Source organism: Geminocystis sp., from assembly GCF_041753295.1.
In the GTDB taxonomy this organism is placed as follows: Bacteria; Cyanobacteriota; Cyanobacteriia; order Cyanobacteriales; family Cyanobacteriaceae; genus Geminocystis.
On record NZ_JBGSUU010000122.1, the window covers coordinates 1 to 57,671 of the forward strand.

At 32.8% G+C, this 57,671-nt stretch carries 46 protein-coding genes, 1 pseudogene and 1 riboswitch (1 of these 48 running past the window's edge); of the genes and pseudogenes, 30 read left to right on the forward strand and 17 right to left on the reverse strand.

All coding sequences use genetic code 11. The features are described from left to right. Positions 1–278 precede the first annotated feature (278 nt). The gene (locus ACEW8E_RS15145; protein WP_373481192.1) at positions 279–929 is read left to right on the forward strand and encodes a COP23 domain-containing protein; all 651 of its coding nucleotides are present in this window, start codon (positions 279–281) and stop codon (positions 927–929) included. A gap of 73 nt (positions 930–1,002) precedes the next feature. Continuing rightward, positions 1,003–2,724, forward strand: coding sequence for a protein kinase (locus tag ACEW8E_RS15150; protein ID WP_373481193.1), 1,722 nt, complete (start codon positions 1,003–1,005; stop codon positions 2,722–2,724). Here the strand turns inward: ACEW8E_RS15150 and ACEW8E_RS15155 are convergent, their stop codons facing one another. After that, entirely contained in the window at positions 2,725–4,866 is a 2,142-nt protein-coding gene (locus ACEW8E_RS15155; protein WP_373481194.1) for an FHA domain-containing protein, read from the reverse strand. A 55-nt stretch (positions 4,867–4,921) separates the two neighbouring features. Beyond that, on the reverse strand, positions 4,922–5,743 hold the full coding sequence (locus ACEW8E_RS15160) for a serine protease (RefSeq protein ID WP_373481195.1): 822 nt from the start codon (positions 5,741–5,743) through the stop codon (positions 4,922–4,924). A 169-nt stretch (positions 5,744–5,912) separates the two neighbouring features. On the opposite strand from ACEW8E_RS15160, the gene ACEW8E_RS15165 reads away from it, so the two are divergent. From ACEW8E_RS15165 to ACEW8E_RS15175, 3 genes are all read left to right on the forward strand, one after another. Continuing rightward, complete coding sequence (locus tag ACEW8E_RS15165; protein WP_373481196.1) at positions 5,913–14,069, forward strand: CHAT domain-containing protein; 8,157 nt, start codon at positions 5,913–5,915, stop codon at positions 14,067–14,069. A 221-nt stretch (positions 14,070–14,290) separates the two neighbouring features. Continuing rightward, on the forward strand, positions 14,291–15,961 hold the full coding sequence (locus ACEW8E_RS15170; RefSeq protein WP_373481197.1) for a ShlB/FhaC/HecB family hemolysin secretion/activation protein: 1,671 nt from the start codon (positions 14,291–14,293) through the stop codon (positions 15,959–15,961). Positions 15,962–16,205: 244 nt separating this feature from the next. Continuing rightward, positions 16,206–17,030, forward strand: coding sequence for an integrin alpha (locus ACEW8E_RS15175; RefSeq protein WP_373481198.1), 825 nt, complete (start codon positions 16,206–16,208; stop codon positions 17,028–17,030). A gap of 5 nt (positions 17,031–17,035) precedes the next feature. Here ACEW8E_RS15175 and ACEW8E_RS15180 read toward each other — a convergent pair whose 3' ends face one another. Continuing rightward, positions 17,036–17,200 (reverse strand): hypothetical protein, encoded by a 165-nt coding sequence (locus tag ACEW8E_RS15180; RefSeq protein WP_373481199.1) that lies wholly within the window; start codon positions 17,198–17,200, stop codon positions 17,036–17,038. Here ACEW8E_RS15180 and ACEW8E_RS15185 point away from each other — a divergent pair. The 6 genes and pseudogenes from ACEW8E_RS15185 to ACEW8E_RS15210 all read left to right on the forward strand — a co-directional run. Further along, positions 17,133–17,369: pseudogene (locus tag ACEW8E_RS15185) on the forward strand (integrin alpha); the annotation flags it as partial. The gene ACEW8E_RS15180 and the pseudogene ACEW8E_RS15185 sit on opposite strands and share 68 nt — an antisense overlap. Positions 17,370–17,423: 54 nt before the next feature. Beyond that, on the forward strand, positions 17,424–17,774 hold the full coding sequence (locus ACEW8E_RS15190; protein ID WP_373481200.1) for a calcium-binding protein: 351 nt from the start codon (positions 17,424–17,426) through the stop codon (positions 17,772–17,774). Then, positions 17,765–18,334 carry a calcium-binding protein gene (locus tag ACEW8E_RS15195; RefSeq protein WP_373481201.1) on the forward strand — a complete coding sequence of 190 codons (570 nt, stop codon included), beginning with the start codon at positions 17,765–17,767 and terminating at the stop codon, positions 18,332–18,334. Before ACEW8E_RS15190 ends, ACEW8E_RS15195 begins: the two co-directional genes overlap by 10 nt. A 230-nt stretch (positions 18,335–18,564) precedes the next feature. Next, on the forward strand, positions 18,565–19,497 hold the full coding sequence (locus ACEW8E_RS15200; RefSeq protein WP_373481202.1) for a hypothetical protein: 933 nt from the start codon (positions 18,565–18,567) through the stop codon (positions 19,495–19,497). An 84-nt stretch (positions 19,498–19,581) separates the two neighbouring features. Next, positions 19,582–20,643 carry a TIGR03032 family protein gene (locus tag ACEW8E_RS15205; RefSeq protein ID WP_373481203.1) on the forward strand — a complete coding sequence of 354 codons (1,062 nt, stop codon included), beginning with the start codon at positions 19,582–19,584 and terminating at the stop codon, positions 20,641–20,643. 129 nt (positions 20,644–20,772) lie between these two features. Next, positions 20,773–22,119: a TldD/PmbA family protein gene (locus ACEW8E_RS15210; protein ID WP_373481204.1), complete on the forward strand. Its 1,347-nt coding sequence runs from the start codon at positions 20,773–20,775 to the stop codon at positions 22,117–22,119. 111 nt (positions 22,120–22,230) lie between these two features. Here the strand turns inward: ACEW8E_RS15210 and ACEW8E_RS15215 are convergent, their stop codons facing one another. After that, positions 22,231–22,830, reverse strand: a complete 600-nt coding sequence (locus ACEW8E_RS15215; protein WP_373481244.1) for a PAP/fibrillin family protein — start codon at positions 22,828–22,830, stop codon at positions 22,231–22,233. A gap of 66 nt (positions 22,831–22,896) precedes the next feature. Between ACEW8E_RS15215 and ACEW8E_RS15220 the strand changes: the two genes are divergently transcribed. From ACEW8E_RS15220 to mutT, 3 genes are all read left to right on the forward strand, one after another. Next, complete coding sequence (locus tag ACEW8E_RS15220; RefSeq protein ID WP_373481205.1) at positions 22,897–23,166, forward strand: DUF3134 domain-containing protein; 270 nt, start codon at positions 22,897–22,899, stop codon at positions 23,164–23,166. Positions 23,167–23,211: 45 nt separating this feature from the next. Continuing rightward, a complete protein-coding gene (locus ACEW8E_RS15225; RefSeq protein ID WP_373481206.1) occupies positions 23,212–24,201 on the forward strand; it encodes a saccharopine dehydrogenase-like oxidoreductase in 990 nt (329 codons plus the stop codon). A gap of 148 nt (positions 24,202–24,349) precedes the next feature. Next, positions 24,350–24,766, forward strand: coding sequence for an 8-oxo-dGTP diphosphatase MutT (mutT, locus tag ACEW8E_RS15230; RefSeq protein ID WP_373481207.1), 417 nt, complete (start codon positions 24,350–24,352; stop codon positions 24,764–24,766). A gap of 105 nt (positions 24,767–24,871) precedes the next feature. On the opposite strand, the gene ACEW8E_RS15235 is transcribed toward mutT, so the two are convergent. Next, positions 24,872–25,024 (reverse strand): hypothetical protein, encoded by a 153-nt coding sequence (locus ACEW8E_RS15235; protein WP_373481208.1) that lies wholly within the window; start codon positions 25,022–25,024, stop codon positions 24,872–24,874. Between the two features lie 100 nt (positions 25,025–25,124). Continuing rightward, the gene (locus ACEW8E_RS15240; protein ID WP_373481209.1) at positions 25,125–25,271 is read right to left on the reverse strand and encodes a hypothetical protein; all 147 of its coding nucleotides are present in this window, start codon (positions 25,269–25,271) and stop codon (positions 25,125–25,127) included. 39 nt (positions 25,272–25,310) lie between these two features. Further along, positions 25,311–25,367, reverse strand: a riboswitch (Glutamine riboswitch). Between the two features lie 220 nt (positions 25,368–25,587). On the opposite strand from ACEW8E_RS15240, the gene ACEW8E_RS15245 reads away from it, so the two are divergent. Continuing rightward, positions 25,588–26,748 (forward strand): glycosyltransferase family 4 protein, encoded by a 1,161-nt coding sequence (locus ACEW8E_RS15245; RefSeq protein ID WP_373481210.1) that lies wholly within the window; start codon positions 25,588–25,590, stop codon positions 26,746–26,748. 6 nt (positions 26,749–26,754) lie between these two features. Here ACEW8E_RS15245 and ACEW8E_RS15250 read toward each other — a convergent pair whose 3' ends face one another. Continuing rightward, positions 26,755–26,997, reverse strand: a complete 243-nt coding sequence (locus tag ACEW8E_RS15250) for a hypothetical protein (RefSeq protein WP_373481211.1) — start codon at positions 26,995–26,997, stop codon at positions 26,755–26,757. A gap of 133 nt (positions 26,998–27,130) precedes the next feature. Here ACEW8E_RS15250 and ACEW8E_RS15255 point away from each other — a divergent pair, with 133 nt between their 5' ends. From ACEW8E_RS15255 to ACEW8E_RS15265, 3 genes are all read left to right on the forward strand, one after another. Continuing rightward, entirely contained in the window at positions 27,131–28,399 is a 1,269-nt protein-coding gene (locus ACEW8E_RS15255; protein ID WP_373481212.1) for a dihydrolipoamide acetyltransferase family protein, read from the forward strand. 41 nt (positions 28,400–28,440) lie between these two features. Then, the gene (locus tag ACEW8E_RS15260) at positions 28,441–29,556 is read left to right on the forward strand and encodes a geranylgeranyl reductase family protein (protein ID WP_373481213.1); all 1,116 of its coding nucleotides are present in this window, start codon (positions 28,441–28,443) and stop codon (positions 29,554–29,556) included. A gap of 194 nt (positions 29,557–29,750) precedes the next feature. Next, the gene (locus ACEW8E_RS15265) at positions 29,751–31,073 is read left to right on the forward strand and encodes a TIGR03279 family radical SAM protein (protein WP_373481214.1); all 1,323 of its coding nucleotides are present in this window, start codon (positions 29,751–29,753) and stop codon (positions 31,071–31,073) included. 234 nt (positions 31,074–31,307) lie between these two features. Here ACEW8E_RS15265 and ACEW8E_RS15270 read toward each other — a convergent pair whose 3' ends face one another. Further along, positions 31,308–32,810, reverse strand: a complete 1,503-nt coding sequence (locus tag ACEW8E_RS15270) for a dicarboxylate/amino acid:cation symporter (protein WP_373481215.1) — start codon at positions 32,808–32,810, stop codon at positions 31,308–31,310. 296 nt (positions 32,811–33,106) lie between these two features. Between ACEW8E_RS15270 and ACEW8E_RS15275 the strand changes: the two genes are divergently transcribed. Further along, the gene (locus ACEW8E_RS15275) at positions 33,107–35,362 is read left to right on the forward strand and encodes an RNB domain-containing ribonuclease (RefSeq protein ID WP_373481216.1); all 2,256 of its coding nucleotides are present in this window, start codon (positions 33,107–33,109) and stop codon (positions 35,360–35,362) included. A 374-nt stretch (positions 35,363–35,736) separates the two neighbouring features. On the opposite strand, the gene ACEW8E_RS15280 is transcribed toward ACEW8E_RS15275, so the two are convergent. From ACEW8E_RS15280 to ACEW8E_RS15290, 3 genes are all read right to left on the reverse strand, one after another. After that, entirely contained in the window at positions 35,737–36,111 is a 375-nt protein-coding gene (locus ACEW8E_RS15280; protein WP_373481217.1) for a hypothetical protein, read from the reverse strand. 137 nt (positions 36,112–36,248) lie between these two features. Beyond that, a complete protein-coding gene (locus ACEW8E_RS15285; RefSeq protein ID WP_373481218.1) occupies positions 36,249–37,205 on the reverse strand; it encodes an ABC transporter permease in 957 nt (318 codons plus the stop codon). Positions 37,206–37,553: 348 nt separating this feature from the next. Further along, the gene (locus ACEW8E_RS15290) at positions 37,554–38,321 is read right to left on the reverse strand and encodes an amino acid ABC transporter ATP-binding protein (protein ID WP_373481219.1); all 768 of its coding nucleotides are present in this window, start codon (positions 38,319–38,321) and stop codon (positions 37,554–37,556) included. A gap of 165 nt (positions 38,322–38,486) precedes the next feature. Between ACEW8E_RS15290 and ACEW8E_RS15295 the strand changes: the two genes are divergently transcribed. The 3 genes from ACEW8E_RS15295 (at position 38,487) to gltS (ending at position 43,119) form a co-directional block, all read left to right on the forward strand. After that, on the forward strand, positions 38,487–40,055 hold the full coding sequence (locus ACEW8E_RS15295) for an ABC transporter permease subunit (protein ID WP_373481220.1): 1,569 nt from the start codon (positions 38,487–38,489) through the stop codon (positions 40,053–40,055). 100 nt (positions 40,056–40,155) lie between these two features. Continuing rightward, complete coding sequence (locus ACEW8E_RS15300) at positions 40,156–41,769, forward strand: iron uptake porin (protein WP_373481221.1); 1,614 nt, start codon at positions 40,156–40,158, stop codon at positions 41,767–41,769. A gap of 141 nt (positions 41,770–41,910) precedes the next feature. Next, positions 41,911–43,119, forward strand: a complete 1,209-nt coding sequence (gene gltS / locus ACEW8E_RS15305) for a sodium/glutamate symporter (protein WP_373481222.1) — start codon at positions 41,911–41,913, stop codon at positions 43,117–43,119. A 25-nt stretch (positions 43,120–43,144) separates the two neighbouring features. Here the strand turns inward: gltS and ACEW8E_RS15310 are convergent, their stop codons facing one another. Both ACEW8E_RS15310 and ACEW8E_RS15315 read right to left on the reverse strand, forming a co-directional pair. Continuing rightward, entirely contained in the window at positions 43,145–43,285 is a 141-nt protein-coding gene (locus ACEW8E_RS15310; protein WP_373481223.1) for a DUF2256 domain-containing protein, read from the reverse strand. Between the two features lie 82 nt (positions 43,286–43,367). Further along, entirely contained in the window at positions 43,368–44,018 is a 651-nt protein-coding gene (locus tag ACEW8E_RS15315; RefSeq protein WP_373481224.1) for an L-threonylcarbamoyladenylate synthase, read from the reverse strand. Positions 44,019–44,158: 140 nt separating this feature from the next. On the opposite strand from ACEW8E_RS15315, the gene larC reads away from it, so the two are divergent. Further along, positions 44,159–45,340, forward strand: a complete 1,182-nt coding sequence (larC, locus tag ACEW8E_RS15320) for a nickel pincer cofactor biosynthesis protein LarC (protein WP_373481225.1) — start codon at positions 44,159–44,161, stop codon at positions 45,338–45,340. A gap of 65 nt (positions 45,341–45,405) precedes the next feature. On the opposite strand, the gene ACEW8E_RS15325 is transcribed toward larC, so the two are convergent. Then, positions 45,406–45,726 (reverse strand): SH3 domain-containing protein, encoded by a 321-nt coding sequence (locus tag ACEW8E_RS15325; protein WP_373481226.1) that lies wholly within the window; start codon positions 45,724–45,726, stop codon positions 45,406–45,408. Between the two features lie 179 nt (positions 45,727–45,905). On the opposite strand from ACEW8E_RS15325, the gene ACEW8E_RS15330 reads away from it, so the two are divergent. The 4 genes from ACEW8E_RS15330 (at position 45,906) to ACEW8E_RS15345 (ending at position 51,527) form a co-directional block, all read left to right on the forward strand. Continuing rightward, positions 45,906–46,193, forward strand: a complete 288-nt coding sequence (locus tag ACEW8E_RS15330; RefSeq protein WP_373481227.1) for a hypothetical protein — start codon at positions 45,906–45,908, stop codon at positions 46,191–46,193. Further along, positions 46,190–46,486, forward strand: a complete 297-nt coding sequence (locus ACEW8E_RS15335; RefSeq protein WP_373481228.1) for a hypothetical protein — start codon at positions 46,190–46,192, stop codon at positions 46,484–46,486. Before ACEW8E_RS15330 ends, ACEW8E_RS15335 begins: the two co-directional genes overlap by 4 nt. A gap of 77 nt (positions 46,487–46,563) precedes the next feature. Continuing rightward, positions 46,564–48,636 carry a M13 family metallopeptidase gene (locus ACEW8E_RS15340; RefSeq protein WP_373481229.1) on the forward strand — a complete coding sequence of 691 codons (2,073 nt, stop codon included), beginning with the start codon at positions 46,564–46,566 and terminating at the stop codon, positions 48,634–48,636. 482 nt (positions 48,637–49,118) lie between these two features. After that, complete coding sequence (locus ACEW8E_RS15345; protein WP_373481230.1) at positions 49,119–51,527, forward strand: HD family phosphohydrolase; 2,409 nt, start codon at positions 49,119–49,121, stop codon at positions 51,525–51,527. A 108-nt stretch (positions 51,528–51,635) separates the two neighbouring features. On the opposite strand, the gene ACEW8E_RS15350 is transcribed toward ACEW8E_RS15345, so the two are convergent. Next, a complete protein-coding gene (locus ACEW8E_RS15350) occupies positions 51,636–52,052 on the reverse strand; it encodes a hypothetical protein (RefSeq protein WP_373481231.1) in 417 nt (138 codons plus the stop codon). A gap of 118 nt (positions 52,053–52,170) precedes the next feature. Between ACEW8E_RS15350 and ACEW8E_RS15355 the strand changes: the two genes are divergently transcribed. Then, positions 52,171–52,752, forward strand: a complete 582-nt coding sequence (locus tag ACEW8E_RS15355; RefSeq protein ID WP_373481232.1) for an esterase/lipase family protein — start codon at positions 52,171–52,173, stop codon at positions 52,750–52,752. Here the strand turns inward: ACEW8E_RS15355 and ACEW8E_RS15360 are convergent. Beyond that, entirely contained in the window at positions 52,731–53,912 is a 1,182-nt protein-coding gene (locus ACEW8E_RS15360) for an FAD-dependent monooxygenase (RefSeq protein WP_373481233.1), read from the reverse strand. The genes ACEW8E_RS15355 and ACEW8E_RS15360 overlap by 22 nt on opposite strands. 172 nt (positions 53,913–54,084) lie before the next feature. Beyond that, positions 54,085–55,071, reverse strand: coding sequence for a methyltransferase domain-containing protein (locus ACEW8E_RS15365; RefSeq protein WP_373481234.1), 987 nt, complete (start codon positions 55,069–55,071; stop codon positions 54,085–54,087). A gap of 172 nt (positions 55,072–55,243) precedes the next feature. On the opposite strand from ACEW8E_RS15365, the gene ACEW8E_RS15370 reads away from it, so the two are divergent. Together ACEW8E_RS15370 and ACEW8E_RS15375 are read left to right on the forward strand one after the other, a co-directional pair. Further along, positions 55,244–56,446 carry an ABC transporter ATP-binding protein gene (locus ACEW8E_RS15370; protein WP_373481235.1) on the forward strand — a complete coding sequence of 401 codons (1,203 nt, stop codon included), beginning with the start codon at positions 55,244–55,246 and terminating at the stop codon, positions 56,444–56,446. Between the two features lie 95 nt (positions 56,447–56,541). Further along, a protein-coding gene (locus ACEW8E_RS15375; RefSeq protein ID WP_373481236.1) for a hypothetical protein crosses the window boundary here: on the forward strand, positions 56,542–57,671 show its 5' portion. Its footprint extends 400 nt past the window's final position; only the first 1,130 of its 1,530 coding nucleotides appear in the window; it begins with the start codon at positions 56,542–56,544; the stop codon falls past the right edge of the window.

Genomic DNA, 57,671 nt, shown 5'->3' on the forward strand with positions numbered 1-57,671 from the left:
TTTGGTGAAGCCTTAGAAGCGTTTCGCACCGCCATATCTTTTCGCTTTTTTCAATGGTTAAAAGATAATATTGAGGTATTTACTAATTATAAAGCAAGTTTGGGCTTTGTTTGGGCATAATTTTTGTTTAAGTACCGTTAATAATAATGAGGAAAAAACTACCCAAAAAGAAGAAGAAAATAGTCAAGAATGTCCTTCAATTCTTTGTAATTAAACTTTAGCTTATAATCAAAGAAAAAAGATTATGATCAAATTAGTTAGTAAAAAAAATTAATCCTATGAATATTCAGTTTTTCTGTAAAATAGTTATTACTGCTAGTATTTTATTGACAGGAATAAACAAAAATGTTGCTCAAGCACAACCGACTAAAAATATTTATACTTGTATTAATGATAAAGGAATTCCTACCACTGTAGTTGATACGAAAAGAGGTAGAATTAGATTAGTTGTGTGGGAAAGTGATTACTTTAGAGGTTCAGGCTGGACACCACAAAAAAGATGTGAAGAAGTTACCAGTAGATTTCAAAAGTTTTCTGATAATGGTACATTAAAACAAATTACCACAGGAAAAACTGTTCTTGCCAATCAAAAAATATATAATATTATCTGTGTCGCTGCTACAAATAAACCGGGGATGCAAGGACAATGTTTACAAGATGGACTGCTTTTAACTCTTGAATCAGGCGATAACCCGAAAGAAGTCTTAAACAATTTATTTCAAGCCGCTAGAGATGTTAACTTACCGGCTATAACAAGACCACCAGGACCTTCTTTTGATTTACTTGGTTATTTAGAAGTTGCACCTTTAATGGAAACATCCAATATTAATACTAATGTAGAAATTAGAAATAATCCCGATAATGTTTCTCCTAAGCCTTTACCTTCTCAACCTACCATGGAAAATTGTCCTGCGATTCTTTGTGATTAAATGTCACGGTCTATGGTAAAGTTTTGTAAACTCTTATTGCCTAAGTTATCCTAGCAATTCCTCTAATTTTACTATGGATCATACACCAACGCAAAATAAATTACCCCCGCCATACCGAATGATTAAGCAAATTGGTAGAGGTAGTTTTGGCAGTGTTTATTTAGTAGTAAACGAAACCACCAATAATCAATGCGTGGTGAAACAACTTCATCCTATTTCTAATCAACCCAGTTTTATCTCCCATGCACGGCGTTTATTTCGTCAAGAAGCAGAAATACTTAAAAAATTAACTCATCCCCAAATACCCCATCTCATTGATTATTTTGAAGAAGGAGAGGAATTTTATCTAGTAGAAGAGTATATCGAAGGACATACTTTACGGCAAGAATTAATCCCGAATCAACCTTGGCAAGAAGAACAAGTTATCAACTTATTATATGACGGTTTATCGATTTTAGGGGATATTCATAGTCAAGGTATCATTCACCGAGACGTAAAACCAGATAATTTTCTTCGTCGTCATGGAGATAATAAATTAGTCTTAATCGATTTTGGTGCGGTAAAAGAATTTAAAATTGAACAAAGTAGATTAGTAGATCCAACTGTAGCCATGGGTACTCGTGGTTATATGCCCACCGAACAAGCTAGGGGGAAACCTTATAAAAACAGTGATATATACGCTTTAGGAATTATTGCTATTCAAGCCTTAACAGGAGTTAATCCTATGGATTTTGAGGAAGATGAAGAAGGAGAAATAATTTGGCAATGTGAACAGATAAATCCCGTTTTTCGGGCTATTTTAGCAAAAATGACTCGTTATCACTTTAAAAAGCGTTACCCATCCGCACAAAGTGTCATGGAAGATTTAGATATTTATCAACAACAAAAAAATCAACATAATAATGTCAATCCCACAGAAAAAATTGAATCTTCTCCCACTATGGTGACGAATAATCAACTTCCGCAAAATTCAGACAAAATAAAAGACTGGTTTAAATCTTCTGTAGGTTCAACTATTACCACTGCTTTAATTATCGGTTTAGTGGCTACAGGAGGAGCTTACTATATAAATTTTAAAGAAAAAGCTCATCAAAAACAAATCGAGCAAGAATTAGTAAAGCAATTAGAAGAAAAATCTAAAAATAAAGCCTATCAAGAGTGTTTTGAGGAAATTGAGACTAAAAAGACAGAAAATGATTCCGCTATTACGCCCAAAGCCTTAGAATATATAGGAATATGTCGTTTAGGAGAAGCACAAAAACAAGCGGATTTATTTAATTATGTCTCGGCATTAGAAATAATAGCTCAAATTCCTAAAAATGATCCTAACTTTAATCAAGCACAAATATTCATCAAAAATTGGAGTACCGCAGTATTTGAAAAAGCCCAAAATTTATATAAAGAAGAAGGTAAACTCGAAGATGCTTTAAAAGAAATTGATACTATTCCTGATGGCGAAATTCGTCAAGCTGGGTTAATTAATGCTAGTAAATGGAAGGAAGAAAATCAAACTAATAGTAATATAATTCAACAAGCCCAAAGAGATTTAGAATATAGTAATTGTCAAGAAGCAATTGAAACTGTAAGTCAACTTCAAGGTTCAAATTATTGGTTATTACAAGGTAAAAAAATTGTTGATGATGCTAAAAAATGTTTAGAAGAAAAACAAAAAAATAGCAATGTAAATAATAATAATAGTAATAGTAATAATAAAACTAACAATACTAATAATAAACCTTCTAAAGATGATAAAGTAATAGATATTTGTCGTGATAGTCCTTTATTATGTCAATAATTAATTTCTAATTAACTTTTTAAACTCAACAATTTCCTTGCTTAAATTCTTTTCTTTTTCTCTAAAATTATCTAAATTAGCCTTAACTTGAATTTGTTGTTTTTCCATATCTATAATATATTCATTATAGGTTTCTTGGATTATTTCTAAAGAATTATCAATCCGATTTGCTTCATATTCTAAAGCTAAATTTATGTCTTGAATTATTTTTTCTAACAAGTTTTTACTAAAGGATTGATAATAACTACTAACTTCTTTTTTTAACTTTTCTGAGGCTTCTTCTAACTTTAAATTATTATCTTGATTATAAGAAGTAATTAAGAAAAATATTAAGGCAAAAATAGCTAAACCTAATAAAAAAGGAAACTGTTTAAACACTTTAGATAATTGTCCAAACATTTCATTTTTACCCATTTTTTGACCTAATAATGCAAAAATCATGGTAGCCATCATCATAATTTGCATCATATTTGATCTAATGCTTTTCATTATATAACCAGCCATAGACACTTGTTTGTGACGAATATCACTTTCTATACCCATAAAAGAAACCATAAAATTATTTTTAATATCTAATTCTGATGGAGGGTGAAAAGGAGATTCATTAAACAATTTAGGAATAATATTGATAATGTCATAACAACGATTTAATAAGCCATTTAAACCATCATTACCGTAAATATTTAAAATTTTATCCCATTCTTTTAATGCCCATTTTTCCATATTTGAAGTTGAAAATTTAATAATTATTTCGTTTAAATCTGTATTATTATCTCCTTGAGAAGTCCCTAATTTGACATAGAATTGTCCTTCTTTTTTAAAAATTATTGGTTGTAACTCCTCAACAAAATTTTGAATTTGACAAATAATACTTTTTTTACTAAAGTTATCTAGTATCGCCGCTTTTCCTTGAGTTAAATCAGATTTAATTTGCTTAAAAAACTTCTCTTTTTCTTCTTTAACTTCTCCTAAAGATTTTTTTGTTATATCTTTCCAATTTTTTGCTGTTATTTCTTGTAACTTTATCTGTAAAGCTGTTATTTTTTCCTTAAATTCTTCATCTTCTTTCACTAAAATTCCTTCTAAAGGAGATACTAAAGGTATTAAATCTAAACTTAACCTTTTCGCTAAAATATTTTCTGGTTGACGCTTAATAACATTTCCTAAACCTTTTATAAATTTATCTAGTCTTTTTTGCATTGTTTTAGATAATTCTCCTTGATAATCTTCCTCATAATAAGGTTTTAAATCCACAGGGAAAAAATCTATTTTATAATCAAAATTTTGAGTATCTAACCAACTTTGATAATTATTAATAGTTTCATCTAAGTTATTTTCTTTTTTATCCTCATCTACATCAAGAATTAAAAATTGTTTTGATATTTTCGTAATATCTAAAGTTGTTAAAAAATCAGTTATTTCTTGAGAAAGATTAGCTTTATATTCTGTGACTAATAATAATAAATCACAATTAATAACATCATAATAAGCATTATTTAGATTATTGTCATCGATGATAATTTCTTCCGTAAAAATATAACCAGCAATAGTAGAATTTAATTGATCATTTGCCAAAGTAATTAAATCATTTGATTGTAAAATATAGGAATCAATAATTTTGTGACCATTAACATAAATACCGTTACTACTATTCAAATCCTTAATTTGCCATTTTTTTTCATCATTTTTATTAACAATTTGTTTAATTTCTGCGTGTTTCCATGAAATTCCCCGATAAATATTACCATCTATTACTAAGTTTAAATCAGGACATCTTCCCAGAGTATAAATATCTTCATTTTTTAACTCAATTTCTTCTATATAATCATCATAATTAGCTACTTTTAATTTATAAATATATTCTGGTTTAGTTTCTTTTGGTATATCAGGAATTAAGTCATATTTAATCTTATAACCTTGAGTAAACTCTTGATTTTTACTAATTAAGTCAAATATAGCTTGAGTCAAATATTCTTGATTACCAATAATTTGTAAAGTTAATTTTTTTTCTGATAAAATACTCTCAATATTGTTAATTTTACTAATAGTATTACTTAATTCAGGATAATAAATTAGTTTCCTATTTAAAAAACTTTTAATTCCTTCTATATTTTGTTGTAACTTATCAGCTTTTGGTGGCATTTTAATTATTTAATCATTATCAAATTAGTTTTACAAAAATCTTAATAAGAATTTATTAATTATTATTTTCTATAAATTTTTTTATTTTTTTTCCAGGTATTCCCCAACTTAATTCACTCATTTTATTATTTTCTTTCTCATCAATTATTAAACCATCTTCATAAATATAAGGATTGCCAAAAATAGGATATTTACCTAATCCATTAAGTCCAATTAATTCGCCTTTTTCATTCAAAATAGAACCTCCACTCATACCATTATGAACTAAGTTGGTATAACCAAATTGATAACCCCCTATTAAAGCCTTACTTAAAATTATTTCTATTTTTCCCATAGTATAATATAACTTTTGTGATTGTTTCAAGTTTTTTTCAAAAGGAAACCCACTAGCTAAAATAACCTCATTATTCATCAATGGTTTCTGAGAAATCTTGATAATATTATAGTCTTCTAAACTATCAAATTTTAATAAAGCTAAATCCTCTTGATTAAGATTATTATTCTTATCTTTAATTACTTCTCCTTTATAAATTTTTTCATCATAAGTAGAAATATTATAGGGCGTATTTATATCATTAATAACATGATTATTTGTGACGACGAAATAAGTATTATTTTCTTTCTTAATTAAAACTCCACTACCGCCTGTTTCTATATTATTATCCGTTGTAAAAATTCTAACATTAGTTTCTTGGGCAATTTTTTCTAAGGCTTTTTCTTTTTCAGTTTTTTGCGGAATTTCAGAATTATTATTGGGTATTTTTTTTATCGTTATAACTTCTTGATTACTACCAATACTATTATTAATTTTCCCCAACAAGAGAATTCGCCAAAAATGGAAAAAAGAAGCCAACATGATCATACTGAAAAGTAACATTATTAAATTTTTTTTATTCAACTTCTTAATAGCTAAAAATAAGATTATTACTAAAAGTAGTATATTGTTAAGATAAAATAAAAAATTATTAATTCTATTGACGGAAAATTAAAGAGTTATTACAATAATAACGATATTATTAATTCCTGTTTTGTTTTGGGTAAAGTTTATGTTCAGAAAACTTAGTTTATTTATTGCCATATTATCAATTCTTGGCATTGTTGATACAAGATTTGCCCATGCTCAACAAATTGTTACCGATGGTGACACTGCTACTATTGTTACTAAAAATGGCGATCGCATAACCATAGATGGTAATACATTATCCAGAGACGGGAAAAACTTATTTCATAGTTTTCGAGAATTTGGTTTGAGTCAACAACAAATAGCAACTTTTCTGACAAATCCCAACATTCAAAACATACTCACCAGAGTAACAGGAGGAAATCCCTCTTATATCAATGGGTTAATTCAAGTAGTGGGAGGTAACTCTAACCTCTTTTTAATGAATCCAGCAGGTATCGTTTTTGGACAAGGTGCTAGTATAAACGTACCAGCAGATTTTACCGCCACCACCGCTACAGGCATTGGTTTTAATAACGGTATTTTAAACGCCATCGGCAGTAACGACTATCAAAACTTAACAGGCAATCCCACCAATTTTGTTTTTAACAACAATCAAAACGGAAGTATCATCAACGCAGGAAAGTTGAAAGTTGCGCAAGGAAGCAATATCAACCTTGTCGGTGGTAACGTTATCAATACTGGTACTATTGAGACACCCCAAGGAAAAATCAATATACAGGCGGTTGAAGGCACATCAAGGATAAAAATAACCCCCGAAGGTAGTTTATTGAGCTTAGAGATTGATATACCTAAAGATGAGCAAGGAAATTTACTCGGGTTCACCCCCCAAGATTTACCCACTTTATTAACAGGGGCAAATAACGCAGGAATTAATACTCCCAATATCACCATTAATAATAATCTAGGGGTTAATGGCATTAACCCTCAAATACAAGTAGGCAATACGAAGATACCTAACGAAACGGGAATAGCCATCGCATCAGGAAAAATCAGTACATCTTCCGATAATTTGGGAGGAGAAATCACTGTTTTAGGTAATAAAGTTGGGGTAATAAACGGGGAAATTGAGGCAAATGGAGCGACAGGAGGCGGAAAAGTTTTAATCGGAGGCGATTTTCAAGGAAAAAGTACAATTCCTAACTCTCAAATTACTGTAGTTGATAAAGATAGTACTATTAAGGCAAATGCTAATATTAGTGGAGAAGGTGGAAAAGTAATAATTTGGGCGGATAAAAATACAACTTTTACAGGAGAAATTGAAACCAAAGGCGGAATTAATGGCGGTAACGGTGGTTTTGTAGAAGTATCAGGAAAAGAAAACCTTAACTTTAACGGAAAAGTTGATACCACTGCTACTAATGGGACGATGGGTACACTATTATTAGATCCTACAAATATAATTATATCAAATGATCTTAGCACTCCAGATGGTAGTATTGTTAATGCCATACAGTTGGGATCTCAATTAACCAATATATTGCTCGATGCAGATAATAATATAACTTTTGCAGCTAATGTTAATGTTATTAATCCTAATGTTGATTTGACGGCAAGGGCAAATAATTCTATTCAAGTTAATGATAATGTTGGTCTCACTACCAATGGAGGAAATGTAACTCTCAATTCTGATCGAGATGCCCTCAATGGTGGTTCTATAATCATGAATCAAGGCTCATTTATTCGAGCCAATGGCGGTAATATTATTTTGGGCGGTGGCATAAATCCCTTAACAACTCCTGCCATCGGGGTAGCCAATACTGGGTTAGAACCCAATAACAGGAATAGTGGCATTTCCCTGAGAGATGCTACCATCGAAACGACTGGTAATGGTTTTATCAGCTTAAGAGGTAAAGGCTTTGGAGGCACGGGCAATAGTAACGCTGGAATTAGTTTACAGGGAAATACTACTATTCGCACAGTCAATAGCGATATTACTCTTGTAGGAACTGGCCAAGCTAGTGGACAACTTAATCATGGTATAAGTTTCGGCTCTCCAGATGTTGCTAATGACAGCATTATTATTGAATCCAGTGGTTCGGGAAATATCGAGTTAGTGGGTATTCATGAGGGTAATGGCACTAACGATAATACCGGTATTCTAACAGGAGGAGACGATTCTGCGAATCCAACTAGAATTACATCTAATGTAGGTAGAATCACGTTAAGTGGTTTGACTAATGGTTTTTCTATCGCCCGTGGTATATCTATTCAAGAGAATTCTCAAGTTAATTCCATTGGATCAGGTACAATTTATCTTGATGGGGAGTCCATTAGGAATAATGACGGTATCGGTGTTTTCGGTGCGATTATCACTACGGGTGATACTCGTTTAAATACTTTGATTCTCAAGGATGGAAGTCAACAAGACATTTTTATTGATTCAGTTTCTCCTAGTAATTTTGGAGATGTGACAATTGGAAATCCGATAATTAGTAGTGCCAGAAATGTAGTACTAAACGATGCTGATGATATACGATTAGGAGCAATAAAGGTTACAGGAAACTTAACAGTAAACGCCAATGGAAATATTACTGATGTTCGTACGACTTCTCGCGCTACCATAACTGTGGGAGGTACAACCAGTTTAAATGCTAATGGGAATAATATCAGTTTAGCAGGAAGAGATACCTTTGGCGGAACGAATGATTTTAATATCTTAGAGATTGTCAATGCCCAAGATGTCTTGATTTCCGAAAATAATTCTCTGATATTAGGGAATAGTAATATTACTGGTAAATTAGAAATCACTTCTCAGGGTACAATTACTGATAATGGGGTTCTCACCGTGGGAGGGCTAACGACTTTAAACCCTAATGATAACGACATTATCCTTGACAATACCAATAACGATTTTAATACAGTAAGAATTCAAAATACTAATAATCTTACTTTAGCGGATATTAATGATTTAATCTTAGACAATGTGGATAGTTTGGGTAATCCAGCCAATATTTCTATCTCTGGAGATTTAGATCTTCGAGTTGCAAATACAACCAATATTAATGGTAATCTTCAGGCTAATAGTTTAACCACCGATGCCCTAGGTACAACTACTTTAAATGGTAACGTAACCACCCTAGGAGATCAAACTTATAATGATTCCCTCATTTTAACAAAAGATACTGAAATTAATGGAGAGAATATCGCTTTTAATAACTCCATTGATTCTCAGACAAATCCTCAAAATTTAACTGTAACGGCAAATACTAATATTAACTATGGTGATGGTATAGGAGATGATCGAATTGGTGCAAATATCGGTTTAAATAATCTTACCAGTAATGCTGTTGACATTTTTCTAAATATTAACCGAGCTGAATTAACCCTAAATAATCCGAGTATTCGCACTATCGGTAATCAAAAATATACAATTACTTCCAATATTGGCCGAACTCTTTTTCTTTCCAAAGACACAGTAATTAATACTAATGATTTTAACCTAAACGGTACTATTGCCATTGATCCTAATGCTATTAACGGAGTTGATTTAACTATTAATGCCATTGGAAATATAGATATAAGCACAAATATTGTTAACTCAAATATCCCTGTTGCTATCGATACAGCATTAGGTAATCGTGGCGGAAATATTGCTCTTAATGCTGACGAAAACATCAATATTGACGGCATTATCAATACAGGAAGATTAACAGATACTTCTTTTGTCAATAATGCAGGAAACGTTGCAATAGATAGTAATAACGGTTTTGTTAACTTAGGGGCTATTAGTACAGCAGGAGTTAGTCAATCTGGTAGTGTGGAGATAAATGGAAATAATATCCTTGTCGGTTCAATTATTAGTAATTTTTCTCCCTTAGCATCGGGTGCGGGTGGAGATGTTAGTATCACAGGATTAAATACTTTAGTGTTAGGAGAAATTTCAGCACAATCTTTTACCGTATCTGGTAGTTTATTATTAAGTAACTTTACAACTTTAGGTCTCTCGATTCCTCCCAATGTGCCACTTTTGGCAAATTCTAATATTACAACCACTGAAGATCAAATTTATAATGGTTCAGTTCTGTTAAATGATAATGTTATTTTCACTGCTAGAAATATTAATTTTAACGGTGAAATAGATTCTTTTGACTTGAATCTTAGTGGCATAAATCTTCCTAGTCTGACTCCTTCAGAAATTGCTAACATCATTCTTGATAGTGTTTCTAATCGCACTTCGGCAACTCCTCATGAAGTCATTATTAATGGGAGTAACACCATTCAACTCGGAAATGGCATCGGAGATGATCGTCTTGGTAGTGTCACGGGTTTAGCAAGTCTTACCACTACTGGACAAACCAACATTAATATTAATTCCACTGGTAACAGTATCAACACCACTGGAGATCAGATTTTTAATAATTCGGTATTGTTAGAAAAAAATACTTTCCTTAATGGTAATAACATTACTTTTAAGGGTGCTGTAAATGGTACAAATAACTTAACTATTAATAGTAATAATAATGGTATTACTGATTTTACGGATTCTGTCACTGGTTTAAATACTCTTATCACTAACAGCGATGGTAAAACTATCATTAATGGGAATATTACGACTACGGGGATTCAACGTTATTTAGATAATGTGGAAATAGCTAATAATGTTGCTTTAAACACGACTAACAATAGTATTACTTTTAATGGTACAGTTAATAGTCAATCAGGAGAAAATAACAACCTTACCCTCAACACTGGTAATGGTGATATTACTTTTTCTCAAGCCGTTGGTGATAGCCAAATATTGGGAGATATAATCGCTAATAGCACTGCTGTAACTCGTTTTAATAGTACTGTTAATGCTAATAATTTAACTACCAATGCAGTAGGTACAACTAGATTAAATGGTAACGTAACCACAACAGGTAATCAAGTTTATAACGATGATGTTATTTTGAATACCAGCACCATCTTTACCACCAATAACCTCACAGCAAAAAGCATTGAAGTTGATACTAATTCATCTAATCCTATCTCTTTAACTATCAAAGCGAATGACAGTGTTTCCATCTCTGGAAAAGCTAATGAAAATCAACCTCTAGCTATTAGTACCGCTAGAAATAATCAAGCCAGTGGTGATATTATAATAACGGCGGAAAATGATATTAATTTTGGTGGTGTGGTTAATACTACTGCTACCAGTGGAACTTCTTTCGCTACGAATGCAGGAAATATCTCTATTACTAGCAATAATGGTAATGTTACTATTCCTGCGGTAGCCGCTTTTGGCACTTTATCTTCTGGAGAGGTTAATATTTCAGGAAATAATCTTATTCTAGGCCCTATTTTAACCTTTTTAACTTCTACTAATGTCACTTCAGGAAATATAAATCTTCAAGGCAATAATATCAACGTAAATGGCACAATACAAGGACAATCTTTAACCACATCGGGTAATTTTAGTTTAAGCAATAATTCGGCTTTTTTAAATTCAGGAGATGCGAGTCTTTCGGCTTTAGGTAATGCAAATATAACTACCATTGGCAATCAAAATTATAACAACTTTAGTATTCAGGACAACGCAAATTTAATTAGTACTCAAGGTAAAATCAATTTCTCAGGTAGTATTAATACTGCTTCTAATAACTTAACTGTGAGCAGTTTAAACGGAGTTAATTTTTCTGATGGGGGTATAATTTCTTCTGCGTCGGGTAATTTGTTGTTACAAACAACTAATCCTAACGGTAATATTTTTATTGGTAGCGGTAATGATACTCAATTCGTAATTACCAATCTTAATCAAGCTAATGGCTTTAATACTATTACCATCGGACAAAACAATAGTCTAGGTAATATAACGGTTAATGAACCTTTAACGGTTAATGATCCTTTAATACTCCAAGCTAGTAATATTAATGTTAATCAAACCATTAACGGTAATGATAACGCTTCCATCACCATCAAAGGTGCGAAAACTACTACTACTTTAAATGCTGATATTATCACTCAAGGCAATGCCATAATTATCGATGATAATGTTATTTTGGGAGATAATGTCACCCTTCGCACAAATAATGAAACCAGTGTCGGAGGAAATATAGATATTCTCGGCAGCATTAACGGTAATCAAAATTTAACTCTCAATGCTGGTAATAGTGATATTTTAATTAATGACTCCATCGGCAATAATCAGGCTTTAAATATTTTATCTATCACTGCTAATAATACTAACTTTGGCGGTGGTTTAGTTTCTACTACTGGAAATCAAAACTTAAATAGTAATCTAATTCTGTCTAAAAACGCTGTTTTCGATACTCAAGGCTCATTCTCTGCTAAAAACATATCAAGTACCAATACTAACGTTAATATTAATGCTCAACAAATTACCACCGAAAATATTGTTACCAAAGGCGGTGATATTTCTCTTATAAGTAATAATTCTAGTGTCAATACTAAAAACCTTAATACTTCAGCTACTACGGGAGCAGCGATCGCCATCAATTCAGCGACAACCATAAACACTGGGAATATTGAAACCGCAGGAAGTACAGGCAACGGGGGGAATGTAACGTTAAATGCCCCCAATGATATTCAAGTCAGTACGATTAATACTGTTAGTAATAATGGTAAAGGTGGAGATGTAGATGTATCAACTACTGGTAATTTCAGAGCAACTAATACTATTGACAATAGCGATATTAGTATTAATAGCAATGGTGGTAGTCAAGGAGGGGCAGTTACTATTGATTTATTCCCAGGGGATTCAGAAAATAATGTATTACAAGATCCCCGTTTACCTTTTATTGTCGGAAATGGCACGAGAAACGGTACGGCAGGAGTTATCACTAATCTAAACTCTACCATCGGAAAAGGAGAATATGTTGTTACTACTACTGAAGGTAATTTGGCTGTACAACTTTTAAGTCGTTTACCTTTTAGTAACCCGAATAACGCAGTAACTCCTCCTAATGTGGTTACTCGTCTTGATGCTAATGTCTCTTCCCCTGTGATACCCATTGCAACCATAACTCAAGCTCAAGAAATTTTAACCACCATCGAGCAAGAAGCGGCGGAAAAACCAGCGTTTATTTACGTCAGTTTTACTCCTAAAGGTTATCAACCACGAGACTTAGATGAAGAATTTGCTCGAAGAGAAGCGACTAATACTCAAGAATATAGTCAAATTGATATTAATAAACCCAATCTTCAACCTAGTATCAGTTTTAAACCAGCCCAAGAAGATCAATTAGACTTGTTAATTGTTACGAATAAAGGTAAACCTATTCGAGTAAGTGTTCCTGTAAACCGTCAGCAAGTAGTTGAGTCGGCTACAAGTTTATGGTCAAAAATATCCGATAATTTTGCTCTTAATGATGATTATAAAACTAATGCCGCAGAATTATATAGTTGGTTAATTGCCCCCATTGAATCTCAATTGAAAGAGCAAGAAATCTCTAATTTGTTATTTATTTTACCTGCCGAAATTCGTTTTATCCCCATCGCCGCTTTATATGATACTAATAGTCAACAGTTTTTAGTAGAAAAATATAGCAGTGGTTTAGCACCTAGTCTTAACTTAAATGATAATCGTTATCGTCCTATTAAAGATTTAAACCTCTTAGCTATGGGTGCATCACAATTTGCTGATACTGGAGTTACTCCTCTTCCTGCCGTCGGAGTTGAATTACCAACCATTAAAAAAGTGTGGAATGATGAGCCTACAGAAGATTATCAACGTTATCTTAACGGTAACTTTACTTTAGAGGAAATCAAGGCTAATTTAGAGCGTAAACCTTATGGCATCGTCCATTTTGGTACTCACGGGGAATTTAACCCCACGGAAACCTCTGACAGTTTTATTCAATTATATAATTCTCGTTTACCCTTAAATGAAATTCGTACTCTTGGTTTAAATCAACCTCTGGTGGAATTAATGGTGTTAAGTGCTTGTGAAACTGCTTTTGGTAACGAAATCGCTGAATTAGGTTTCGCTGGTTTAGCAGTACAAGCTGGAGTTAAAACCGCTATGGGTAGTGTTTGGCAAGTGAGCGATACTGGTACATTAGCTTTGATGACAGATTTTTATAGTCAACTTAAGCAACAAACCACAAAAGCAGAAGCCTTAAGACAAACTCAATTAGATATGTTGACAGGCAAAATTTATAAAACTGAGGATGGTAGTAAGATTATTACTCCTAAATCTGAGGTTTCTTTAGAAGGATTACCCGAAACTTCTCGTCAAAAAGAAGATTTTACCCATCCTTTTTATTGGGCTCCTTTCACCATGATTGGTAATCCTTGGTAATAATTAATAATATTTTTTATTAGCTTTACTTACTTATAATAATTTTATTTTTTTGATATTTTTATTAATATTAAAGATCATAAAATTTTAGGGGTTTTTATTGTGTAAATATTGAGATAAAATTCCCCTAACTTTGTAAGAATAAAATTGTCACGATTATCTCTTTATTCTATATAATTAACTCAAAATAATTAAGATCTTTTAAAACTATTTATCAAATCATGGCTAAAAACAACTATAAAAAAACTTTATTACTAAGCCTCAGTTCGTTTTTCTTCTCTCCTTTATTCTCAATTTTACCCGTATTTGCTAATAATTTTAATACTCAAATACAATCTGAAAATATAATAGATAATAAAATTGAGTTAAATAAATCTTTATTTATTAGTCAGAACAATTCTTCAGAAGTTTATATTAAAAGTATTGAAGTCAAAGGAAATAGTATTTTTAATAATGAAATTAATACAATTATTCAACCTTATAAAAATCAAAACATTACTAACGAAACTTTAGCAAATATATCCGCTCAAATTACGCAACTTTATCTCAATCAAGGTTATATCACCACTAGGGCTATTGTTGAAAATATTGTTGATGATGTTGCTATTATTCAAGTCAATGAAGGACAAATAGAAGCCATTGAAATTGAAGGCGCATCAAGATTAGAAAATTATGTTCGTCAAAGAATTAGTTTAGGTACAAAAACCCCTCTTAATTCAGGTAATTTAGAAGATCAATTACGGTTACTAAAAACAGATCCTTTAATCGAAAATATCGAAGCTAGTTTAAAACAAGGTAACTCCGAAAAACAAAGTATTTTAGTTGTCAAAGTTACTGAAGCAAATCCCTTTTTTGCCACCGTTGGTATTGATAATTATTCCCCTCCTAGTATCGGCGCCACTCAAATGACTCTAGCCGCAGGTTATGGTAATGTTTTTGGTTTGGGTGATAGTTTTTCGGTGTCTTATCAACCTCGTTTGGAAGATTGGGCTGGTACTTATAATCTTGATTTAGGTTATACTGTTCCTCTTAATGCCATGAATGGTACTTTACAAGCAAGGGTTTCTATTCAAGAAAATACTGTGGTAGAAGGTGATTTTCAAGAGTTGGATATTAGTGGTGAAAGTCAATATTATGAGTTAACTTATCGTCAACCTTTAATTCGTACTCCTCGAGAGGAATTTGCTTTATCTTTAGGCATGAGTTATCGTAATGGTCAAACTTTCACTTTTCAAGGGCCGACTCCTTTTGGTATTGGTCCTAATGATGATGGTATTACTCGCACTAATGTTATCAGTTTTGGTCAAGATTATGTTAAACGTGAAACCTTGGGAGCATGGGCTTTGCGATCGCAATTTCGTTTAGGAGTCGGATTGTTTGATGTGACAACTTCTAACCAAGGAAATGATCCCGATGGTTATTTCTTAGCATGGTTGGGACAAATTCAGAGAGTGCAATTATTGAATCCTGATAACTTATTAATTGTACAAGGAGATATTCAACTCAGTTTTGATCCTTTATTGCCCTCAGAACAGTTTGTAATCGGTGGCGGACAATCTGTAAGAGGTTATCGACAAAATGTACGAGCAGGAGATAACGGTTTTCGTTTTTCCATAGAAGATAGAATTACTATTGTTAGAAATGAAGAAAGACTGCCTGTATTTCAAGTAGCTCCATTTTTCGATATGGGATCAGTTTGGAATGTACAAGGAAACCCTAATTTTTCCCCAAATCAACGTTTTATAGCGGCTTTAGGCTTAGGATTAATCTGGCAACCCATAGAAAATTTAAACATCAGAATCGATTATGCACCGCCGTTAATTGATTTAATTGATCGAGGTAATAACATTCAAGATGATGGTTTATATTTCAACGTTAAATATAATTTTTAAACCTTCCTTATTTAATTAAATTGATCTTGTTTTCTAAGGGCGTATTTGCCCCCCAGCCCCCAATTCTGAGGGAGAATTAAAAAAAAGTCCCTAAACTTGGGAGATTAAAATGGCGATCTTAAAATGTTACGTTTTCGTGACCTTAGCCATAAAAGTCCCCCATTTGACAAAAATCATGTTAACTTTGTAATTGTATTAATATGCTACGACTTTTTTAAAAAATTACAATTACTAATAAAAAATTATGGGTTTTCCAGCAGTTTTTGAATTATCCAGCCTCAACGGTACCAACGGTTTCATCCTCAACGGTATTAACCCAGATGACCTTTCAGGGCGGAGTGTAAGTAGTGCAGGGGATGTCAATGGTGATGGTTTTGACGACCTCATTATCGGTGCATCCAATGCAAATCCTAATGGTACCGATTCAGGACAAAGTTATGTAGTATTCGGTAAAAATGGTGGTTTTTCCCCTACCCTTAATTTATCAACTCTCAACGGTACCAACGGTTTCACCATTAACGGTATTAACCCAGATGACAATTCAGGGATTTCGGTAAGTAGTGCAGGGGATCTCAACGGTGATGGTTTTGACGACCTCATTATCAGTGCATTCTTAGCAGATCCTAATGGTAGTAATTCAGGACAAAGTTATGTAGTATTTGGTAAAACTGGTGGCTTTTCTCCTACCTTCAATTTATCAAACCTCAACGGTGTCAACGGTTTCACCATCAACGGTATTAATAGTGGTAACTATTCAGGGCGTTCAGTAAGTAGTGCAGGGGATGTCAACGGGGATGGTTTTGACGACCTCATCATCGGTGCAAATGGTGGAGATCCCAATGGTACCGATTCAGGACAAAGTTATGTAGTATTCGGTAAAAGTGGTGGTTTTTCTCCTACCCTCAATTTATCAAACCTCAACGGTACTAACGGTTTTACCATCAACGGTATTAATAGTGGTGATCAGTCCGGGGTTTCGGTAAGTAATGCAGGGGATTTCAACGGTGATGGTTTTGATGACCTCATCATCGGTGCACCCAATGCAGATCCTAATGGTAGTCTTTCATGACAAAGTTATGTAGTATTTGGTAAAAGTGGTGGTTTTTCCCCTACCCTCAATTTATCAACTCTCAACGGTGCCAATGGTTTTATCATCAACGGTATTAACCCCATAGACGTTTCAGGGGCTTCAGTAAGTAGTGCAGGGGATGTCAACGGTGATGGTTTTGACGACCTCATTATCGGTGCATTACAAGCAGATCCTAATGGTAGTAATTCAGGACAAAGTTATGTAATATTCGGTCGTGCCACGAGTCTTTCTCTCATCGGTACGACTGGTAATGATAGTTTAACGGGTAACACAGAAAATGATACCTTACAAGGATTAGGCGGTAACGACACCTTAAATGGTGGTGGTGGTGCTGATAACCTCATCGGTGGTATCGGTAATGATACTTACATCGTGGATAACACGGGGGATCAAGTTATCGAATTATTGAATGAGGGTACAGATTTAGTCAATAGTAGTGTTAGTTACATCTTAAGTGCTAATGTCGAAAACCTCACCTTAACCAGCATCATAGCTATTAACGGTACAGGTAATATCCTTAATAACCGCATTACTGGTAATAGTAGTGATAATATTCTCAACGGTGACGGAGGTAATGATACTCTCATCGGTGGTAGTGGTGACGACATCCTTATCGGTGGTATTGGGAATGATAGCCTTGATGGTGGTATTGGTAGCGACGTCCTTATCGGTGGCATTGGTAATGATAACTACACTGGGATAACATCGAGGATATGGTGGTAGAGTTAGCAAATGGAGGAACGGATTTTATTAAAAGTAGCGTCACCTACACCTTAAGTGCTAATATCGAAAACCTTACCTTAACAGGCACCACAGCTATTAACGGCACAGGTAACACTCTTAATAACCGCATTACGGGTAACACTGGTAACAATAACTTATCAGGTAGCGATGGTAATGACATCTTAACTGGTGGTAATGGTAATGATACCTTAATCGGCGGTAATGGTAACGATAACTTAACTGGTGGTAATGGTAATGATTTCTTCAGCTTTAATTCTACCTCAGAAAAAATTGATCGTATTACTGACTTTAACGTTATTAATGACACAATTTTAGTTAGTGGTAGCGGTTTTGGCGGTGGTTTAGCCATTGGTACATTAACTACTAATCAGTTTACCATTGGTTCATCGGCTACAACTTCAGCTCAAAGATTTATTTATAATTCTAGTAACGGAGCGTTATTCTTTGATGTGGATGGTAGTGGTGCCACGGCAGCGGTACAATTTGCGACATTAAATACTGGTTTAGCCTTGACTAATTCCGATATTGTCGTGGTGTAATCGCCCCCCCGCCCCCAATTCTGGGGGAGAGTAAAAAAAAGTCCCCAGTATTGGGGATTTAGGGGCGTATTTCCTTCCGTCACCAACTTTGGGAGATAGCAAAAAAAGTCTGCAGTATTACGAGGCGTATTTGCCCCCCTGCCCCCAATTCTGGGGGAGAATTAAAAAAAGTCCCCAAATTTGGGGATTTAGGGGCGTATTGTTATCATTAAAAAACGAGAAAATAATGAATGAGTGAAATAACAGCTAATTATGATGAGCCTTGGAAAGAAGCCATAGGAGAATATTTTGATTACTTCCTTGACTTCTTTTTTCTTGATGTATATAACTTAATTGATTGGTCAAAAAAACCAGTTTCTTTAGATAAAGAATTACAGAAAATAACCGCCGATTCAAATGATAGTAAAAGATTAGTCGATAAACTCTTTAAAGTATGGCTAAAAGATAATCAAGAAGTGTGGATTTTAGTTCATATCGAGGTACAAAGTCAATATGACATAGACTTTAATGAAAGAATGTTTATCTACCATTATCGAGCTTTTGACTTGTATCGAAAACCAGTAATAAGTCTTGCTATACTAGGAGATGAAAAGGAAAAATGGCGCCCGTCAAATTATGGCTATGATTTAGGTGGATGTCAACTTAACCTGAATTTTCCCACCATTAAATTACTCGATTATCAAGAAAAATGGTCAGAATTAGAAGCAAATTTAAACCCCTTTGCTATGATGATAATGGCCCATTTAAAAACCAAAGCAACCATCAGTAATTTAACCCAAAGAGAACAATGGAAATGGCTTTTTATCAGAAGTTTATATGAAAAAGGCTACAGTAAATTAGAAATTGTCAAACTGTTTAAATTTATCGATTTAATGATGAGTTTGCCAAAAGAATTGCAACAAAGTTTAAATCTAAAAATAATTAAATATGAGGAGGAAAGAAAAATGCCGTTAATTAGTCCTTTTGAACAAATGGCAATGGAAAAAGGTATTCAACAGAATTTACAAAATAATATTGTCAGTATTTTGCAAAAACGTTTTGAAGTTATACCTAGTGAATTAATAGATAAAATTAACAATATTAATGATATTCAAGAACTGCAAAAACTTCTTTTAGAAACCATTAGTGTCAATTCCATTGCTGATTTTGAAAGTCTCGTGTAAAAATCGCCACTGCTTCCAAGTTTGGGGGTAAACAAACTTTTTTTTTCCGTAAATCCTGTTTACTATTTATCATATTTTAATTATATGGTCAGTTCTCCATCGTCAGAAAATCAATCACCACTGTTGGAAATAAATACCTCTCGTCAATTTACATCATGGTTATATGAACAAAATTTAAGTTTGGCTTTTACTACTTATCAAGCAGGAAAAATATTTTTTATCGGCTTACAACCAAATGGACAACTGTCGGTATTTGAGCGTAATTTAGATCGCTGTATGGGTTTATACGCTAAAGGTTCAAGTTTATATATAAGTACTTTATATCAACTGTGGCGATTTGAGAATACCTTAAGCAAAGGGGAACATTATCAAGGTTATGATGGTTATTTTGTCCCTCAAATGAGTTATGTAACAGGAGACTTAGATATTCATGACATCGTAGTGTTAGATAATGAGCAAATAGTTTTTGTTAATACTCTCTTTAATTGTTTAGCAACAGTATCCCCAACCCATAGTTTTATACCTTTATGGAAACCAAAGTTTATCTCAAAACTCGCCTCAGAAGATCGTTGTCACCTTAATGGATTAGCTATTAGAGATGGACAAGCACGTTATGTTACTGCTGTTAGTCAAAGTGATATTGTGGATGGTTGGCGTGAACATCGTCACCATGGTGGTTGTGTTATAGATATTCAAACTAACGAAATTATTGCCACTGGTTTATCGATGCCTCACTCTCCTCGATTTTATCAAGATAAACTTTGGTTACATAATTCAGGTAAAGGAGAATTTGGTTATGTTGATTTACAGACAGGTAAGTTTGAGTCTATCGCTTTTTGCCCCGGATATTTACGAGGATTAGCTTTTAGTGGCAATTACGCTATTGTAGGCTTATCTAAATCCAGAAAAAATAAAAATTTTGCTAGTCTTGCTTTTAATGAAACTTTAGCAGAAAAAGATATTAGTCCTCGTTGTGGAATATATATAATTGACTTAACCAGAGGAGATATTGTTCATTGGTTAAATATAGAAGGTATAATTATCGAACTCTATGACGTGGTAATAATACCTTCAATTATCTGTGCTATGGCTATCGGTTTTAAAAATGAGGAAATTCGCCGAATAATTACCATCGCACAAAAGTAATTAAAAATGGGCAGTAAAAAGCATCAAAAACATCTGGTGTAGCTATAGCAAGATTTATCGATTTATTTTGTTGAAGTTGGGATAAGATAATCTTGTGATGGTAATTTAATTTTTAATTGTGTCTAAAAAATGTCTAATTTTGAGAGTAATAATAATTGGGAAAAATCCTTTAATCAAGTCAGTGAAAAACTATTTGAACAATTAGAAAAAGATGAATATTTAATTTTACAATTAAAAGCAGAAAATAGTCACTTTCTGAGATTTAATAACGCTAAAGTAAGGCAAACAGGAATAGTTATCGATGGAGAAGTTTCTTTAAAGTTAATCTTTAATCAACGCAGTTTTTCCTCTGAATTTCCCTTAACAGGAGATGTAGAAATTGATTTACAAATAGCTTTAGAAAATCTAGCTTATTTAAAAACAGAAATTAAAATTCTTCCTCCTGATCCTTACATTGTTTTACCAGAAAATCAAGGCTCATCCCATGAAATTTATCAAGGGAATTTATTACCTACAGATTCGGCTACGGAAATTATCTTAAATCCCCTACAAGGTATCGATTTTACTGGTTATTATGCTAGTGGTTCAATTATTCGAGCTAATTATAATTCTTTGGGGCAAAAACATTGGTTTGCTACGGACTCTTTTTTTGTGGATTATTCTTTAATTAATGATAATCATAAAGCTATTAAAGGTACTTTTTCTGCTCGACATTGGGATTTAGACAACTATCAACATCAAATTAATTATCATAAACAAGAGTTATTACAGTTAAATTTACCTATTCATGAGGTTAAACCAGACACTTATCGCACTTATTTAGCACCTGCGGCTATAGCTGATTTACTGAGTATGTTTTCTTGGGGTGGAGTTAGTGAGGCTTCTTTACAGCAAGGTGACAGTGCTTTGGCAAAATTACGTCAAGGAGAAAATCTCTCACCTTTATTCAATCTTAAGGAAAATTTCCATAGTGGTAATGTGCCTCGTTTTAATGATTTAGGGGAAATGTCTCAAGATGAATTACCTTTAATTGTCGAAGGTAAATTTATTAATAGTTTAATAAGTAGTCCCACCGCAGTAGAATATGGCTTAAAATCTAATGGTGCTAATAGTTTTGAAGGTTTGCGATCGCCAGAAATAGCCCAAGGAATATTATCGGAAAAGGAGATAGTCAAAGCCATCGATACAGGATTATATCTTTCTAATTTACATTATCTTAATTGGAGCGATCGCAGTTTAGGTAAAATAACAGGTATGACTCGTTACGGTTGTTTTTGGGTAGAAAAAGGGGAAATAGTGGCAACCATTAAAGATTTACGCTTTGATGAACAACTATACTCATTTTTTGGCAAAAATTTAATTGCTTTAACTGATTTTCGTGAATTTATCCCTCAAGTTAGTACTTATGAATCTCGCTCCTTAGGAGGTTGTTTAGTGCCGGGGGCGTTAGTGGATAATTTTACTTTCACTTTATAACAGAAAATATACATAATCTGAGTTTAATTTAACAATTAACTTTATTTAATCGCATTCTATAAAATAATAAGTTAATTTCCCTCAAAATCGAGGGTTAGGAGGCAAAAATTCTTAACAACGCTCTAAAATAAATACATTACCTTCATTTCCTCTAGCAATGCGCAAATTTTCGTCTAAATAAGTTATTTCTAACCATCCTTGTGGATTATTTTGATTAAAATTACTTTTGCCAAAACTAAAATCAAAAGGAAAAAATTTCTTTCCCATTTCAATCCTATTAATTAAATTGGCAGGAGAAACATAACTTAATATTTTTTGTAATCCAAAAATAGAACGTTGAAACTTAATATTCACTCTTTTTGTCGAAACAATTTCAAAACTAGCCACTACACAAATTAATCCTTCTAACAAAGGTAAACCTTTAATTTCTGCGATGTTATAAATATTAGTGTTATCAGTCCGAATACATTGATAAATTTCCCCTAATTGCACAAGAGGAAGATTATTTAAACTTAAAATATTTTTACTGGTAGTATAAAGCAATCGCCAATCACCTTGGAGTAATAATAAGTTATCAAAGACATTTACATTAGGGTTACAGTCTTCTAACTTTTCCACTGCCGTCAAAATTTTAATTTTATCTATCTCTGTGGCTAATAAACCTCGATTTTTGTTGGCAATGACTTCTAATAATTCTGTTTTTAAATTCATCATAATTTATCCCTTAAACAAATGCTATAATTACCTACTGCTCAAATTTTACTCTTAATCTTTATTATGAAAAATCCCGCTTTACATCAAGAAAAACGTTATGAACCAGCTCCTGTAATACCTTTAAAACAAGACGGTTCTCTTTTAGACTGGTTAAAAGAAAATAATCGCATTATTTACCGAGAAGAAAAAGAAGAAAAAGAAGAAAAAATTATCACCAGTGCTATGCCTGAAGATGATGATATTTCAGATCTCATCGAAGGAGAAGAGGATGATTTTGATACGGATTTAGATGAAATGGATGTAGATTCCATTGACGATGATGATCTTATTTAAAGTTACTTTAAACGATATTAACATATTATATTAAATGGAATTTTTATGACAAAAAATAAAATAAGAATCGGTGTTTTAGGTTTTGGTGGTTTAGGACAAGCAGCTGCTAGAATATTACAACCAAAGTCCGAAATGTGTTTAGTGGCTGTAGCGGATCAAAAAGGTTATGCTTACAACAGTAATGGTTTAGATTGTGATACTTTAATTTCTATTTACCATGAAAAAGGATCAAGTGGATATTTACCAGAATACGGTGTTTTAAGTGATAATAGCATTGCTGATTTGATTTCTCACGCCGATGTTGATGGTTATTTTTTAGCGTTACCTAATTTGCCTAATACTTTTATGGCGGATGTCACTCGTCAATTTATTTCTTCTCGTTGGCAAGGGGTTTTAGTGGATGCTTTAAAACGTACCAGTGCTGTTGAGCAACTATTAAAACTACAAGCCGACTTAAACAAAGCTGGTATTACTTATTTAACTGGTTGTGGTGCAACCCCCGGATTATTAACCGCCGCCGCCGCCATTGCAGCCCAAAGTTTCGCCGAAATTCATCAAGTAAAAATTACTTTTGGAGTCGGTATTGCCAACTGGGAGGCTTATCGTGCCACTATTCGGGAGGATATTGCTCATTTACCTGAATTTAACGTTGATAAGGCTAAAGCCATGACTGATGCACAAGTAGAGGCTTTTTTAGATAAAACTAACGGTATTCTAACCCTCGAAAATATGGAGCACGCTGACGATATTATGCTTGAATTAGCTGGTATTTGCGATCGCCATCAAGTGACGGTGGGAGGCGTGGTGGATACTCGTAATCCTAAAAAACCTATTAGTACAAATGTAAAGGTAACAGGGCGAACTTTTGAAGGTAAAATTTCTACTCATACTTTTACTTTAGGAGATGAAACCAGTATGGCTGCTAACGTTTGTGGCACTGCCTTTGGTTATCTTAAAGCAGGAATTAAACTACATGAGCGTAATCTTAACGGTTTATTCACCGCCGCCGAAATTATGCCTTTATTTGTCAAATAAAATCTTTCCTGAAATCCCCTAATAGGGGACTTTTTTGATATTCTTTCTCTAAAATTTTTAACTCAAATTAATCTAAGTTTAATATTAAAAACTCAAAAAAATAAGGCTTTAAAACTGATAAATAAACTTCTAGGAAAGAATAAAAATTATGATTAATCTTCCCCATAAAAAAATAGGTGTTGCAGTAATTATTAACCAGAAAAAAGAGGTATTAATTGATAAACGATTACCTACTGGTTTAATGGCGAATTTATGGGAATTTCCCGGAGGGAAAATAGAAGTAGGAGAAACAACTCAAGACTGCATCAAAAGAGAAATTAAGGAAGAATTAGGAGTGATAATTGAGGTAGATAATCATTTAATTGATATTACTCACTCTTATAGTGAATTTATCGTAACTCTATCTGTTTATTTTTGCCATATTATCACAGGAAAACCTCAACCTTTAGAATGTGCTGAAATTCTGTGGGTATCAATATCACAATTACATCAATTTGAGTTTCCTTCTGCTAATGAAGCCATTATTTCCGCTTTACAAAACAGTGATAATTTTGCCCTTAATTAACCACAAAAAACGCCAGAAAAAATCTGACGTATGGAAGGATTATTAAATTACTTTAGACTTTTTGATAAGTTAGTTAAATAAGTTAAAATAACTAATTAACAAAAATTATTTAGAATAATAGCTTTTTTCCGCTTCTAATTGAGCTATTAAAGTATTTTGCCCTTTAGATTTAGCTACTTCTAAACGATGCTCCAAAGTTTTAAGTACTGTTGTTCTGTGAGCTTGTCTTGCACTTTCAATATTTTGTGTATTAATCATCTTTTTACTCCTGATTTATTTGTTTTATTTGTAGATATTTATAGTTAGAATTTTTCTGTTTTAAACTAACTAAAAATAATCATATTTAATATAATTACTATTAGATTCCAACTTGCTCAGAAGCTCTTTCTAACATACTAGCTTGACGATTTTGTTTCCGTTGGCGACTACCAACAGCTAATAAACGAGCTTGTTGACTAATTGAACCAATACAAGTAGTTTTTTTGTCTTCTTGTTGAGCGTTCATAATACCGCCTCCTCTAATTTGTAATGTTTTTAGATTTGAGGCGCGTTCCTTCAGAATGATGCTTCTTACTTCCGTCTGCTTTTACAGATGAACGATTTATCCTTACCCTTTTAATATAACAAAAAAGTATCAAAGTTGACAAACTTTTTTTAAAAAAGTATTTTTATTTTTAAACCACAATGTAATTAATTATATTTTACTTTATCAAAAAACAGATTAACTCATATATTCTGACTATTTTAAATCAATTTTTCTTATTCTTCTCTCCTGTCTCCTATATACTCAGGTTATGGTTTACTGTTTTTGATTCTGTGTCATGGTGAAAGTCTTACTTGATTGTAGTTCGATTCGAGATTATCCTAGTGGAGTTGGCTTTTATACTTATAACTTAATTAAAGGATTAAAAGAGCAAGAAAATCAGACTTCTTTTTCTTTTGAAATATACCGTCAACCTTCTTTCAAACATTGGTTAACTAATAATCATAATCTTCCCGATATTTTACAAGATATTTCTCCTTTAAAATTTTTACCTTTACCCGTTACCATTAGTAATTTATTGGGGAAATCAGCAGGTTTATTTATTAATAAAAATGATGCTTTTTGGCAAAATTTAGATATAATTCATGGTACAGATCATTATGTTTTCCCTTTTCCTTATGGTAAAAAAGTAATGACAATTCATGATTTAACTTTCTTAAAATTTCCTTTTTATAGTAATCAAATAGTTAAGACTTATACTAAAAGAATTAAAAAATGTTTACAGTGGACTGATTTAGTAATTACGTTTTCTGAAAATACCAAACAAGATATTATGGATTATTTTGGGGTTAAAAGTGATCAAATAGCGGTTACTTCCGAGGCAAGTAGATATAATATCAACTATTTAAAAGACAAAAATATTGAGAAAATTAAAAGTAAAGTTGATTATGATTTTCAGCAACCATTTATTTTATTTGTTAGTACCATTGAGCCAAGAAAAAATATCATTAATTTAGTGAAAGCCTTTAATCTTATTAAAGAAAAATATACCGTTAATCATCATTTGATTTTAATTGGTCAAAAAGGGTGGGAATATGAGAAAATTTTTGCTGAAATAGAGAACTCTAATTTTCGAGAAGAAATACATTATTTAGGTTATTTATCTGATGAAACCGTAGCCGTTTTTTATAGTTTAGCGGATGCTTTTGTTTATCCTTCTCTTTATGAAGGTTTCGGATTACCCATTTTAGAAGCGATGACTTTAGGTACACCCGTAATTACTTCTAATACGTCTTGTTTACCAGAAGTAGCTCAAAATGCAGCTATGTATATCAATCCTGATGATTATGAGTCCATAGCCACAACTATTTATGAAGTAATTAGTCAACCTGATTTGCAAAAAGATTTGATTACCAGAGGCAAAAATCGGGCAAAATTATATTCTTGGGAAAGAGTAGCCCAAGAAACTCTTAAGGCTTATGAGTTGATATTACCTTAACTTTTTTTAACGAGAATAATCAGCGATGGCGGAAATATAGATTAAGTGAAGTAATAAAATTCCACCCCAAATAAAGCTAAATTGATTTACCCAAAACCAATCGGGATGATTAAAATTATGGAAAAACCACACTCCAGAATTACAAGCAAGAAATAACGCTACATGAACAGCGAAATTCATACGATCATCTAATCTACGATATTCTGGGTCATTTTTACGATCTGGTTCACGAGGCCAACGTGGAGGCATAATTAATATTATCAAAAAAAGAAGATTACTAGATCAATTTTAGTCGAGAATAAATCAACTATCAACTATTAACTGTGAACTATTCAGGTATAATTGATGATTTGAGAAGTAAATAAAATAAATTGTAAACTAAATGATCTACGATATTTTTATGCCCGCCCTAAGTTCAACTATGACACAAGGGAAGATCGTTTCATGGGAAAAAGCACCAGGTGATAAAATTGAAAAAGGAGAAACCGTTGTTGTCGTCGAGTCAGACAAAGCCGACATGGATGTAGAATCCTTTTATTCTGGTTATTTAGCCACTATTTTAGTTCAAGCAGGAGAAGAAGCCCCCGTTGGTAATGCGATCGCATACATTGCTGAAACAGAAGCAGAAATAGAAGCCGCTATCAAAAAAGCAAATCAAAGTCAAGTATCTACATCGACACCGACACCACAAAAAGAAAACTTTAAACCTGAAGTAGCACCAGTTACTGTTTCCACTCCTACGGAAATACCCACGCCAAAAACTAGCAGTAGAATAGTAGTCTCTCCTCGGGCGAAAAAATTAGCCAAAGAATTAAAAGTTGATTTAAGTAATATTACAGGTACAGGACCAAACGGGCGTATTATCGCTGAAGATGTGGAAAAAACCGCAGGAAAACCTCCTAAAGTAGCACCCATTCCCGTAATAACAAAAGTAGTTTCTACCACTCCAGCACCATCCATACCTGTTAATAACTTAGCAGGAGAAACAGTACCTTTTAATACCTTACAACAAGCCGTTATTCGTAACATGATGGCTAGTTTAACTGTTCCCACATTTCAAGTAAGTTATACTATTACTACCGATGCCTTAGATAACCTTTACCGCAAGATTAAATCAAAAGGTGTCACCATGACTGCCTTACTTGCTAAAGCCGTAGCTGTCACCTTACAAAAACATCCCGTTGTTTATAGTAGTTTCACCGAAGGAGGAATTAAATATAACGAAGGAATTAATATTGCTGTAGCCGTAGCCATGCCTGATGGCGGTTTAATTACCCCTGTGATCAAAAATGCTGATAAAATTGATATTTATTCTTTAGCGCGTAATTGGCAAGATTTAGTCAACCGTGCGAGAGCAAAACAATTACAGCCTGATGAGTACAGTACTGGTACGTTTACTTTATCTAACTTAGGAATGTTTGGAGTCAATGATTTTACCGCTATTTTACCTCCTGGGCAGGGCTCTATTTTAGCTATTGGAGGAGTTCGTCCTACGGTTGTCGCTAATGGTCATGGTTTATTTGGTGTCAAAAATCAAATGACTGTAAATATAACTTGTGACCATCGTATTATTTACGGTGCAGACGCAGCAGGATTCTTACAGGATTTGGCAAAATTAATTGAAAATGATGTCCATTCTTTAACTCTTTAAATTCTTCGTATTAATAATTAGCAATTATCTATCAACTAAATATGTATGATTGTATTATCGTTGGAGCGGGTCCTGCTGGTGGCACTGCCGCTTATCATTTAGCAAAAAAGGGGCATTCTGTTTTAATTTTAGATAAAGCAGATTTACCTCGTTATAAACCCTGTGGGGGAGGAGTTTCTTCTATTATTCAACAGTGGTTTGATTTTGATTTTACTCCAGCTATCTCTTTAAAAACTGATAGGGTTTATTGCACATGGCAACATCAACAAGCCATTGCCGTCAATACCCAAGATTATCCTATTTGGATGGTAAGACGGGATATTTTTGACTTTTATTTAGTGCAACAAGCCGTAAAACAAGGAGCGATTTTACAAGACAAGACAGAAGTTACACAACTAGAATTTAAAAGTGATAAATGGATAGTCAAAACTCCTAAGGAAGAATTTTCTGGGCGTTATTTAATTGCCGCCGATGGTGCAAAAGGTTCGATGGTGAAATTATTAGGTTTCAAAAAACAAAAAAAATTAGTGGCAGGGGCGCTAGAAATTGAAATTCCCTATCATCATCAAAACAATGTAGATACTTATTTTGAGTTTGGCTTAGTAAAACATGGCTATGCTTGGAATTTTCCCAAAGCTGACGGTTTTTCTATGGGTGCAGGAGTTTTTACTAACCAACGTAAACCACAAAATTATCATCAAATTATCGCACATTATGCTAGTTTATTCCATCTTAACCTCGATGATGCCACAGAACATGGACACCCCATCGCATTATGGAATGGCAATCAAAAATTACATACTGATAACGCCATTTTAGCTGGGGAAGCGGCTTGTGTAGTTGATCCTTTTACAGCCGAGGGTATTCGCCCCTCAATTTTTAGTGGTTTAAAAGCCTCCGAAGCTATCCATCATAGTTTGGGAGGAGATATTAATGCTTTGGTAAAATATAGCGAAATTATGACTCAAGAATGGGGAAAAGAAATGATATGGGCACAAAAATTATCACAGATATTCTATCATTTTCCTCGATTTAGTTATGGAATAATCGAAAAACATCCTTCTTGTGCAAATACCATGACAAAAATTTTTAGCGGTAAATTAACCTATTCTCAAGTAGCCCAAAAAGGTATTAATTTGTTATTGGTTAATCATTAGCAGTTGCCTCATAGTTTCAGTGGAATAGGGAGATAGTAGAGAAGTTTATTACTAACACCTGAAACCTGAAACCTTCAATGTAAAATATTTTGCTTTGGGCTGACAACATTTATATTAATTGTTTTCTTCCTTTTATGTCTTCATTGTTAATTTTCGTTACAATAAATTAGGTAAGATCATAACTTCAATTTATCATGAAACCTGCTCGTATTAGTCGAATTATTCCTGATTCCATCGCCGCCGAAATGGGTTTTGAAATAGGAGATTCTATCGTTACTATTAATGGAATTATACCTAGAGATTTAATTGATTATCAATTTTTATGTGCTGATGAATTTTTGGAATTAGAAATAGTTGATAAATGGGGAAAAAAACATCTTTTAGAAATAGAAAAAGACTATGATGAAGACTTAGGTTTAGAGTTTGAAACAGCACTTTTTGATGGTTTAATTCAGTGTAATAATAACTGTCCTTTTTGTTTTATTGATCAACAGCCTAGAGGCAAAAGAGATACACTTTACCTCAAAGATGATGATTATCGCCTTAGTTTTCTCTATGGTAGTTATTTAACTTTAACAAATTTAACCCCTAAAGAATGGACTAGAATTGAACAAATGCGGTTATCACCTCTTTATGTATCCGTTCATACTACCGAGCCAGAAATTAGAAGTCATTTACTTAAAAATCATCGTGGAGGAGAAATAAAAAAACAGTTAGCATGGTTTCAAGAAAAACGTTTACAAATTCATAGTCAAGTGGTTGTATGCCCTAATATAAATGATGGGAAACACCTTGAAAAAACTTTACTAGATTTATTCTCTTTTCATCACGGCGATATTCCTGCGGTTATTAGCGCTGCCGTTGTACCTGTAGGATTAACGAAATTTCGTCCTGACAAAGATGAATTAATTCCCGTCACCAGAGAAAAAGCCTTAGAAGTTATTGCTCAAGTACAACAATTACAGATAAAATTTAGAGAAAAATCAGGCTCAACTTTTGCATGGTTAGCGGATGAATGGTTTTTAATCGCACAGTCAGAATTACCACCAGAATCCCACTATGAAGATTATCCTCAAATTGGTAACGGTGTTGGCTCAATTCGTCAATTTATCAAAGAATTTCACGCCATCGCTGATGATAAATTACCTTTAGAAATTTCATCTCCAAAAAAATTTACATGGATTGTAGGTAACGCTGTAGAAACTGCTTTTCAATCTTTAGTTAATCGACTGAATCAAGTTAATAATTTAGAGGTTAATTTAGTCGCTTTAAATAGTCAATATTGGGGGCAAGAAATCACCGTAACTGGTTTATTAACAGGGGAAGATTTACTTTATCATTTATCAAATCGTCAAGATTTAGCTACAAATATTTTACTTCCTTCGGTGATGTTAAAACATGATGAAGAAAAATTTTTAGATGACATTACTGTAGTTGAAATCGAACAAAAATTAGGCATTATTATTCATCCTGTTAAAGATATTAATGAGTTGATTAATCAATTAATCATATATTAAAAATTACAGCTCTTTTACTTTGAGGAAGAAATATTATATATTGTGATGAAAATGTTAAGTTAAATAAAAAAAACTGTTAAATTAAAACAATACAATTAGGGATAATTTTCTAATTTTTATAGATAAATAGTTTAAGCAATAATTATTTGTTACTGATACCTAACACCTTGAATATCAAAAGTTTTATTCATTATTTATTACTAAATTATCACAACTACTGTAGTAGAGCCAAAATCATTGCTTATTCTCCATTTTTTGTACCATTGCTGCCACTACTACGTCACCCCAAACATTTATGGTAGTACGACAACGATCAAGAAACCAATCAATGACGAGGATAAGGGAAATTCCTTCGATGGGAATATCTACTGCTTTTAAAACAATTACCATTGTTACTAATCCTGCTTCAGGAATACCCGCCGCGCCAATGGCTGCTAAAGTTGCGGTTAAAAAGATGACAATCATTTGCCCGATAGTTAACTCAATGCCGTAGATTTGGGCGATAAAAACTGCTGCAACGGCTTCATATAGTGCTGTACCATCCATGTTGATGGTTGCCCCTAGGGGGATGACAAAATCAGCAATTTTTGCCTCTATTTTATTGTTTTTGATGGCACATTCAAGGGTAACAGGGATTGTCGCTGAACTTGAAGCGGTAGAAAAAGCCGTTGTTAAGGCTGGTAACATTCTACGGAAAAAAACAAAAGGGGATCTTTTTGTGATAAAGTATAATAACAAAAATAAAATAGCAAATCCATGCAAAAATAGACCTAACATTACTGTACCTGTATATTTACCCAAAGAAAGAAACTCCTCAGCAAAGCCACTAAAACCTCCAGCTTCTCCTAAACGCCCTGCAATTAATGCACCAATACCTATAGGTGCAAATAAGAGGATTAAATCAACAATTTTCAGGATAGTAATATTTAAAGTGTTAAAAAAATTAATGAGTATAACTCCTTCGTTAAAAGTAGTTAAAATTGCCCCAAAAATTAAGGAAAATATGATTATAGGCAAGACATCATTATTTGCCATCGCTTGAAATAAATTGCGAGGAAGTAAACTAATAATAACGTTTTTTAGTGTTTCACTAATGGATTTTTTTTCCTTACCCATAACTTTTTTTGCGATAGTTAAATCTATCTTTAATCCTTTACCTTTTGCCAAGGGAATAGTAATTTCTCCCTCTTGATTTTCCCACTGTTTTATAGTAAGATGATTGTTATTAAAATTTTCTTCTTTTTCGATGACACCTGTGATATTTTGATCTAATAATAAGACTAAATAACGATCATCAAAAGGTTTTCTTAAACTATCTTTAGTTAAAGTTAATTGATTTTCTTGAATAGTATAATCAACATTTTCTAATAATTGTCCTCCCCTTAATAAAACTCTATCATTCTCATTGTCAGCAATACCCGGTTGAATAAAACTAACTAAAATTAAGCCTAAAATTACGGCTATTCCCGTTGTTACCATATATAAACTAATAGTTTTTAAGCCGATTCCTTTTAATAATCTTAAATCTCCTAAACCTGTGATACTGCTAATCATGGAAGTCATAACTAAAGGAATTACTAACATTAATAAACTGTTGATAAATAACTCTCCTAAAAAGTATATTTCTCTCCCCCATGTTGGTAAAAAGCCTCCTAGTAAAACTCCGCAAAAAATACCCATAAGGATAGGTATTAATAAAGATTTTTTTTCTTTTTCAGAAGATATATTTTCATTCATATTAAATAATTAATTATTGCTGATATTTGAAAAAAGATAACTAAGTAAGTAGATAAAATTAATTGTATGTTTACTTTATCCTCATGCAAGAGGTAAAAGGCAACAAAAATTATTAGTTATGGGTATTAATTTAAAATTAGATAATCCCTAAATGTTTTAATACTTAATGAGTTTAATTATATTGTTAATCATCTTTTTTTAAACTTAAGATTTAATTTTCGGATAAAGTAAGTTCAGTTTACAATGAGTTAACAAGTTAAAATCAGTAGAGTTAATCTGTTAGTCAGACATCGGCTATGAAAGGTAAAATCCCACCAAGAAAATTCAAATCTCAACAAATCAAACAGGCTAACGCTATTAATTTAGCTGACTATTATCCTCATCGTTTTCCTGTATTTGGTATCACTATTGATGACGCTACTACTGTTGATCGAGATGATGGTATTTGGTTGGTAGAATTGAATAATGGTAATTTTGAGCTACAAATAAGTATTACTGATGTATCGACTATTATTCCCAAAGATTCCTCAGTGGATGAAGAAGCCTTGTCAAGGGTAGTTACTCTATACCATACAACTGTGCCTCCCATGTTACCTTGTCATATTAGCACTAATTTAGGTTCATTGGAAGAAGAAAAAAGAAGATTAGCCTTGACGATTTTTTTTCACATCGATAATAGTGGCAATGTGATTTCTTTTCGCATTAAAGAAACAATTTTTACCAATAAAAAGGCTTTTAGTTATCAAGAAGTTGAAAAAATTTTACAAAATCCTCAGAATATTACTGAACATAAATTATTACTCAAAATGCAACAAGTTGCACAATTAATTGGTAGAAAAAGGGGAGGTAATTCAGGAATTTTAACAGCTAATGGTTATGTTGATGAAGATGGAAATTTAATACAAGAAAATGTTAATACTCATCAGCTAATCGCCGAATTAATGATTTTAACAAATACCACTATTGCTAACTTTTTAGCAGAAAATAATATTTTAGCATTATATAGAACCCAAGATGTCGGTACAACAGATTTTGAGTTAGTAAAGAAAACTATGGGACATTGTTTAGTACCAGCTATTTATAACTCTCAAGTTAAGCCTCATGTTGGTTTATGTTTAATAGCTTATATTCATTTTACCAGCCCTTTGCGCCGTTTTGTCGATTTAGTTAATCATCGTATTGTCAAGGCTATTATTAAACAAGAATCTTCTCCTTATACTGCCTCGGAATTAGATAATATTTGTTTGAAAATTAATAACTTTTATCAAGAATTTAAGGAAGATAAATCTAACTTTTTAAAAAAACAAAGGCAAGAAGTAATTGAAAATAATTTTAATAAGATTGAAAGTTTAGATATGGAAAAAATATCCGTTGATGAGTTTTCTGATTTAATTCAATACGCTGTTTATAATAATGAGATTCAAAAAATTTTTCCTTACATAAAATCTCGCTTTAATACATTACAACCTAAAGATTTTTACTATATTTGGTTTCGTTGTAAAATTAATGAATTTTTAGATGATGAAAATATTGATAGCGTTTCCGTTTTACTCATTAAATCTCAATCGGATGATTCTTTAATTGAATATAAATCAGAATATTGCGAAGTGAGAAAAATTTATTTTGTTTATTGTTATATTGATGGAAAAACAACTTTAAACCCAGCAGAAGATACTAAAAAAAGTAAAGCAAAACAAAAAGCAGCTTTAGCCACAATTAAAGGTTATCTTCATCAAGAATTAACTATAAATCCTCTTCCTATTCCTCAGATAAATTTAAGTAATCTTGTCTCTAATTCCTCCCCAGAAAATGCACTAAATTCCGATTTTAATAATTTAAGTGATAAAGATTTTTCTAAAATTTTAGATTATTGTATAAAAACTCATTTTGATGAGATAATTTTTCAAAAAATTGAAGCCAGAATCAATAATTTATTACCCAAAGATTTATATAAAATTTGGTTTCAAGGAAAAGTCAATAAGTTTTTAAATTATCCTAACTTAAACGGTGTTTCAGTACTTTTAATTCATTCTCAATTAACTGGTTGTATAGTAGAATATAAAATAGATTATCATTCCATAACTAAAAAATATATCGCTTATTGTTATGTTGATAATTTAACTCATCAGCAACCTCAATTTGACACAAAAAAAATTAAAGCAAAACAAAAATCTTCCTTAGCTTATATTGAATCTTATCTTCGGGATGAATTAACAAATCAACCAGATTTATTTGTCTATGATGATGAAATAAATATATTAGAAGAAACTACTTCAGCAGAAAATTTGATAAATACTATTAATTCCATAGAAACAGTTAACATTAAAGAAAAAGATGAGTCAGACTGGGTGTCCAAATTATATCATTTTTGTCAATCAAATCAATTAAATTATCCTGAATATAACTTTGATAATATTGATGGATTTTTTACTTGCAAAATTAGTCTAATTTATCAACAAAAAACTATTATTTCTAAAGGTTATGGTAAAAATAAAAAAGATGCAAAACAAAGCGCTTCTCATATTCTTTTTATTCAACATCAACTAGATTAATTAACCATAGATAATTTTAATATTTTATTTATTGCTAATTAGAGTCGGCACAGGGAATCAGAAAGTTATAAAAATCAAAGGTTAAGGTATAATATATCAACTAAAAAGTGTGCAGTTTCGAGGATTTTTATTCAAAAACTCAGCACTTTTGATACCATTTTCTTACTAGACTTCTCCCATAATTATTTTGAAAGGATTAAAATGACAATAAACTAGATTTATTAAATGATTTAGTATTAAAACTGATTTAATTTTTCTTTTGTGAAGATGTCTAATAAAATTTTTTTGGTAATTACTATTTATACTAAGATAGAGAGTTTTATTTATAAATATTTCTCCTAACTCCCTATTCCACTGAAACTCTGAGATAACCCCTAATTATTATTAGATATTTCTACAGCTTTAACTTCAATAGTACCATCAGGAACACTTCTTACAAATTTACCAGATTCTACCTTTAAAACTTCTCCACAATTTGGGCAACTACAATCAGTTTTATTAAACCCTTTAAAACTATAATTACATACAGGACAATTATCTTCCACTAAATTTCTTTTTAGCCACCAGCGAAATCCCCAAATAGCAACAATGGGAGTAATAAATAATAAGGCAATGAAGATAAAAAATCCTTTAACAATCCATTGTAATCCTATTGCTCCTAATAGTAAACTAACAATTACTAAAGTTAATAAACACCCTAAACCTGAGTCATTTATATTGATTATTTTATTTTGAAAATTTGACTTCACCCTTGTTACTTTCCCTATAATTTTTATGTTTACTTTAACATTTTTAATTATCTAATATCTAAAATTGAAGTTAAAATTAACATTTTCTTCATTTAAGTTAATAACGACATATTTTAGTCAGAATTATCTATCAAATCTTAATGTAATTTTACTCGAGGATCAAGCCATGAATAGGTCAAATCTGCTATAAGATTGAATATAACTATTAAAATACCATAAATCATTGCGATCGCCATAATTACAGGAGTATCACTACGATAAATAGAATCAATCAATAAAGCGCCAATACCGGGGATGCGAAAAATTTGTTCAGTAACAAGCGCGCCAGTGAATATACTAGGAATATCTAAAGCGATTAAAGTAATCACAGGAATTAAAGCATTGCGAAAAATATGATTAACCAACACCTGATAGCTATTTAAACCTTTACTATAAGCTGTGCGCACATAATCATGACTCAATTCTTCCGTTACCGATGAGCGCATAAATCGCATTAAAATGGCTGTTTGATATAAACTTAAAACCATAATCGGCATAATAGACTGTTTAATTTGTGCGAAAAAAGTGGCAAAATTAATTATTTCTAAATTACTATCATAAATAAAAGGTAGCCATTTAAGTTGTACACTAAAAATAATGATTAATAATAAACCACTAAAAAAAGGAGGAATAGAATAGCCAAAAAAAGAGATTATTGTAATGATATTATCAAGAAAAGAATAACGTTTAATAGCAGAAATTAAACCCAAAGGAATAGCCATTAAAACACTAAGAAAATAAGCAACACCCACAATCATTAAAGTATTAGGAAGACGTTGTAAAATTAAATCAAAAACTGGACTTCTACTACTAAAAGAATAACCTAAATTTCCTTGTAAAAAAGCAAAAAGCCATTTAAAATAACGAATATAAATAGGCTTATCTAACCCCAAAGATTGTCTAAGATTTTCTCTAACTTCCTGAGTAATATTTGGATTAGAAGCAAATTCACTTAGAGGATCACCCGGTGCTAATGCTAAGATAAGAAAAATTACCACACTAATAGTCAGTAAAGTTGGCAGAGAAATTAAGATTCTTTTCGCTAAATAATTCATTATCTATTTTATCTATTAGACATCTCCAAAAATTAAAAATAAAATCAGTTTAAAATAAGAAATTATCAATTTTAACTACTATTACCTGAGTTAGCAGAATTTATCTATTCATTAAACAGCATTATCTCGTAATTACCATAACCAAAACTGAATAAAAATAGACACAAGCCACCCCTCCCCGACCGCAACGGGTCAAGAAAAGGTAGCTTTGTTTGTTAACTCTATTATAACCAGAAAAGATTAACTTTGTCAAGTATTTCGAGATATTTTTTATAATTATTTTTTCAGAGGAGAAAACACGAAAATTTATCAAACCTTTATTAAAAGTGACAAGAAGATAAAATAAATTTATGCTGTATAAACCCCAGAATTAGTACGTTTTAAAAAAGTCTTTAATCGCTCACTTTTTGGAGCGGAAAATAAATCTTCAGGTTTACCCATTTCCTCGATAATTCCCTCATTAAAAAATAAAACTTTGTTAGAAACCTCTCTTGCAAACTGCATTTCATGGGTAACTACAACCATTGTCATACCTTCTTCTGCTAATTGTTTCATGGTTGAAAGTACTTCTCCTACTAATTCTGGATCTAAGGCGCTAGTAGGCTCATCAAATAAAATTATATCAGGTTGCATACATAAACTACGGGCGATGGCTACCCTCTGTTTTTGTCCTCCTGAAAGTTGCTCAGGATAAGAATCAGGTTTCGTAGATAAACCAACTTTTTCTAAATAATGTAAGGCTTTTTCCTTGGCTTCATGGGTAGATTTTTTTAACACTTTTTGTGGTGCTAACATCAAATTTTGTAAAACCGTTAAATGAGGAAATAAATTAAAATGTTGAAAAACCATACTTACTTTACTTCTTAATTCTCGCAAAGAAATTTCGCTAATTTTATGAGCAGACATATCAACGCCCATAACTTCTAAAGTTCCTGATGTAACAGTTTCAAGACGATTTAAACAACGAATAAAAGTCGTTTTACCACAACCAGAAGGGCCGATTATGGAGACAACATCACCTTTATATAAAGCAACATTTACCCCTTTTAATACTTCTAAATTGCCAAAACTTTTATGTAAATTATCACTAATAATTACTGGATCGGATAAAGACATAATTATATATTTTTTGATTATATATAGATAATTTTAATATCAATAAAGTATTCGTAAGATAACCAATTTTAATCTGACAAAATGTGTTTTAGATAACAAACTATCTTAATTTTTCAAGCCATAGTTAAAGTCACGATTATTCTTAAGCAAATATTATTGGTAGTAATGATCAAACACTTTCGCCATGGATGGATTAAGCCCATTGCCTTGGGATTATTAGCCTGTATCTCCATAATTTTCATGACTTTTAACCCTTTCACGGTAGAACCTGCTAAAAGTCAGTTAATTGCTTTCAAAGTAGGTACAGAACCAACTTTTCCTCCCTTTGAAATGCCTTCAGAAGATGGTAGTGGTTTACAAGGTTTTGACATTGATTTAATGAAAGCCATCGGTAATGAAGTTAACTTAGCAGTAGAGTTTGAATCATTGCCCTTTGATGGTCTTATTCCAGCATTACAATCAAATACTATTGATGCGGCGGTTAGTGGCATTACCATCACAGCAGAAAGAGGACAATCCGTAGCCTTTTCAAGTCCTTATTTTAAAGCAGGTTTAGCTATTGCTGTTCAAGAAAATAACGAGACAATTAAAAGTTTTGACGATTTAACAGGGCGAAAAATTGCCGTACAAATAGGCACAACGGGAGCTATGGAAGCACAAAAAATCCCCAACGCTCAAATAATCGCTTTTGATTCGGCGGTGTTAGCTTTACAAGAGTTAGTCAACGGCAAGGTTGATGCAGTAGTAAATGATGGCCCTGTAACATTATTCGCTATAAAAGAAGCAGGATTAAGAGGAGTAAAAGTAGTCGGGGAATTAGTCACCGAAGAATTTTATGGCATAGCTTTACCCATAAATTCCGAGAAAGTGATGTTACTTAACTATGGCTTATTTCAAATTTTACGCAACGGCACTTATAGAGAAATTTATCAAAAATGGTTCGCTGGTGAGCCTTTAGTATTACCTTTGATCGCACCCTCTTTAATCGGTACTACATCTTCAGATTTTACCACAAATCCTTTGAGTAGTAGTGGTAGTCAATCCGTCTTAACTTTACTAATCCAAAGATTACCTCAAGGTGCTGTAGTCACCCTTACTTTAACGGCATTATCCATCTTTTTTGGCTTAATTGGTGGCTCATTTGTGGCTTTTGGCTTAATTTCTGATAACAAACTCCTGAAAAATATTTTGCGGGTTTATGTGGAATTTTTCCGAGGTACTCCTATGTTAGTACAATTATTTATTATTTATTTTGGCTTACCAGCTTTCTTTCAAGGCATGGGTTTACAGTGGAGTTTACAACGTCTTCCTGCGGCGGTTATCGCCCTAAGTTTAAACGTTGCTGCCTATCTTGCGGAAATTATTAGGGGGGGTATTCAATCCATAGATAAAGGTCAATGGGAAGCCTGTGAAGCATTGGGAATGAATAGATTACAAACCTTAAAAGAAGTAATTATGCCCCAAGCCTTTCGCCGAATTTTACCTCCTTTAGGTAATGAGTTTATTACCCTTATTAAAGACACCAGTTTAGTTGCCGTAATTGGTTTTGCTGAGTTATTCCGACAAGGGCAATTAATCGTAGCGAGTACATTTCAAGCCTTTCAAGTTTATATTGCCGTAGCGTTAGTTTATCTGGTTTTAACTACCTTATCATCCTTTGGATTTAAGTGGCTAGAGAAAAAGATGGACCCTGTAGGACAAGCGAAGCGTAAAGGTGCTTTGCAAAATGGTTAAGCCATATAGGTTAGGTAACACAAAGTAAAACGTTACTAACAAATATTAAAAAGTGCAAAGAAACTATAAAAGTTTAAATTATTTAATTGAGGAGTAAAAAATGACTAAAAAACTTAATTATCTCTTATCTTTGTCTGTTATCTTGGGTTTAGGAGATTTTTACCATAGCAATATCGTTAAAGCACAATCCGTTGTTGATTCTCAAACTATGGCTTATGACTCTGATAGTAATTCCATGAGTCAGATTAATAGCGTTTCACAACTGCGAGATGTCTCCCCTACGGATTGGGCATTTGAAGCCCTTAGAAGTCTCGTAGAGCGTTATGGTTGTATTGTAGGTTATCCTGACAGAACTTTTAGGGGTAATCGTGCTTTAAGTCGTTATGAATTTGCAGCAGGTTTGAATGCTTGTTTAAACTCCATGGAAAGGTTAATACAAGAAGGCACAACGGTTATTAAAGAAGACTTAGAGAAATTAAAGGCGTTAGCTAAAGAATATGAAGTAGAATTAGCTACTCTTAACACTAGAATCAATAATTTAGAAGGTAGAATTACCTTTTTAGAAGATAATAATTTTTCTACTACCACCACTTTAAGGGGAGAAAATATCATTGTTTTTTCAGGAGTTGGGGGCAATGAAACTGCTGCTCTTGGAGTACCTAAAAATACACCTATCAATGATGGACAAATTACCGCTAATTATCGTACTCGTCTTGATTTAAACACCAGTTTTACCGGGGAAGATTTGTTAAAAGTTAGGTTACAAATGGGTAATTTTTACTTTGCCCGAGGGGGGAGTAATTTAACTGATTTCAACTTTAGTGCTGGAGGAGAGAATAACACCGCTTTAAATAAAGTACAGTATAGCTTTCCTGTGGGCGATCGCTTGAAATTTTGGTTAGCGGGAATAAAAATTACTCTCGATGACATTTCAGATCCTCTTTCACCTTATACCTCAGATTTTGCTACAGGATCAGTAGCATTTTTTCCTAGTTTAGCACCGATTTACCTTATGAACGACTATGAAGGTCCGGGAGTGGGTGCTTATTATGACATCACCGATAAGCTAAATATTGGGCTTCTTTATTCTGCCCTTAACGGTAGTAATCCTGAAAGCGGAAACGGCTTATTTAACGGTAAATATAACATTGCGGCGCAATTAACTTACAAATTTGATGGTAATACTGGTATCGCCTTCGCCTATGCTAGAGATTATAGCGGTGCTGGGGATTTACAAGATTTTTCCCTTTTAGGTTATACGGGGGTAGCTAATACAGATGATCCTTTTGATGGTAACGCTGCATCTTCTGATCATTATGCCGTAATTGGGTCATGGCAAATTAGCCCTCGTTTTAACATTTCGGGCTGGGGAATGTACACCTATTCTAAAGCCGAAGGTGGTTTAAGAAGTGGAGATTATGCCGACATTTGGAATTGGAAAGTAAGTTTAGCTTTTCCTGACTTATTCAAAGAAGGTAATTTAGGCGCTGTAAGCGTTGGAAGTCCTCCCTATGCTGGTACTTTAACCAATAAAAATAACGTTTCTACAGATATTGTAGCCACTAAAGATACACCCTTTCTTGTGGAAACATTTTATATGTTTAGGTTAACAGATAATATCTCCATAACTCCTGCTTTTTGGGTAGGTATTAACCCTGCAAATAACCGAGATTCTTTATATGTAGGTGCTTTGCGTACTTCTTTTACTTTTTAACTTTTATTAAAAACATAAATTAAATATTCTGTAATTAAGGGCTTTAGCCCTTTTATTTTTCTTTGAGGATTGAAGATATATGGTATTAATAAAAGAGTGAAATAAGACTTTCTTTATGTAAAGCACAAAAAAATCAAAGTGATGAACATTATTCAATTAGATGTAAGACAAACCATAATTGTGGCTATTTTAGTCTTATATTTCGGAAAATATCTCACAAAACAAATTAATTTTTTACAAAATTTTAATATTCCCGACGCTGTTTCAGGAGGCGTTTTAGCTTCCTTATTTTTTGGTATTTTATATAGTATTTTTCACCTTCAAGTAGATTTTAGTCTTAATATTCGTGATGCTTTACTAATCATCTTTTTTACCACCATTGGACTTTCTTCTAAACTAAAAACTCTCTTACAAGGAGGAAAACCTTTATTAATTCTCTTAGCTATGGCTGTATGCTATTTATTTTTACAAAATTTAACAGGAGTAGCGGTTGCCTCTATTCTGGGGTTAGATAAACCTATTGGCTTGATTTCAGGCTCTATTTCCCTTAGTGGTGGCCATGGTACAGCCATCGCATGGTCTGCTATCCTTAGAGATACCTATAGCATTGACAATGCCTTAGAAATTGGTATTGCTAGTGCTACATTTGGTTTAGTTTTAGGGGGCATTATTGGCGGTCCTGTCGCTCGATTGTTAATAAACAGAAATCGATTAAAAGTTAATGACTCAAAAGAAAATCTGACTATCGGAATTAAACATGATCAGAAAAATGTCAGAATTGATTATAATACAATGCTCTATAGTTTATTAATACTGGGAATTACTATCGGTTTAGGACTTCAAATCAATTATCTTGTTGCTTTAATAGGTTTAAAGTTGCCTGATTTTGTAACTTGTTTATTAGCTGGAATTATCCTCACTAATACCATACCTTTAATTTTTAAAACCATTTCTTGGCCATCAAATACTCCTTCTTTAGCGTTAATTTCTGATGTCAGTTTGGGTTTATTCTTGTCAATGTCATTGATGAGTTTACAACTATGGACATTAGCAGAAATAGGTATCCCTATCGCAATTATTCTTATCATGCAATTTCTAGTAGTGGTTACTTATACTATATTTATCATTTTTCCCGTTATGGGTAAAGACTATAATGCCGCTGTAATTTCTGCAGGTTATCTAGGTTTAGCATTAGGTGCAACACCAACAGCGATCGCAAATATGACAGCCGTAACAGAAAAATTTGGTGCATCACCTCAAGCCTTTCTAATTGTGCCTTTAGTGGGTGCATTTTTTATTGATATTGTTAACGCTTTTGTGATTCAAAGATTTCTCAATTTAATCTCATAAAAACTACTTTTTTAGTAAACCTTATTTATTTATTTTTCCTACATTTTTCCGAACAATATTTAACCTCCTCCCAACATTTAGCCCATTTTTTACGCCAAGTAAAAGATAACCCACAAACTGGACAAATTTTGGTAGGAAAATTAGCTTTTTTAATTTGTTTTGGCATTTGAAAAAATCTTTATTTAGGGAAAATTTTTCTAACTTTTAAAAATAAAATTAGTTTGAGCTAAAATGTGATTATAATTATTTTACTCAAAATTAAGCCAGTTTTCCACTTCTTCCCATCCTAATCCTTTCCGAACTACAGAGGGCTTACTATTAGAAAAATCGAGAATAGTAGAAACATCAAAACCCGGATTAGTTTTATCATCAATAATAATATCAACTTGTTTATCAAACTCATCAAATAAACGGAATTTTTCCCAATTTTCAGAAGGAAAATCACCATACTCATCTATAATATGAGCGGAAGTAGAAATAATAGGATTATCAAGGGATTGTAACAAAACTTGACACACATTGTGATCAGGCACTCGAATTCCCGTAGTTTTACGTTTAGGAGACATTACCAATTTTGGCACTAATTTTGTTGTAGGTAAAAGGAAAGTATAAGGGCCTGGAATCAACCGTTTCATGATACGATAAGCCTCATCACTAACAACGGCATATTCAGAAATATGAGATAAAGAAGAGCAAAGAAAAGTCAATGGTTTATCATTAGATAATCGTTTTAAAGCCCTAACTTTTTCTACTGCTGATTTTACATTCATATCACAACCGATAGCGTAAACTGTATCCGTAGGATAAAGCATAATCGCTCCTTTTTTTAAGGCTTGAGTAATTTTTTCAATATCACGAGATTGGGGATTATCGGGATTTAATTCGTATAATATAGCCATAGTTAATAATTAATAGTTAATAGTTGATAGTTGATAGTTAATAGTTGATAGTTAATAGTTGATAGTTGATAATCATTGAGAATTTACCTTTGCCCCTTGCCCTTATAATTATTAATTGTTCATTGATGATTGTACCGTAAATGGAAAGAATAGCTTATTTACAATGTCCGACAGGTATAGCTGGGGATATGTTTTTAGGTGCATTAGTCTCGGCTGGTGTGCCTTTAGAATATATTGAAAATGGTTTAAAAGGTTTAAATTTATCTTCAGAATATCAATTAAAAGAAGAAAAAGTCTTAAGACAAGGGCAAAGTGCGGTTAAAATTCATGTTGACTTAATCCATCATCACCATCACCATCACCATCGTCATTTAGCAGATATTGAAAATTTAATTATCTCGGCTAATTTATCCGCCATTGCTACTACCAATAGTTTAGCTATTTTCCGACATTTAGCTGAAGCAGAAGGTAAGGTTCACGGCATTTCACATCAAAAAGTTCATTTTCATGAAGTGGGAGCTACTGATGCTCTTGTGGACATTGTCGGTACTTGTTTAGGTTTAGAATATCTTAATATCCAAAAGTTATATTGTTCCCCTTTACCCACAGGAGGAGGTACAATTAAAGCCGCTCACGGCAAATTATCAGTACCCGTTCCTGCCGTGTTAGAATTACTCCAGACTAGGCAAACTCCCCTTTATAGTAATGGTATCGATAAAGAATTAGTTACCCCCACAGGAGCAGCGATCGTAACTACATTAGTAAAAAAATTTGGACAACCCCCGCAAATGTCATTAATCAAAATAGGAAGGGGTGCTGGTAGTCAAGATTTAGAAATACCGAACATTTTACAGTTATGGATAGGAGAAAGTAAACATAGTGAGAATTTAGAAGAAATAGTAGTATTAGAAACTCAAATTGATGATACAAATCCGCAAATTTTTGGTTATCTTTTGGAAGAATTATTGAAAATGGGTGCAAGGGATGTTTTTACTCAACCAGTGGGAATGAAAAAAAATCGTCAAGGAATCTTATTAACAGTCATTTGTGATATAGATAAAATTGACATTTGTGAAACTATTATTTTTCGAGAAACCACAACCATTGGTATTCGTAGGCAAATTCAACAACGCTCAATTTTACCTAGAGAAATAGTGACAGTTACAACTAAATACGGTAATATTCGAGTAAAAGTAGCAAAAAAAGATGATGAAATAGTCAACATTCAACCAGAATATGAAGATTGTGCTGCCATAGCGCGTAAATATAACATTCCATTAAGTCTAATTGTTTTAGAATCCCAACAAAAACTAAGACAATAAATTTTAATACACTAGCATTAATGGTTATAAACTATCTTATCTATTATGGTTAGATGGGTTTTAGCTTATTCGCCACCATCAGCAAAAATAATAAAATCGCTACGAATCCAACCCACCGCTTTAGATTTAACAAATTCGACTTTACACCAATTAAGATCACTACCTGCTGTATCTTTATTTAGCACACACTCAATCACTTTGACTTTATCTCCGGGTATTCCATATTGAGGAGCACTAGAATTAATTGTTGGTTTTGTGCGTACATTAATGCGTGTATTAGGATTACTAGCTCTGAGAGTTGAAATACCACGAGCTAATGTTGGTGATATGGTTGCGAACAGTGTCGCTACTACTAAGAGAAAAGGTAAACTTCTTTTGAAAATCATGTTTTATATTTCCGTGAAAACTAGAATTAATACGACCGATCATAAATTGTCGAGATTCAACCTGTTGCTACTGGGAATAAAAATTTACAATTAACTTAATCATGTTAATCTCTATCGTTGTTATAATTTCGGAGTCTTTAACACTTAAAAGTAATTAATTAATTTAAGGATTGAATTTCATGAGCCAATTTACAAAATTTTTAACAACAAGTGCGATTGTCGCTACTGCCTTTATTGTTGCTAATCCTCTCACAGCCCAAGCTATTCCTCAAAAATCAAGAGGGGCTTGTGTGGCAAGAACTGCCGAAGAATTCGGAGTAAGTGTTTTTAACGTAGTTATTGAGAGTGTTGGACCTGTTAGTGCTGAAAGTGGTGCTACAACTTTGTTGATGAAGAAAAAAAAACGGGAGAAACTGCCGAATGTCGGGTTAACACCATCGATCACACGGTATCATCTGTTGAGTTGAATGAAAAAACTCCTGTTAGTCAGAATCCTAAAGGAAAACATGACGAAACACCAGAAAATTTAATTAGTACCACTCCTCCCGCTTTAGAAGATTTAGTGGATGCAAGAGCAGGACAAGCAGAAAATACATTAGTATCCAGAGGTTATACCTATCGTAACACTGTCACTTTTGAAGGTGGTAAAAGTTCTTATTACACCGAAAATGCTACAGGTTACTGTGTAGAGGTGGGTACAGTAGAAGGACGTTTCAGTAGCATTGTTTACAATTCTAGCGATCGTTGTGCTAAAAAATAAAAATAAATATTTGTCTCATATTTTATCTCTGTTTAAGGAAAGTAGAGACAATTATAAGTAATCATTATCATCCCTTTATGACTTTTATGAAATTTTCTCACCGTTTTTTATCCATTCCCCTCGTTACCGTTTTAAGTATTTTGGCTACACAAGCCCCTAGTTTTAGTCAATCTTCCTCCGTAACCCAAGAAAAAGGTTTTTCTGTCAAAAATATTGATACATCCGTTAAACCTCAAGATAATTTTTATCAATTCGCTAATGGTAACTGGTTAAAAAATGCCGTTATCCCCGATGATAATATTCGAGTTGACAGTTTTACTGATGTAGAATCCCTCCGAGATCAAAGATTATTACAAATCATCACTCAAGCCTATGGTAAAAGTGCTAACGCCCCTAAAGGAAGCATTACTCAACAGGTAGGAGATTTATATTTATCAGGGATGAATTTGGAATTACGCAATAAATTAGGTATTGCCCCCATTCAACCAGCTTTAACTCAAATTGAAGCCATATCAACCCCCGAAGAATTAATAACCGTGATGGCAAATCATAGTTTAAAAGGTATTGTGTCTGTGTTTGGGGTGGGAGTTTCTACGGATTTTAAAAATTCCAAAGTTAATGCCTTGTATGTTGCACCTGTGATACCTCAGCAAAAGGATTTTTATTCCAGTGCAGACTATAGTAAACAAAGAGATGCTTATGTTACCCATATCGCTAAAATCTTTACCCTTGTGGGAGATAAACCTGATCAAGCTAAAAGTCAAGCCCAGACTATTTTCAGCATAGAAACGGCTTTAGCGGAGAGTAAATTAACCCCCGCCGAAGGCAATAACCCATCTTTGACATATAATAAAAAGTCCGTAACTCAACTGAAAACTGAAAATCCGAATATTAATTGGGATATTTATTTTCAAGAAATGGGCTTATCAGGATTAAAAGAAGTTGTTGTCAGACAGCCTAAATATATGGCGATGGTGAATCAGCTAATGAAAGAAAAATCCCTTGAGGATTGGAAAACTTACCTTCGTTGGCGGTTATTGAGTAGTACGGCAGCCTATCTGAGTGAAGACTTTGTGCAAGAAGATTTTGACTTTGAGGGTACAGTGATGACAGGGGCAAAACAACAAAAACCCCTCGATAAAAAAATTGCTGAAGTGGTGAGAAAAGTATTGTCACATCCTACGGCTCAACTTTATGTAGCGGAATATTTCCCCGCCAGTGATAAGGCTAAAGCTGAAAAAATGGTAGAAAATATCAGGGCGGAATTTCGATTACGTTTACAAGAAAATGAGTGGATGAGTGCCGAAACTCGTCAAAAAGCGATCGATAAATTGGACAAAATGAAAGCCTATGTAGCCTATCCCGACGAAAATGAATGGGTGGACTATTCCAGTGTTGACATCAAAGCCGATGATTTTATCGGGAACTTGTTGCGCATCGGTGAATGGGATACTCGCCGAGATTTGGCAAAATTAAATAAACCTCCTGTTTTTGAGCCTTTTTTGGGAGTCACGAGTCCGACAGAAGTAAATGCTGGATATAGCCCTAATATTAATAGTATCGAAATTCCTGCTGGTATCCTACAAGCTCCTTTCTTTGATGCTAGTTTTGATGATGCGGTGAACTATTGTGCGATCGGTGGTGTCATTGCCCACGAAATAACCCACGGTTTTGATCGTCAAGGTCGTACTTTTGATGCTGATGGTAATCTCAAGGATTGGTGGACAGCAGAAGATGCTAAAAAGTTTGATGAAAGAGCAAATAAGTTAGTGGAACAATATAATAAATATGAGCCTCTCCCTAATTTATTCATCAATGGAAAATTATCTTTAGGGGAAAATATCGCCGATTTAGGGGGAATTAACATCGCTCACAGTGCCTTACAACGCAGTTTAACCGATGCTCAAAAAACTGAGAAAATTGAAGGTTATACTTCTTCCCAACGGTGTTTTATTTCTTGGGCTCAGGTGTGGAAATCTCAATGGCGACCTGAAATATTACGCTTAGTAGTTCTTGGTGATGCTCATCCACCTTCAGAATTTCGGGTAACAGGTTCGTTAGTTAATACTCCTGAATTTTTCCCCGCTTTTAATATTAAAAAAGGCGATCGTATGGATAAAGATGAGGCTGATATTATCAATATTTGGTAACTAAAAATAAACTTATTACTCAATCGCCTTTATTCTAAAAGGTTTTTAATATCGAACTCAGGTTGTATAAGGGCATTACAGTAATATTGTTTATAATTATAGCGATTACTTTAAGAAACAAAAGTAATAAGGTTTAATAAGGGATTCAACCTCCTTGCCTTGCATTACCTCTATAAAATTAATTACTAAAAAATTTGAAATTAAATGTCAGATTTTGTCCAAAAACGTCAGGATTCACCACTACAGTTATCTAACCCTAAATTCTATTGTTTGAAAAAGAAAAAACACTAAAAAATGCTCAAAATTAGAAGATTAGATAAATAAAGTATAATAACAAAAAGAGAGGTATTATCACATTCTTACAATATTTTGACGATTACATTGACAATAACGAAAATTTTAAATGTATCTAATTGGTGGGATTCCCTTTTTAAGGGTTATTTACTTTGTATGATTTTTCTTTAGGGTTCAAATAATTTAATATGAATACGTTAGAGTTAATCCGTAAAACTTTTCAAAATTGGCAACATAAAGATAATCATCACCACATTTTGAGTAATTCTTCTCACCATAGTCATAAAGATAAATCAATATTATTTCAATGGATATGTAAAATTCATTCTCCAGCAATAATATTATTATCCGTAACAACGTTGACAGGATTAATTAGTTATCGCTTTTATAATCAACCAGAATTAGCCGTTGGCACAATTTCCCCTACAAAAATTATTGCGCCTAGGGATGGTGATTTTATTGATAATTACACCACCGAAGAATTGCGAAAAAAAACTCGCAGTGGTTTATTACCCATGTTAAAACAAGATGTAAGTTTAACATTAAAGACACAAACAAAAATCGATAATAAACTCGAACAAATAGATAATATTCGTAGTTTAGTTAATAAAATAACCTTTGTAAATTCCAATATTTTATCATCATCATCCCAAAAATCTTTACATTCTTTATCAACTTCCCAGTGGCAAAAAATTCTTGTCAAACTCAAAACTTCTTCTATCACCGTTGATGAATCTTTATCTTTAACAGAAAATAATATTGTCAAAGAATTATTAACCTATCAAAAGTTAGTTAATGCTAAAGATTTTGAAAATTTACTTAATCAACTAGAAAAAAACAGAGACATTTATCAAAGTTTTTCCACTCAAATAAATGAATTAAAAATTGGTAATATCGAGGATGAAGAAAAAAGACTTTTATGGAATATTGACAATAAAACTTGGCAACAAGCAAAAAAAGAAATTAGTCAAACCGTCAGACAAATGTTAGCTTTGGGAATTTCTACGGGATTACCTGAAGATATTAAACTTAAAGCCACAGAAATTCACCTTGAGAATAAAATATCGCCTCCCATTAAAAATATAGCCGTAAACTTAATCATCCATAACTTAGAGTCCAATCTTATCATTGATGAAGAAGAAACTAAAACAAGAGCGGAAAAAGCAGCTCTAGCAATACAACCTGTGGTTGTTACTATTAGTCAAGGAGAAGTAATTGTCGATGTTGGGGAAAAAATTACTCAAGGAGATTTTGTTTTATTAGATAACTTTGGCTTAAGTCGTAGAAGTGTTAATTTCAATGGGATTGTCGTATCTGGGATTCTAGTATCGATATCTTTAATTACTTTTATCACCATCACCCATAAGGTAAAAGGTAGATTAAGAAGACGAGATCAAGTACTTTTGTTTTTATTGAGTATTTCTACTCCCATAATTAATATTTTTGATGTGGGTTATAATTCTTTACCTGCGGTGGGATTTTTAGTGAGTAGCTTTTATGGCCCAACTGTAGCCGTAAGTAATCTTATAATTATGACTGGATTAACTCTTTTTCAAACGGAAGCTATTGGTTGGGAATATGTCATATCTTCTTTTGCAGGAGGATTATTAGCGTCTTTGATGGCTAGTCGTCTTCATTCTAGGGAGGAATTAGCCTTATTAGGTGCAGGAGTGGGATTTACTCAAGGAAGTGCTTACTTTATTATTCATTTAATCGGTAGTGCTACACTAGGTACAGTATGGTATGCTATTTTACCTAGTGCAATATGGCATGGTACAGTAGGTTTTACTTATAGCGTTTTAGCTTTAGGTATTTCTCCTTATTTAGAAAGATTTTTTGACTTAATTACTCCTATACGTCTAGCAGAATTATCTAACACTAATCGCCCACTTTTAAAGAGATTAGCCACTGAAGCACCCGGTACTTTTCAACATACTATGTTTGTGGCTAGTTTAGCAGAAGCAGCCGCTCGTCATCTTCATTGTAATGTAGAGTTAGTTAGAGCAGGTACATTATATCATGATATAGGTAAAATGCACGATCCTCTGGGTTTTATTGAAAATCAGATGGGCGGACCGAATAAACATGATATGATTAGTAATCCTTATGAAAGTGCCGAAATTATCAAAAAACACGTCAGTGAGGGTATTGTCATGGCTAAAAAATGTGGTTTACCTCAAGCCATTCAAGATTTTATTCCTCAACATCAAGGCACATTATTAATTTCTTATTTTTACTATCAAGCCAAAACTCAAGCCGAAGGAGAAGGTAAAAATATCCATGACATTGATGATACTCTTTTTAGTTATGATGGACCTATTCCTCAATCGAGAGAAACTGGTATTGTTATGTTAGCAGATGGTTGTGAAGCTGCTTTGCGATCGCTTAAAGATGCAACGCCAGATCAAGCTATGGCAATGGTTAACAAGATTTTTAAAGCCCGTTGGCGAGATCATCAACTAGATGATTGTGGTATAAAATATGAAGAGTTACCGATAATTGCGGAAGTATTTGTCAATGTTTGGCAACAATTCAACCATCAAAGAATAGCTTATCCTAAAGGAGCATTAGAAATGAGAAGCAGTAATAATAGTTAGGAGATAGGAGATAGGAGATAGGAGTTAGGAGTTAGGAGTTAGGAGTTAGGAGTTAGGAGTTAGGAGATAGGAGTTAGGAGATAGGAGTTAGGAGTTAGGAGTTATGAATTATGAGGTTTTTTCTTGAGAAGTAACAGATAAATGATAAAGTTGCCCAATTTCTTCTAATTTAAAATCGACAATTAATCGTTGATAATCGGCAAATAAATTCAATTTACGGTCAATTAAACCAGTTATAATATCAGTTAATTCATCTTGTACATTACTGTCATCGCCGATAACCTCTTGAGAAAATAATAAATTAATTATATCAGCTCTTTCGGACTCAGGATATAAAGAAGCATTCCAAGCGATAACCCCTAAAGTAAATAATTTTTCTTTTTCCACAAAATTAGAGGTTAAATGTATATAGGGTTGCAGGAAATTTTCTAAAACTTTTGACATCCTTTTTTCGTCATGTTTTAAAAGTGATTGTTTTTTATCTAATCTTTTTAATTCACTAAAAATAATTGATTTTTTACCCATTACTATGTATCTCCTATTAATTGAGTGAATAATTTAAGATAAAAAAATAAATCTGTAAATCTTACTATACCTGAAAACCGATTATTGATCTTAAGACTTCTAAAAATAATTATCCTTTATGAAATCTATTTTAATGGTTCATGGAATTACTGATACAGGAAAAGTATTTGAAATCATGACATCTTATTTTCAAAAAAAAGGCTATAAAACCTATACCATTGATTTAATTCCTAACCTTGGCACAGCAGATTTAAGAGATTTAGCACAGCAAGTTAAGGAATATATTGATAATCAATTTACTACGGAAGAAAAAATAATTTTACTGGGTTTTAGTATGGGAGGATTAGTTACTCGTTACTATTTACAACGATTAAATGGCACGGAAAAAGTTGAAAAATATATTAACATTTCTGCTCCTAATAATGGTACTAACTTAGCTTATTTTTTACCCTTAAAAGGTATTAAACAAATGTGTCCAGATAGCGACTTTTTACGAGACTTAAATACTGATGTAAAAGAGAGTTTAAATAAAATTAAATGTTTAATTATTTGGACTCCTTTTGATATGATGATTATTCCTGCTAATAGTTCACTTTTAGGTATAGGAATAGAAGTTAGTTTTCCTGTCTTAACTCATAAATGGATGTTACGAGATGAAAAAGTTTTCCGAGAAATTGATCAATTTTTGGAGACATCATAGTTATAAATCCAAGCAGTTTTTTGATTGAGTAAATCACCATTTACAGAGGAAATTAAACCTAATCCTAAATCTCTCACCATGGCTTTTATTCCTGTAGCGTGGAAAATTTGGGCGTTATTTTTTGATGTTTGCTGTACTTTTGCTGTACGTTTTAGCCGTAATTGTTGATATTTTATCAAAGCAGTTTTAATGTCTTCTTTTTCAGCAATACATTGAGCTAAAATATAAGCATCTTCCATAGCCATTGCTGCCCCTTGAGCTTGAAATGGTAACATGGGATGAGCTGCATCTCCTAATAATGTTACTCTACCTTGTGACCAATAAGGTAAAGGTTGATGAATGAATAAACCCCATTTATAGCAAGGTTCATTATTATTGACCAAATCTTCTAAAATGTTATTTAAAAGTGCGGATTTATTAGTAAAATTTCTGGCTATTTCTTGTTTATCTGCTGGAATTGTCCAACTTTGCTCTTGCCAATTACTATCTTTTATCACTAAAACTAAATTAAGCCAAGATATTTTTTGCCCTCCTTTACCGTTAGGATAAGCCACAACGTGATGATTTTCCCCCATCCACACTGTTGCTTTTCCCCATAGTGACTTATAATCATCTTTAAAGGGTAAAATTACTCTATAGGCGGCATAACCAGCATATTCGGCTTTATATTCAGGAAATATAGTTTTTCTAATTACAGAACGAACACCATCAGCACCAATTAAGGCTTGTGTCGTGATAGTTTCTTTGTCTTTAAAGTTTAAAACTACTTGATTATCTTCTTGTTGATAACTTTCTAAAGGTTGAGAAAAATTAATGTTACTATGATCTTCAAGGGAATTAAATAATAATTGATGTAAATCAGATCTACGACATTGATAGTAAGGCACATCACTTTTTAACTTCCATTGTGCTAAAATGCCATCGGTATCAAAAGAACGTAACTCAAAACCTAAACAACGATGAGAAATTGTGGCTAACTGGTTTTGGATGCCTAATTTACGAAAAATTCTAACCACATTTGGACTTAATTGAAGCCCGTATCCCAACGCCTCAAAGGAATTAGCTTGTTCGTATAATTGAAAATCAATGGCTTTTTGTTGTAAAGCAAGGGCGAGGGTTAAACCACCAATACCGCCGCCGATGATAGAGATTTTTTTCATTTCATAAGTTGTAAAGATGAAGAAATAAGTAATAATTATCAACTACAATTATCAAAACAAAGACTAAAGCCTTTACTATCAAGAACTATGACGATAAGAGAAAAGTTTTTAATCAAATCAAATATAAAAAAATGTAGGGTGGGCATTGCCCACAATTTGAGAAGATTACTTGCTAAACATTTACTACTTCTGCGGTATCCGTTGTTTTGACAGTAGTGGTAGATTCAGATTTAACCGCCCGAAACATTCCGAAACGACATAAACCAGCACCAAAACCAATACGCATTAATAACATAGTTGGTACTTCTCGCAAAGATTTTATAAACCCAGAAAAACCAAAACGGATTAAACCTTCGGGTTTGACGATACCTTGCCAAATAGATTCTAACCAAGAGGGTAAGGTTTCTTGAGTCCAATCTGCGGTCATTACTTCGCCCTCTACTAGCCCTGTTTCCGCAATTTGTTCTGAAAAGCCTTCAATACTAGAAAAGGAAGGATGTGACCATTGATCGAGTAATTGACGCATCACAACTTTTTCCCAACCGTTTAGAGGAATTTGGCGATCGTCTCTTTGATTCCAGTCAGCTACAACTAAAATACCGCCCGGTTTTAAAACTCGCATCATTTCTTGAGCATATTTAGCTTTATCGGGCATATGAGGACCAGCTTCAATAGACCACACTACATCAAAACTATTATCAGGAAAAGATAAATTAAGGGCATTATCAACCTGAAATTTAGCGGTAACGCCTTCGGGGGTTAATTCTGTAGCTCGTTGTACTTGTTTTGGGCTAATGGTGATTCCTGTGGCTTCAAATCCATAATTTTTGGCTAAAATACGGGTACTGCCACCAATACCGCAACCTACATCTAAGACGGTCGTACCACGAGGCAATTTATCTAATCCTCCCCATTTAACCATTTCATGGACAAAATCGGCTTTGGCTTCTAAAAAGTCTTTTTTTCTCACAGGTGCGCCATAATGTCCTAAGTGGATATGTTCGCCCCAATAAAATTCTAAAATACCGTCATCAGTCCATTCATCATAGGAATTTGCTACGGTTTCGGGAGATTCAAAACTGCGAGGAGTGGCTAAATAAACCATTATTCCCACGACTAAAAGTATCGTTAATATCCCTAAAAAGTAATATAAATTCATTAATATAAGCCTTAATATTTGTTTACAATTCTTTTATATTATCATTGTTAATTGCCAATTGTTAATTTTTTGTTATAATTTTGGCTTATGTTGTTTCATTAAGGTAATTCTCGTTTTGGCGCAGGTTATTATTGACAATCTCTACAAAACTTATATTTCGTCTGTAAGTAAGTTGTCTCCCTCTCTTTCTGTGGGGGTGGGAATAGTGGCGAATCCTCCTGATGTTGAACAAAATTCTGCTACTTCTACCCATGTATTAAAAGGTATTAATCTTGAAATTCAAGAAGGGGAATTTATGGTTTTAGTTGGCCCTTCTGGCTGTGGCAAAAGTACTTTATTACGTTTAATTGCTGGTTTAGAGGAGATTACCGCAGGAAAAATTTTAATTGGCGATCGCATAGTCAATGATTTACCACCGAAGTTGAGAGATATAGCGATGGTGTTTCAAAATTACGCTTTATATCCCCATTTGAGTGTTTATGATAACATTGCCTTTGGTTTACGGCGGATGAATCAACAAATGCCTTCGAAACCGTTGGATAAAATTTTGACTGCCGTTACGGCGAAATTACCTGAAAAATGGCGTTATTATTCCGACAATGAGAAAGAAATTAACAAAAAAGTGAGTAAAGTTGCTCATATGTTGCAGATAGAACATTTATTAAACCGTTTACCGAAACAACTATCAGGAGGGCAAAAACAACGAGTTGCCTTAGGAAGAGCCATTGCTCGTAATCCTCATGTATTTTTAATGGACGAGCCTTTATCAAATTTAGATGCAAAATTGAGAACCGAAACACGAGGACAAATCGTTAAGTTACAAAAAGAATTAGGGGTAACAACTATTTATGTAACTCATGATCAAATAGAAGCTATGACTATGGGCGATCGCATTGCCATAATGAATCAAGGAGAAATACAACAATTAGCCACACCTTTAGAGATATATAGACATCCAGTTAATAAATTTGTAGCGCAATTTATTGGTAGTCCGCCCATGAATTTTTTGGAAGTCAATTATCAAAAACCAGATTTAATTATCCATTCTCATTTTAAAGTAGCTTTACCAACACTATGGCAAGAGATTTTTCAAGAATATAATTATGAAAAAATTTGGTTAGGAATTCGTCCTGAATATTTTGAATTATCAGAGGCTTCATCCTCAACAATTCCCGTGATAGTTAACTTGGTAGAAGCCTTAGGAAACGAGTTGATTTTAACAGTCAATTTAGAAGATAATAAGGAAGAAAATTTACAAGTAAAACTATTTACAGATGAGATGATAAAAAGAGGAGATAAACTAAATTTAAGGATTAAATTAGATAAAGTTAGCTTTTTTGACTACTATCAAGAAAGAAATATAAAGAAAATTTAAACTATGATCTAAAATTGATAAAGAAAAGTTTGAATATAAAATATTTATTCAAATTTACGACTAAAAAAGCAACAAATAAATGAGAAATTAAAACTATGATTAAAACTAATATTTTTAGAGAACCAATAGATAAAATTTGTTTAATATTTATTGCTATTCTTAGTTTTATAATCGTAACTTTAATCGGCGGTAGTAGAATTTGTGACCAGAATAAATGTATATTTAGAACTCATCCTCAAGTAAAAGAATTTAGTTGGCAAGATCAAAAAATTAGCAGAAAAGATCAAGGTTTTTCTCTTACTTTTGATCGCCCGATGTCCCATGAAAGTATCGAAGAAAATTTAGAACTTGAGCCTCCTTTAGATGGTAAAATTAGTTGGTCAGGAAAACGGTTAGTTTATACTTTAAATAAAACTATTACTTATGGTAAAAATTATCGTTTATCTCTAAAAAATGCTAGGGAAAAATTTAGAGGTAGAGAAAAATTAGGAGCAAAAATAGAACCTTTTATCGCTGAATTTCAAAGTCGAGATCGTGCATTTGCTTATATTGGTAGTCAAGAAGAAGAAAGTGGGCGACTAATTCTCAATAATTCTACAAAACAAAATAAAACTATTCTTACCCCTGATCATTTAACCGTTGTGGATTTTAAATTTACACCAAATACGGAAAAAATAATCTTTTCTGCAGTAGATGAAAGAAAAAAACAAAATGATTTTAAAAAATTAGATTTATATGAAGTTACCACTGGTTTATCTAATGATTTAACAACAAAAATACCCAGTCAATTAAACTTAATATTAGACGGGGAAGAATATCAGAATAATAAATTTGATTTAGCAGGAAAAAATGGTGATATTATAATTGTTCAAAGAAGCAAAAATGATGATCCCACAGACTTTGATTTATGGAAAATTGAACCGGGTAAAATTCCTCAAAGACTTAATACTCAAGGAGGTGATTTTATTGTTACTCCTGATAGACAAGCCATTGCCATCGCGCAAGGAGAAGGAATAGCGATTATACCTATAGTTGAGGAAGAAAATAAGCAATCCATCAACTTTTTACCAAAATATGGTCAAGTATTAACATTTTCCCCTGACGGAAACAGTGCGGCAATGATTAATTTTAATAAAGATGATCCTAAATTACGTTATACTCGATCATTATTTTATGTGAATAATCAAGGGTTAGAAAAAGAATTAATTAACATAGAAGGATCGAT

What these genes read in the sequence shown, in the direction of transcription:
- ACEW8E_RS15145 (WP_373481192.1), top strand. Translation starts at nt 279, where the DNA reads ATGAATATTCAGTTTTTCTGTAAAATAGTTATTACTGCTAGTATTTTA.
- ACEW8E_RS15150 (WP_373481193.1), top strand. Translation starts at nt 1,003, where the DNA reads ATGGATCATACACCAACGCAAAATAAATTACCCCCGCCATACCGAATG.
- ACEW8E_RS15155 (WP_373481194.1), bottom strand. Translation starts at nt 4,866, where the DNA reads ATGCCACCAAAAGCTGATAAGTTACAACAAAATATAGAAGGAATTAAA.
- ACEW8E_RS15160 (WP_373481195.1), bottom strand. Translation starts at nt 5,743, where the DNA reads ATGTTACTTTTCAGTATGATCATGTTGGCTTCTTTTTTCCATTTTTGG.
- ACEW8E_RS15165 (WP_373481196.1), top strand. Translation starts at nt 5,913, where the DNA reads ATGTTCAGAAAACTTAGTTTATTTATTGCCATATTATCAATTCTTGGC.
- ACEW8E_RS15170 (WP_373481197.1), top strand. Translation starts at nt 14,291, where the DNA reads ATGGCTAAAAACAACTATAAAAAAACTTTATTACTAAGCCTCAGTTCG.
- ACEW8E_RS15175 (WP_373481198.1), top strand. Translation starts at nt 16,206, where the DNA reads ATGGGTTTTCCAGCAGTTTTTGAATTATCCAGCCTCAACGGTACCAAC.
- ACEW8E_RS15180 (WP_373481199.1), bottom strand. Translation starts at nt 17,200, where the DNA reads ATGAGGTCGTCAAAACCATCACCGTTGACATCCCCTGCACTACTTACT.
- ACEW8E_RS15195 (WP_373481201.1), top strand. Translation starts at nt 17,765, where the DNA reads ATGGTGGTAGAGTTAGCAAATGGAGGAACGGATTTTATTAAAAGTAGC.
- ACEW8E_RS15200 (WP_373481202.1), top strand. Translation starts at nt 18,565, where the DNA reads ATGAGTGAAATAACAGCTAATTATGATGAGCCTTGGAAAGAAGCCATA.
- ACEW8E_RS15205 (WP_373481203.1), top strand. Translation starts at nt 19,582, where the DNA reads ATGGTCAGTTCTCCATCGTCAGAAAATCAATCACCACTGTTGGAAATA.
- ACEW8E_RS15210 (WP_373481204.1), top strand. Translation starts at nt 20,773, where the DNA reads ATGTCTAATTTTGAGAGTAATAATAATTGGGAAAAATCCTTTAATCAA.
- ACEW8E_RS15215 (WP_373481244.1), bottom strand. Translation starts at nt 22,830, where the DNA reads ATGAATTTAAAAACAGAATTATTAGAAGTCATTGCCAACAAAAATCGA.
- ACEW8E_RS15220 (WP_373481205.1), top strand. Translation starts at nt 22,897, where the DNA reads ATGAAAAATCCCGCTTTACATCAAGAAAAACGTTATGAACCAGCTCCT.
- ACEW8E_RS15225 (WP_373481206.1), top strand. Translation starts at nt 23,212, where the DNA reads ATGACAAAAAATAAAATAAGAATCGGTGTTTTAGGTTTTGGTGGTTTA.
- mutT (WP_373481207.1), top strand. Translation starts at nt 24,350, where the DNA reads ATGATTAATCTTCCCCATAAAAAAATAGGTGTTGCAGTAATTATTAAC.
- ACEW8E_RS15235 (WP_373481208.1), bottom strand. Translation starts at nt 25,024, where the DNA reads ATGATTAATACACAAAATATTGAAAGTGCAAGACAAGCTCACAGAACA.
- ACEW8E_RS15240 (WP_373481209.1), bottom strand. Translation starts at nt 25,271, where the DNA reads ATGAACGCTCAACAAGAAGACAAAAAAACTACTTGTATTGGTTCAATT.
- ACEW8E_RS15245 (WP_373481210.1), top strand. Translation starts at nt 25,588, where the DNA reads ATGGTGAAAGTCTTACTTGATTGTAGTTCGATTCGAGATTATCCTAGT.
- ACEW8E_RS15250 (WP_373481211.1), bottom strand. Translation starts at nt 26,997, where the DNA reads ATGCCTCCACGTTGGCCTCGTGAACCAGATCGTAAAAATGACCCAGAA.
- ACEW8E_RS15255 (WP_373481212.1), top strand. Translation starts at nt 27,131, where the DNA reads ATGATCTACGATATTTTTATGCCCGCCCTAAGTTCAACTATGACACAA.
- ACEW8E_RS15260 (WP_373481213.1), top strand. Translation starts at nt 28,441, where the DNA reads ATGTATGATTGTATTATCGTTGGAGCGGGTCCTGCTGGTGGCACTGCC.
- ACEW8E_RS15265 (WP_373481214.1), top strand. Translation starts at nt 29,751, where the DNA reads ATGAAACCTGCTCGTATTAGTCGAATTATTCCTGATTCCATCGCCGCC.
- ACEW8E_RS15270 (WP_373481215.1), bottom strand. Translation starts at nt 32,810, where the DNA reads ATGAATGAAAATATATCTTCTGAAAAAGAAAAAAAATCTTTATTAATA.
- ACEW8E_RS15275 (WP_373481216.1), top strand. Translation starts at nt 33,107, where the DNA reads ATGAAAGGTAAAATCCCACCAAGAAAATTCAAATCTCAACAAATCAAA.
- ACEW8E_RS15285 (WP_373481218.1), bottom strand. Translation starts at nt 37,205, where the DNA reads ATGAATTATTTAGCGAAAAGAATCTTAATTTCTCTGCCAACTTTACTG.
- ACEW8E_RS15290 (WP_373481219.1), bottom strand. Translation starts at nt 38,321, where the DNA reads ATGTCTTTATCCGATCCAGTAATTATTAGTGATAATTTACATAAAAGT.
- ACEW8E_RS15295 (WP_373481220.1), top strand. Translation starts at nt 38,487, where the DNA reads ATGATCAAACACTTTCGCCATGGATGGATTAAGCCCATTGCCTTGGGA.
- ACEW8E_RS15300 (WP_373481221.1), top strand. Translation starts at nt 40,156, where the DNA reads ATGACTAAAAAACTTAATTATCTCTTATCTTTGTCTGTTATCTTGGGT.
- gltS (WP_373481222.1), top strand. Translation starts at nt 41,911, where the DNA reads ATGAACATTATTCAATTAGATGTAAGACAAACCATAATTGTGGCTATT.
- ACEW8E_RS15310 (WP_373481223.1), bottom strand. Translation starts at nt 43,285, where the DNA reads ATGCCAAAACAAATTAAAAAAGCTAATTTTCCTACCAAAATTTGTCCA.
- ACEW8E_RS15315 (WP_373481224.1), bottom strand. Translation starts at nt 44,018, where the DNA reads ATGGCTATATTATACGAATTAAATCCCGATAATCCCCAATCTCGTGAT.
- larC (WP_373481225.1), top strand. Translation starts at nt 44,159, where the DNA reads ATGGAAAGAATAGCTTATTTACAATGTCCGACAGGTATAGCTGGGGAT.
- ACEW8E_RS15325 (WP_373481226.1), bottom strand. Translation starts at nt 45,726, where the DNA reads ATGATTTTCAAAAGAAGTTTACCTTTTCTCTTAGTAGTAGCGACACTG.
- ACEW8E_RS15330 (WP_373481227.1), top strand. Translation starts at nt 45,906, where the DNA reads ATGAGCCAATTTACAAAATTTTTAACAACAAGTGCGATTGTCGCTACT.
- ACEW8E_RS15340 (WP_373481229.1), top strand. Translation starts at nt 46,564, where the DNA reads ATGACTTTTATGAAATTTTCTCACCGTTTTTTATCCATTCCCCTCGTT.
- ACEW8E_RS15345 (WP_373481230.1), top strand. Translation starts at nt 49,119, where the DNA reads ATGAATACGTTAGAGTTAATCCGTAAAACTTTTCAAAATTGGCAACAT.
- ACEW8E_RS15350 (WP_373481231.1), bottom strand. Translation starts at nt 52,052, where the DNA reads ATGGGTAAAAAATCAATTATTTTTAGTGAATTAAAAAGATTAGATAAA.
- ACEW8E_RS15355 (WP_373481232.1), top strand. Translation starts at nt 52,171, where the DNA reads ATGAAATCTATTTTAATGGTTCATGGAATTACTGATACAGGAAAAGTA.
- ACEW8E_RS15360 (WP_373481233.1), bottom strand. Translation starts at nt 53,912, where the DNA reads ATGAAAAAAATCTCTATCATCGGCGGCGGTATTGGTGGTTTAACCCTC.
- ACEW8E_RS15365 (WP_373481234.1), bottom strand. Translation starts at nt 55,071, where the DNA reads ATGAATTTATATTACTTTTTAGGGATATTAACGATACTTTTAGTCGTG.